The sequence below is a fragment of the Paraburkholderia panacisoli genome (assembly GCF_008369935.1).
Classification (GTDB): Bacteria; Pseudomonadota; Gammaproteobacteria; order Burkholderiales; family Burkholderiaceae; genus Paraburkholderia; species Paraburkholderia panacisoli.
Genome location: NZ_VTUZ01000021.1, coordinates 111,879 through 165,733 on the forward strand (window position 1 = coordinate 111,879; position 53,855 = coordinate 165,733).

The 53,855-nt window shown below is 63.8% G+C and carries 52 protein-coding genes and 1 rRNA gene (1 of these 53 only partly in view); 19 read left to right on the top strand and 34 right to left on the bottom strand.

Annotation, left to right across the window (positions count from 1 at the left end; translation table 11 throughout):
- Positions 1-360, top strand: the final stretch of a protein-coding gene (locus tag FVF58_RS28040; RefSeq protein WP_149673040.1) for a methyltransferase. 765 nt of this gene lie to the left of the window's left edge; only the last 360 of its 1,125 coding nucleotides appear in the window; its start codon lies beyond the left edge, outside the window; the stop codon is at positions 358-360.
- Between the two features lie 50 nt (positions 361-410).
- On the opposite strand, the gene FVF58_RS28045 is transcribed toward FVF58_RS28040, so the two are convergent.
- On the bottom strand, positions 411-1,706 hold the full coding sequence (locus FVF58_RS28045) for a TIGR03862 family flavoprotein (protein ID WP_149673041.1): 1,296 nt from the start codon (positions 1,704-1,706) through the stop codon (positions 411-413).
- Positions 1,707-2,093: 387 nt separating this feature from the next.
- Between FVF58_RS28045 and FVF58_RS28050 the strand changes: the two genes are divergently transcribed.
- Positions 2,094-2,303 (top strand): DUF1059 domain-containing protein, encoded by a 210-nt coding sequence (locus FVF58_RS28050; RefSeq protein WP_149673042.1) that lies wholly within the window; start codon positions 2,094-2,096, stop codon positions 2,301-2,303.
- 106 nt (positions 2,304-2,409) lie between these two features.
- Here FVF58_RS28050 and FVF58_RS28055 read toward each other — a convergent pair whose 3' ends face one another.
- On the bottom strand, positions 2,410-2,730 hold the full coding sequence (locus FVF58_RS28055; protein WP_149673043.1) for a type II toxin-antitoxin system HicA family toxin: 321 nt from the start codon (positions 2,728-2,730) through the stop codon (positions 2,410-2,412).
- Positions 2,731-3,110: 380 nt separating this feature from the next.
- Here FVF58_RS28055 and FVF58_RS28060 point away from each other — a divergent pair, with 380 nt between their 5' ends.
- A complete protein-coding gene (locus tag FVF58_RS28060; protein ID WP_149673044.1) occupies positions 3,111-3,953 on the top strand; it encodes a class I SAM-dependent methyltransferase in 843 nt (280 codons plus the stop codon).
- Positions 3,954-4,029: 76 nt separating this feature from the next.
- Here FVF58_RS28060 and FVF58_RS28065 read toward each other — a convergent pair whose 3' ends face one another.
- Together FVF58_RS28065 and FVF58_RS28070 are read right to left on the bottom strand one after the other, a co-directional pair.
- Positions 4,030-4,584: a DUF1415 domain-containing protein gene (locus tag FVF58_RS28065; protein ID WP_149673095.1), complete on the bottom strand. Its 555-nt coding sequence runs from the start codon at positions 4,582-4,584 to the stop codon at positions 4,030-4,032.
- 103 nt (positions 4,585-4,687) lie between these two features.
- A complete protein-coding gene (locus tag FVF58_RS28070) occupies positions 4,688-5,338 on the bottom strand; it encodes a TetR/AcrR family transcriptional regulator (RefSeq protein WP_149673045.1) in 651 nt (216 codons plus the stop codon).
- A 156-nt stretch (positions 5,339-5,494) separates the two neighbouring features.
- On the opposite strand from FVF58_RS28070, the gene FVF58_RS28075 reads away from it, so the two are divergent.
- Positions 5,495-6,778, top strand: a complete 1,284-nt coding sequence (locus FVF58_RS28075; protein WP_149673046.1) for an MFS transporter — start codon at positions 5,495-5,497, stop codon at positions 6,776-6,778.
- A gap of 171 nt (positions 6,779-6,949) precedes the next feature.
- Positions 6,950-7,543 (top strand): nitroreductase family protein, encoded by a 594-nt coding sequence (locus FVF58_RS28080; protein ID WP_188130949.1) that lies wholly within the window; start codon positions 6,950-6,952, stop codon positions 7,541-7,543.
- A gap of 54 nt (positions 7,544-7,597) precedes the next feature.
- Here FVF58_RS28080 and FVF58_RS28085 read toward each other — a convergent pair whose 3' ends face one another.
- Positions 7,598-9,073, bottom strand: coding sequence for an MFS transporter (locus FVF58_RS28085; RefSeq protein ID WP_149673048.1), 1,476 nt, complete (start codon positions 9,071-9,073; stop codon positions 7,598-7,600).
- 187 nt (positions 9,074-9,260) lie between these two features.
- Between FVF58_RS28085 and FVF58_RS28090 the strand changes: the two genes are divergently transcribed.
- Positions 9,261-10,511 carry an Hsp70 family protein gene (locus FVF58_RS28090; protein ID WP_149673049.1) on the top strand — a complete coding sequence of 417 codons (1,251 nt, stop codon included), beginning with the start codon at positions 9,261-9,263 and terminating at the stop codon, positions 10,509-10,511.
- A 112-nt stretch (positions 10,512-10,623) separates the two neighbouring features.
- Here the strand turns inward: FVF58_RS28090 and FVF58_RS28095 are convergent, their stop codons facing one another.
- On the bottom strand, positions 10,624-10,827 hold the full coding sequence (locus tag FVF58_RS28095) for a cold-shock protein (protein WP_007180251.1): 204 nt from the start codon (positions 10,825-10,827) through the stop codon (positions 10,624-10,626).
- A gap of 436 nt (positions 10,828-11,263) precedes the next feature.
- On the opposite strand from FVF58_RS28095, the gene FVF58_RS28100 reads away from it, so the two are divergent.
- On the top strand, positions 11,264-12,859 hold the full coding sequence (locus tag FVF58_RS28100) for an APC family permease (protein ID WP_149673050.1): 1,596 nt from the start codon (positions 11,264-11,266) through the stop codon (positions 12,857-12,859).
- 115 nt (positions 12,860-12,974) lie between these two features.
- On the opposite strand, the gene FVF58_RS28105 is transcribed toward FVF58_RS28100, so the two are convergent.
- From FVF58_RS28105 to FVF58_RS28135, 7 genes are all read right to left on the bottom strand, one after another.
- Positions 12,975-13,760 (bottom strand): DODA-type extradiol aromatic ring-opening family dioxygenase, encoded by a 786-nt coding sequence (locus tag FVF58_RS28105; protein ID WP_149673051.1) that lies wholly within the window; start codon positions 13,758-13,760, stop codon positions 12,975-12,977.
- 164 nt (positions 13,761-13,924) lie between these two features.
- A complete protein-coding gene (locus FVF58_RS28110) occupies positions 13,925-14,524 on the bottom strand; it encodes a UbiX family flavin prenyltransferase (protein WP_149673052.1) in 600 nt (199 codons plus the stop codon).
- A 44-nt stretch (positions 14,525-14,568) separates the two neighbouring features.
- Entirely contained in the window at positions 14,569-14,880 is a 312-nt protein-coding gene (grxD, locus tag FVF58_RS28115) for a Grx4 family monothiol glutaredoxin (RefSeq protein WP_149673053.1), read from the bottom strand.
- Positions 14,881-15,002: 122 nt separating this feature from the next.
- A complete protein-coding gene (gene prmC / locus FVF58_RS28120) occupies positions 15,003-15,887 on the bottom strand; it encodes a peptide chain release factor N(5)-glutamine methyltransferase (protein WP_425468978.1) in 885 nt (294 codons plus the stop codon).
- Positions 15,888-15,898: 11 nt separating this feature from the next.
- Positions 15,899-16,981 (bottom strand): peptide chain release factor 1, encoded by a 1,083-nt coding sequence (prfA, locus tag FVF58_RS28125; protein WP_149673055.1) that lies wholly within the window; start codon positions 16,979-16,981, stop codon positions 15,899-15,901.
- Between the two features lie 122 nt (positions 16,982-17,103).
- Complete coding sequence (gene hemA, locus FVF58_RS28130; protein ID WP_149673056.1) at positions 17,104-18,390, bottom strand: glutamyl-tRNA reductase; 1,287 nt, start codon at positions 18,388-18,390, stop codon at positions 17,104-17,106.
- Between the two features lie 47 nt (positions 18,391-18,437).
- Complete coding sequence (locus FVF58_RS28135) at positions 18,438-19,160, bottom strand: response regulator transcription factor (RefSeq protein WP_149673057.1); 723 nt, start codon at positions 19,158-19,160, stop codon at positions 18,438-18,440.
- A gap of 204 nt (positions 19,161-19,364) precedes the next feature.
- Here FVF58_RS28135 and FVF58_RS28140 point away from each other — a divergent pair, with 204 nt between their 5' ends.
- From FVF58_RS28140 to FVF58_RS28150, 3 genes are read left to right on the top strand one after another with little or no spacing between them, the layout of a single operon-like run.
- The gene (locus tag FVF58_RS28140; protein WP_149673058.1) at positions 19,365-19,619 is read left to right on the top strand and encodes a hypothetical protein; all 255 of its coding nucleotides are present in this window, start codon (positions 19,365-19,367) and stop codon (positions 19,617-19,619) included.
- Positions 19,620-19,638: 19 nt separating this feature from the next.
- Positions 19,639-21,453: an aminopeptidase P family protein gene (locus FVF58_RS28145; RefSeq protein ID WP_149673059.1), complete on the top strand. Its 1,815-nt coding sequence runs from the start codon at positions 19,639-19,641 to the stop codon at positions 21,451-21,453.
- Positions 21,454-21,484: 31 nt separating this feature from the next.
- Complete coding sequence (locus tag FVF58_RS28150; RefSeq protein ID WP_149673060.1) at positions 21,485-22,108, top strand: HAD family hydrolase; 624 nt, start codon at positions 21,485-21,487, stop codon at positions 22,106-22,108.
- Positions 22,109-22,174: 66 nt separating this feature from the next.
- On the opposite strand, the gene FVF58_RS28155 is transcribed toward FVF58_RS28150, so the two are convergent.
- From FVF58_RS28155 to ychF, 7 genes are all read right to left on the bottom strand, one after another.
- Positions 22,175-23,296 (bottom strand): DUF748 domain-containing protein, encoded by a 1,122-nt coding sequence (locus tag FVF58_RS28155; RefSeq protein WP_149673061.1) that lies wholly within the window; start codon positions 23,294-23,296, stop codon positions 22,175-22,177.
- Positions 23,297-23,670: 374 nt separating this feature from the next.
- The gene (gene ettA / locus FVF58_RS28160) at positions 23,671-25,338 is read right to left on the bottom strand and encodes an energy-dependent translational throttle protein EttA (protein ID WP_149673062.1); all 1,668 of its coding nucleotides are present in this window, start codon (positions 25,336-25,338) and stop codon (positions 23,671-23,673) included.
- A gap of 286 nt (positions 25,339-25,624) precedes the next feature.
- Positions 25,625-26,713 (bottom strand): sn-glycerol-3-phosphate import ATP-binding protein UgpC, encoded by a 1,089-nt coding sequence (locus FVF58_RS28165; protein WP_149673063.1) that lies wholly within the window; start codon positions 26,711-26,713, stop codon positions 25,625-25,627.
- A gap of 84 nt (positions 26,714-26,797) precedes the next feature.
- Positions 26,798-27,643: a sn-glycerol-3-phosphate ABC transporter permease UgpE gene (gene ugpE / locus FVF58_RS28170; protein ID WP_149673064.1), complete on the bottom strand. Its 846-nt coding sequence runs from the start codon at positions 27,641-27,643 to the stop codon at positions 26,798-26,800.
- Positions 27,640-28,524, bottom strand: a complete 885-nt coding sequence (ugpA, locus tag FVF58_RS28175) for a sn-glycerol-3-phosphate ABC transporter permease UgpA (protein WP_149673065.1) — start codon at positions 28,522-28,524, stop codon at positions 27,640-27,642. The genes ugpE and ugpA overlap by 4 nt, the downstream gene beginning before the upstream one ends.
- A gap of 70 nt (positions 28,525-28,594) precedes the next feature.
- Positions 28,595-29,920, bottom strand: a complete 1,326-nt coding sequence (gene ugpB / locus FVF58_RS28180) for a sn-glycerol-3-phosphate ABC transporter substrate-binding protein UgpB (RefSeq protein ID WP_149673066.1) — start codon at positions 29,918-29,920, stop codon at positions 28,595-28,597.
- Positions 29,921-30,324: 404 nt separating this feature from the next.
- The gene (gene ychF / locus FVF58_RS28185) at positions 30,325-31,419 is read right to left on the bottom strand and encodes a redox-regulated ATPase YchF (protein WP_149673067.1); all 1,095 of its coding nucleotides are present in this window, start codon (positions 31,417-31,419) and stop codon (positions 30,325-30,327) included.
- Between the two features lie 354 nt (positions 31,420-31,773).
- On the opposite strand from ychF, the gene FVF58_RS28190 reads away from it, so the two are divergent.
- The 5 genes from FVF58_RS28190 to FVF58_RS28210 all read left to right on the top strand — a co-directional run bounded on the left by FVF58_RS28190 (position 31,774) and on the right by FVF58_RS28210 (position 36,864).
- Positions 31,774-32,136: a hypothetical protein gene (locus tag FVF58_RS28190; RefSeq protein WP_149673068.1), complete on the top strand. Its 363-nt coding sequence runs from the start codon at positions 31,774-31,776 to the stop codon at positions 32,134-32,136.
- An 81-nt stretch (positions 32,137-32,217) separates the two neighbouring features.
- Positions 32,218-33,390 (top strand): UbiH/UbiF family hydroxylase, encoded by a 1,173-nt coding sequence (locus tag FVF58_RS28195; protein WP_149673069.1) that lies wholly within the window; start codon positions 32,218-32,220, stop codon positions 33,388-33,390.
- Positions 33,391-33,500: 110 nt separating this feature from the next.
- Positions 33,501-34,226: a DsbC family protein gene (locus FVF58_RS28200; protein WP_149673070.1), complete on the top strand. Its 726-nt coding sequence runs from the start codon at positions 33,501-33,503 to the stop codon at positions 34,224-34,226.
- Between the two features lie 96 nt (positions 34,227-34,322).
- A complete protein-coding gene (locus tag FVF58_RS28205) occupies positions 34,323-36,113 on the top strand; it encodes a M61 family metallopeptidase (protein ID WP_149673071.1) in 1,791 nt (596 codons plus the stop codon).
- Positions 36,114-36,267: 154 nt separating this feature from the next.
- Positions 36,268-36,864 carry an FMN-dependent NADH-azoreductase gene (locus FVF58_RS28210; RefSeq protein ID WP_149673072.1) on the top strand — a complete coding sequence of 199 codons (597 nt, stop codon included), beginning with the start codon at positions 36,268-36,270 and terminating at the stop codon, positions 36,862-36,864.
- 97 nt (positions 36,865-36,961) lie between these two features.
- Here the strand turns inward: FVF58_RS28210 and FVF58_RS28215 are convergent, their stop codons facing one another.
- The 8 genes from FVF58_RS28215 to rpe form a co-directional block, all read right to left on the bottom strand.
- Positions 36,962-37,792: a uracil-DNA glycosylase gene (locus FVF58_RS28215; protein ID WP_149673073.1), complete on the bottom strand. Its 831-nt coding sequence runs from the start codon at positions 37,790-37,792 to the stop codon at positions 36,962-36,964.
- A gap of 67 nt (positions 37,793-37,859) precedes the next feature.
- Positions 37,860-38,486 carry a CYTH domain-containing protein gene (locus tag FVF58_RS28220; RefSeq protein ID WP_149673074.1) on the bottom strand — a complete coding sequence of 209 codons (627 nt, stop codon included), beginning with the start codon at positions 38,484-38,486 and terminating at the stop codon, positions 37,860-37,862.
- Between the two features lie 32 nt (positions 38,487-38,518).
- Positions 38,519-39,304 (bottom strand): indole-3-glycerol phosphate synthase TrpC, encoded by a 786-nt coding sequence (gene trpC / locus FVF58_RS28225; RefSeq protein WP_149673075.1) that lies wholly within the window; start codon positions 39,302-39,304, stop codon positions 38,519-38,521.
- Between the two features lie 18 nt (positions 39,305-39,322).
- Entirely contained in the window at positions 39,323-40,354 is a 1,032-nt protein-coding gene (gene trpD, locus FVF58_RS28230; RefSeq protein ID WP_149673076.1) for an anthranilate phosphoribosyltransferase, read from the bottom strand.
- A 29-nt stretch (positions 40,355-40,383) separates the two neighbouring features.
- Complete coding sequence (locus tag FVF58_RS28235) at positions 40,384-40,986, bottom strand: aminodeoxychorismate/anthranilate synthase component II (RefSeq protein ID WP_149673077.1); 603 nt, start codon at positions 40,984-40,986, stop codon at positions 40,384-40,386.
- 13 nt (positions 40,987-40,999) lie between these two features.
- Positions 41,000-42,493 carry an anthranilate synthase component I gene (gene trpE / locus FVF58_RS28240; RefSeq protein WP_149673078.1) on the bottom strand — a complete coding sequence of 498 codons (1,494 nt, stop codon included), beginning with the start codon at positions 42,491-42,493 and terminating at the stop codon, positions 41,000-41,002.
- A 370-nt stretch (positions 42,494-42,863) separates the two neighbouring features.
- Positions 42,864-43,580, bottom strand: a complete 717-nt coding sequence (locus FVF58_RS28245; RefSeq protein WP_149673079.1) for a phosphoglycolate phosphatase — start codon at positions 43,578-43,580, stop codon at positions 42,864-42,866.
- A gap of 13 nt (positions 43,581-43,593) precedes the next feature.
- Complete coding sequence (gene rpe / locus FVF58_RS28250) at positions 43,594-44,277, bottom strand: ribulose-phosphate 3-epimerase (RefSeq protein WP_149673096.1); 684 nt, start codon at positions 44,275-44,277, stop codon at positions 43,594-43,596.
- Positions 44,278-44,548: 271 nt separating this feature from the next.
- Here rpe and apaG point away from each other — a divergent pair, with 271 nt between their 5' ends.
- Positions 44,549-44,923 (top strand): Co2+/Mg2+ efflux protein ApaG, encoded by a 375-nt coding sequence (gene apaG / locus FVF58_RS28255; protein ID WP_149673080.1) that lies wholly within the window; start codon positions 44,549-44,551, stop codon positions 44,921-44,923.
- A 102-nt stretch (positions 44,924-45,025) separates the two neighbouring features.
- Here the strand turns inward: apaG and FVF58_RS51635 are convergent, their stop codons facing one another.
- Positions 45,026-45,187 carry a hypothetical protein gene (locus tag FVF58_RS51635; RefSeq protein ID WP_188130950.1) on the bottom strand — a complete coding sequence of 54 codons (162 nt, stop codon included), beginning with the start codon at positions 45,185-45,187 and terminating at the stop codon, positions 45,026-45,028.
- 28 nt (positions 45,188-45,215) lie between these two features.
- Between FVF58_RS51635 and mltA the strand changes: the two genes are divergently transcribed.
- On the top strand, positions 45,216-46,340 hold the full coding sequence (gene mltA, locus FVF58_RS28265) for a murein transglycosylase A (protein WP_149673081.1): 1,125 nt from the start codon (positions 45,216-45,218) through the stop codon (positions 46,338-46,340).
- A gap of 193 nt (positions 46,341-46,533) precedes the next feature.
- Here the strand turns inward: mltA and paaK are convergent, their stop codons facing one another.
- From paaK to paaN, 5 genes are all read right to left on the bottom strand, one after another.
- Positions 46,534-47,838: a phenylacetate--CoA ligase PaaK gene (gene paaK / locus FVF58_RS28270; RefSeq protein WP_149673082.1), complete on the bottom strand. Its 1,305-nt coding sequence runs from the start codon at positions 47,836-47,838 to the stop codon at positions 46,534-46,536.
- Between the two features lie 181 nt (positions 47,839-48,019).
- Positions 48,020-48,481 (bottom strand): hydroxyphenylacetyl-CoA thioesterase PaaI, encoded by a 462-nt coding sequence (paaI, locus tag FVF58_RS28275; protein WP_149673083.1) that lies wholly within the window; start codon positions 48,479-48,481, stop codon positions 48,020-48,022.
- Between the two features lies 1 nt (position 48,482).
- Positions 48,483-49,274 carry a 2-(1,2-epoxy-1,2-dihydrophenyl)acetyl-CoA isomerase PaaG gene (gene paaG, locus FVF58_RS28280; protein ID WP_149673084.1) on the bottom strand — a complete coding sequence of 264 codons (792 nt, stop codon included), beginning with the start codon at positions 49,272-49,274 and terminating at the stop codon, positions 48,483-48,485.
- A gap of 48 nt (positions 49,275-49,322) precedes the next feature.
- Positions 49,323-50,528: a 3-oxoadipyl-CoA thiolase gene (pcaF, locus tag FVF58_RS28285; protein ID WP_149673085.1), complete on the bottom strand. Its 1,206-nt coding sequence runs from the start codon at positions 50,526-50,528 to the stop codon at positions 49,323-49,325.
- Positions 50,529-50,665: 137 nt separating this feature from the next.
- Positions 50,666-52,366: a phenylacetic acid degradation protein PaaN gene (paaN, locus tag FVF58_RS28290; protein ID WP_149673086.1), complete on the bottom strand. Its 1,701-nt coding sequence runs from the start codon at positions 52,364-52,366 to the stop codon at positions 50,666-50,668.
- A gap of 141 nt (positions 52,367-52,507) precedes the next feature.
- On the opposite strand from paaN, the gene FVF58_RS28295 reads away from it, so the two are divergent.
- A complete protein-coding gene (locus FVF58_RS28295; protein ID WP_149673087.1) occupies positions 52,508-53,284 on the top strand; it encodes an enoyl-CoA hydratase in 777 nt (258 codons plus the stop codon).
- A gap of 469 nt (positions 53,285-53,753) precedes the next feature.
- Positions 53,754-53,855 (top strand): 16S ribosomal RNA (locus FVF58_RS28300); the annotation flags it as partial.

The window sequence follows — 53,855 nt, forward strand, 5'->3', positions numbered from 1 at the left end:
CCGGAAGGCCGGGCGCCGCTGGTTGTCTGCAACCCGCCGTGGGTGCCGGCACGGCCCGCGTCGCCGGTCGAATATGCGATCTACGATCCGGAAAGCCGCATGCTGCTGGGTTTCCTGAATGGACTCGCGGAACATCTGTCGCCGGGCGGCGAGGGGTGGCTGATCCTGTCGGACTTCGCGGAGCATCTGGGCTTGCGCACGCGCGACTGGCTGCTTGCCGCGATTGAAAAGGCGGGACTGAGCGTGGTGGGGCGCGAGGATATTCGTCCCCGGCATCCGAAATCGACAGATGAAACCGACGCGCTACATACGGCGCGGGTGGCTGAAGTAACGTCGCTGTGGCGCCTTAAGGCGCGTTGACCGGCAAGACGGGCATTTGCCGGGTAGCAGGGAAGTCGCTCGGCGGTGCGTCAGACCGACGCCCCGCGCCCCTTGCGCGCCTCGAGAAACGCTGCCGTCCCCCGCCCGGCCACCAGGCCACTGGCAAAACAGGCGGTCAGCAAATAGCCGCCGGTCGGCGCTTCCCAATCGAGCATCTCTCCCGCGCAAAACACGCCGGGCAGCTGCTCGATCATCAACTGCGCGTCGAGCGCTTCGAACGGAATCCCGCCGGCGGTGCTGATCGCTTCCGCGATAGGCCGCGCGCGCGTGAGCCGTACCGGCAGCGCCTTGATCGCATGCGCGAGGCCGTGCGCATCGGCGAAGGCCTCCTTCGACAGAATCTCGTGCAGCAGCGCCAGTTTTACCCCGCCTATGCCGATCCGGCCGTGCAGATGGCTCGACATCGAGCGCGAACCGCGCGGCCGCGTGACCTCGGCGACCACTCGCTCGAGCGTCAAGCCTGGCGTCAGATCCAGCGCGATTGTCACGTCGCCGTCGGCCAGAATTCGCTCGCGGATCGCCGCCGACAACGCGTAAATCAGACTCCCTTCGACGCCGGTTTCGGTTAAAAGTATTTCACCTTGTCGATTGTGGACTGTATTGTCTACGTCGGTGAGCGAAATGGCGACCGGTTTCACTGGCTGACCCGCGAAACGCTCGCGCAGATAAGGACTCCAGTGAGCGTCGAAGCCGCAGTTGGCGGGCCGCAAGGGGGTTACCGGCACGTCACGCGCGGCCATCAGCGGCACCCACTCAGCATCCGATCCGAGGCGCGGCCAGCTCGCGCCGCCGAGTGCGAACACCACGGCATCGCAGGTCACGGTGTGTTCGCCGTCGGGCGTGTCAAAACGCAGCGTGTGCGCGGCGGGGGCGGCGTGACCGCCATCGCCTGCGTCCGTCACCCAACCGCTCCACTTGTGCCGCATATGGAAGCGCACCCCTGCCTCCCGCAGTCGATGCAGCCACGCACGCAACATCGGCGCCGCTTTCATGTCGGTTGGGAAAACCCGACCGGAACTGCCGACGAAGGTCTCGATGCCCAGCCCCTGCAACCACGCTCGCAGCGCGTCGGGCCCGAACACGTCCAGCAGCGGTGTGATCCTCTCGCGGCGGGCACCATAGCGCCCGAGAAATGGTTCGAGCGGTTCCGAATGCGTGATGTTCATGCCGCCTTTGCCCGCCATCAGGAACTTGCGGCCGACAGACGGCATCGAGTCATAGAGGTCGACCTGCAAACCGCGCCCGGTGAGCGCCTCGGCCGCCATCAGACCGGCGGGGCCGCCGCCTATCACGGCGACACGGGCGGAAGCGAAGGAAGATGGCATGCGGTCCTGCGGATAAGCGGAAGGAGGAGGCGGCACGCCGGCCTGATCGAACGAAGATGGGTGGCGCGAAGGGCGCTATTTTCACACCGACCACAGCGCAGGGCAAACGTGCGGGCGGCACAGGGTGCCGAAATAAGCTGGGTTCAGGCGTTTTCGCATCCCTCGGGGCGCGCACCCGCTTCTTTGTTCTTGACCCGTGCGAGCTATACTTTTAAAAGCCTTTCATCGAACGCTGTCCGCGTTCTTCCCCCGCGCTAAACCAGTCCACTGCCTGCTTGCCGCCGGTTTGGCCGTGCCTGCGATCGCAGCCGCGGTCATCGTCGGCGACGCGGTTCGCGCGTCCGCTGTCCGCATGAAGGTTTGATCGTCTGGATCGAGGAGCCTGCCATGAGCCGCAAGTACATCGACTGTCGTGAGTTTCCGAGCGAAATGAACTGCACCGTCGCGCTATCCGCCGACACCGAGAGCGAATTGCTCGAAGCGGCCGTACAGCACGCGGTCGCCATCCACAAACACACGGATTCGCCGGAACTGCGTTCGCAACTGAAGACGCTGTTTCATGAAGGCACGCCGCCGGCCGAAGCACCGCGCGCGTGAGTGGCCGTCCTGCGCGGACGGAAGGCGCCAGCCGACCCCCGCGAGCGGTGTAGAACCGTTCGCGGATCGCGGCGTTGTCGTGCAACCTGCGGGGGTGTCCTGATCGTCAACCGGGGTAAGCCTCGTCCACCTTCAGCCCGGCGAGCTTGAAGATGACTCGCAGCGTTTGTGGTTTGATGTCGCGCCGCGACGCGAGCGTGGTCATCACGAAGTCGAGCACTTTGGCGTACTTGAGCATGGTCAGACACGTTTCCATGTCGACGCTGCCATCGCGCATCACTTCGGCGAGACGAAGCATTTCCGTGGAGATATCGCGCGCCATCTCCAGTTCGAGTTGCTGCTTTTCCGACCAGACGGGCGTCGCGGTGAGCTTCGCCAGCATTTCCTGAAATTTCTGTTCGACGTTTCCGTTGGGTACCGTATCCATTGCCGCCTCTTCTATCCGAGCGCGCGTCCGGTTGATGTCTCGGCGCGCTGCTGGTTACGTTACGTTGGGCCCGTGTTCAGGGTCCGTCCTCCCCACATGCATTCGGTTCGCGTGAGCGTTGTCACGCCCGGCAGCGTCTTGTTCTGGCGACACGGCTTGCGCGACTGGCTCGGCCGCTGCGCAAGCTGATTTTTTGGCCACTCCCGAAACGTTCGCGTGATGCTTTTCGGGCAGCAAGCGTTCCAGGTTGACCGCTTTCCCTGAATGGTTTGCGCAGCTCCTTGGGTGAGCGATCCGCACATTAGGTAAACTGACAGCAATTTTTCCCTTTTTCCGTCATCTGTCGCACGTTCGCGTTGCAATTGACGACGGTTCACACGATGTCCAGCAAAACCCACGAAATCCGTCCGAACCAGTCCGTCGAGCTGTTGAAAGAGCTCCACATCCTCACGCGCGACGGCAAGATGAATCAGGACAGCCGCCGCAAGCTGAAGCAGGTCTACCATCTGTTCCAGTTCATCGAGCCGCTGCTCAAAGACCTCAAGGACAAGCAGGGCGACTTGACGCTCGTCGATCATGGCGCGGGCAAGTCATACCTAGGTTTTATCCTCTACGATCTTTTCTTCAAGGAATTTCAGGGTGCCGCAGGTGCTGCTTCGCACATTTACGGCATTGAAACGCGCGAAGACCTCGTTACGAAGTCCGAAGAACTGGCCGCGCGGCTGGGTTTTACGGGGATGTCGTTTCTGAACCTGTCGGTGGCGGAGTCGATCACGTCGGCGAGTTTGCCTGCGCAGATCGACATCGTGACGGCGCTGCACGCGTGCAATACCGCAACCGACGACGCGATCCGCTTCGCGCTGGAAAAACAGGCGAAGTACATCGTGGTCGTGCCCTGCTGTCAGGCCGAGGTAGCCGGCGTGCTGCGGCGCAATAAGGGGAAATCGCTCGCGAACGCGTTGACGGAGATCTGGCGGCATCCGTTGCACACGCGAGAATTCGGTAGCCAGATCACGAACGTGCTGCGCTGTTTGCAGCTGGAAGCGCACGGGTATCAGGTCAACGTGACCGAACTGGTCGGGTGGGAGCACTCGATGAAGAACGAACTGATCATCGCGCAGTACAAGGATTTGCCGCGGCGCCGGCCGGCCGAACGGCTCAACGAGGTGATGGAAACGCTCGGCATTGAAGAGCTGAAAGAGCGGTTTTTTGCTCCTGCCTGATCTTTGTCCTGCCCGGCAGGGGCGGAACTTCTTGACCCGTCGCGGTGGCCTTCGCGAGCCGCCGCTCTTGAGCGAATCAGCGCTTCATCAATGCGTTCCAGCCGGCTAGTCCAATGCGCCGCAAGGTTGCCTGATTGCGCTCGTAAATATCCTCCGCATCGGGGACGGCCTGCACGGCCCGCTCGATGCTGTCCTCGCGCAGCAGGTGCAGGATCGGATAGGGCGCCCGGTTCGTGTAGTTTTCGATGGCGTCGGGCTCACTGCCTTCAAACTGGTAAGCCGGGTGAAAGCTCGCGATCTGAACGATCCCTTCGAGCCGAAGCAGCTTGATGAGCCGGTCGGCGAAAAACAGGCAGTCGTTGAAGTCGAAAAAATCGCCGAGCGCGCGCGGCAGGATCAGCAGCGTGGTGTCGATGGCTTCCGCATCGGTTGCGATCAGTGTCTGAAGCTCGGCTTCGAGATCGGTCAACACGGCTTCCATGTCGACGGCGTCGCTCACGGCGTAGCGAATCTGCCCTTTCACGTGCACGGCCTTCGCAAACGGACACAAATTGAGCCCGATCACCGCCTCGGTCAGCCAGTGGCGGGTGGCGGCTACGACGGTATCGTGGGATTCGGCGGGCAACGGCATAGCGGGGGTCACAGCGGATAAAAGCGCCATTTTAACGGCGCGGGTTCGCAGCGATTCGCGTCCAGCTCAAACTGCGGCGTCGAATGACGCGACGCGACTCGGTTCACTTCCCGCGCGTCCCGCCGCATGCGGCGGCGATCAACTGCGCGGCGACCTTCGGCGCGGCCAGAATGGGCCCGCATCCCGGACCGTAGGTCTGACTCGCCGCGTACACGCCCTCGATCATCAAACCGAGCGCATTCGCAAGCGCCACCGGGTCTTCGGCGCCTGCCGCGGTCGTCAATTCGGTGAGGCGCGCCATCAGGCGCTGCTTGTTGCGGAACACGAACTGCCGCGCCGGATGCGCGGCATCGGGAAACTCCACCGACACGTTCACGAAAGGACAACCCCGATAGTCGTCGATCGACGCGCGCACCGCGAGATCGTCGAAATACTGTTGAAGCTGGCGCGCCGGTTCACCCGGATGTTTGGCGAAACTCTTCTCCACGTAGCCGAAGAACTGCTTGTCCTGCTGCTCCAGATAAGCCATCACCAATTCGTCCTTCGACGAAAACTGGCGATACAGACTCATCTTGTTCACGCCGGCGCGCTCGACCACCGCGTCGACGCCGACCGCGCGCACGCCCTCGAGATAAAACAACTCGCTCGCGGCGCGCAGCAAGTTCTGCTGCGCCTGCGGTCCGGCTGTCTGCGCGCTGCGCGCACGCCGCGCCGGAGCCTTCCCGGTCGGCTTGAGGGTATCGCTGTCGGACATGATGGCCACCTGAATTGAACTGACGCCTTGACATGTTACCGATCAGTAACTAGTATCGCAACACCATTGTGACTGATCTGTCACAAGTCCTTTACACAAACCGTAATAATACGAACGACACAAGCCCGCGGTGGCCAAGCGTCGACTGGAGAACCAATGAACTGGGCAGCGAGACTGATTCGCGGACGTTTCCACTATGGCTGGCTGACCGTCGCGGTGGTGTTTCTGGTACTGCTGGCGGCGGCCGGCACGCGCGCCACGCCGAGCGTGATGATGGTGCCGCTCGAGCATCAATTCGGCTGGAGCCGCGCGACGATCTCGCTGGCAATATCCGTGAACATCGCGCTGTACGGGCTGATGGGGCCGTTCGCGGCGGCGGCGATGCAGCGCTTCGGCGTGCGGCCCACGCTGCTCGCTGCGCTCGGCACGATGGCCGCGGGCGTGGCGCTGTCGTCGCTGATGACCCATCCGTGGCAGATGGTGTTGATCTGGGGCGTGATGGTCGGCGGCTCGACGGGCGTCGCGGCGCTGTCGTTGTCGGCAACCGTGGTGACGCGCTGGTTCACGACTCGCCGCGGCCTCGTCATGGGCATTCTCACGGCGAGTTCGGCCACCGGCCAACTGGTGTTCCTGCCGATGCTCGCGGCCATCGCCGAGCATTACGGCTGGCGCCAGGTCGTGTGGGTCGTCGCGCTCGCGGCGGCGATCGTGATCCCGCTGGTCGCATTCCTGTTGCCGGAACGCCCGGCGGACATGAAGCTGCGCCCGTATGGCGAACCGCACGACGCAGCGGTCACCAACACCGTCACCAAACAGAATCCGCTCGCCATTGCGTTCGGCACGCTCGCGATGGCGAGCAAGACGCGTGATTTCTGGCTGCTGTTCTTCAGTTTCTTCATCTGCGGGGCGAGCACCAACGGCTACGTCGGCACCCATCTGATCGCTATGTGCGGCGACTACGGCATGACCGAGGTGCAGGGCGCGTCGCTGCTCGCCGCGATGGGCATCTTCGATCTGTTTGGCACGACGTTGTCGGGTTGGCTGTCGGACCGCTTCAATAGCCGCGTGCTGCTGTTCTGGTATTACGGTCTGCGCGGCTTGTCGCTGATGTATCTGCCGCACGCGTTCGGTATCGACTTCTTCGGCCTGCCGCTGTTCGCCGTGTTCTACGGGCTCGACTGGATCGCCACTGTTCCGCCGACCGTACGTCTCGCGACCGACGTATACGGCAAGGAATCGGCGCCAGTGGTGTTCGGCTGGGTGGTCGCGGGCCACCAGCTCGGCGCGGCGTTCGCGGCGCTCGGCGCGGGCATGCTGCGCGCGAGTTTGGGCACCTATACCGTGGCGTCGATGATTTCCGGCGGCTTATGCCTTGTCGCGGCAGTGATCGTGTTGCGGATCAACCGGCCGGCGAAGGTGCCGGAGCCGCAAGCGGTCTAAAGCTTCCCGCCGCAAGCGCAACGAAGCAACAGGCGACGGCCCCCCACAAGGGCCGTTTTCTTTTGCGGAAACAAACTGCTCGCTTGTTGGCGCGCGTGCCCCAAAGCCCGGTTATGCTATGTGACCGCGGGCAACCGCCCGGCGATCATGAATTTCGACCGAGAGAAGCGCATGACCAACAAACCCGCCCCTACCGAAGTTGCCATTCACGAGCTTATTGCAGGCCGCTGGAGCCCGCGCGCGTATTCGAGCGAGCCGGTCAGCCGCGAGCATCTGCGTACCGTGCTCGAAGCGGCACGCTGGGCGCCGTCTTCGTACAACGCGCAACCGTGGCGCTTTCTTGTATTCGATCGCAGTGTCGACGAAGTTTCCTTCAAGCAGGCTTTCGCGACGCTGGTGCCGTTCAACCAGGGCTGGAATTCGCGCGCGCCGGTGCTGATCGCCGTCACCGCGCACACGCTCACCAGCAAGGGCGAAGTCAATCGCTGCGCCCAGTACGACGCGGGCGCCGCCGCCATGGCGCTGGTATTGCAGGCGCATGCGCTCGGACTTGCCGCGCATCAGATGAGCGGTTTCGACCCGAACGCGTTCCGCACGGCATTCGCGCTGCCCAACGACGTCGACGCAATCGCGATCATTTCGCTCGGCCATTACGGTGAGATCGACAAGCTGGATCCGGTGCTGCGCGAACGTGAGAAGTCGGTGCGCCAGCGCGCGCCGCTGGCGGATATCGTCTACGGCGGCGGCTGGAAAAAAGCGTTCTGAGCGGCTTGCCGCGCTCGATGCAACGCAAAACGCGCGGCACCGCCCGCGCGTTTTTTATTCCGCGTCGTCCGCGACGCTCGACAGCGGCGTCGCCACATGCTCGAGCGACTTCCGTTCCGCATCCACGCCCCAGATCGCCGCGACCACGGCCGCAACGAGCATCAGCCCGGACCCCACCAGATAACCCATGAACACTTCGCTGCGCTGCTGCGTGTCGATCAGCCGGCCAAAGAACGCCGGCCCGACAATCCCGCCGAGCGCTGTGCCGAACGCGTAAAAGACCGCAATCGCCAGCGCGCGGATTTCGAGCGGAAACGATTCGCTGACCGTCAGATACGCCGAACTCGCCGCCGCCGACGCAAAGAAGAAAATCACCATCCAGGCAATCGTCTGCGTGACGACGGTGAGCATCTGCTGTTCGAACAGATAGCCGCTCACTGTCAGCAGGATCGCGGACATGGCGTAGGTCGCCGCGATCATCTTGCGTCGTCCGATCACGTCGAAGAGGCGGCCGAGCAGCAGCGGGCCGAGAAAGTTGCCGAGCGCGAAAGGCAATAGATACCAGCCGATGCGATCGCCCGGCACCTGATAGAAATCGGTGAGTACGAGCGCGTAGGTGAAGAAAATCGCGTTGTAGAAGAACGCCTGTGCGGTCATCAGCGTCAGGCCGACCAGCGCGCGGCGTCGATGCACGTTGAAGAGCGTGTGGAAGACCTCGCGCAGCGGCGTATGCCTGCGTGCGCGCAGCCGCAATCGCGTGAGTTGGTCGTCGGACAGCACGTGGCCTTTACGGTGAAAACCCGCCTCGATGCCTTCGACGATCGAGCGCGCGTCGCGCTCGTCCCCGTGCGTGAGCAGCCAGCGCGGGCTTTCGGGCACCCACATGCGCATCGGCAAAATCCCCAGCGCCAGCACCGCGCCGATAAAGAAGCACGCGCGCCAGCCCCAGTCGGCCGGAAGCAGGTGCGGATCGAGCAGCACCAGCGAGCCGGCCGCGCCAAGGCCGGCACCCACCCAGAAGGTGCCGTTGATGCCCAGATCGGTCCAGCCGCGCACCCGGGCCGGCGTGAATTCCTGAATCGTCGAATTGATTGCCGTATATTCGCCGCCGATCCCCGCGCCGGTCAGGAAACGAAACAGCAGGAAGCTGCCCAGATTCCACGACAGCGCGGTCGCCGCAGTGGCGGCCAGGTAAAGCGCGAGCGTGATGAAAAACAGCCTGCGCCGGCCGAGCCGGTCGGTCAGCCAGCCGAAGCCGAGCGCGCCGAGCACCGCGCCGGCAATATACGCGCTGCCCGCGAGCCCCACGTCGGCGTTGGAAAAGTGCAACGCCGGGCTGGACTTCAACGCACTCGCGACAGCGCCCGCCAAGGTCACCTCCAGACCGTCGAGCAGCCACGTCACCCCCAGCGCCACCACGATCAGCGTGTGAAAGCGGCCCCACGGCAGCCGGTCGAGCCGCGAGGGGAGGTCCGTTTCGATCAGCGTGGTCTTTTTATCTTGAACAGCGGCAGTCGGCGGCGCGCTCATTGCTTGAAGTCTCCTCAATTCGAAATTTGGCGGCGTATCCTGTCGAAAACAGCAATATTCGTTCCGTCGATCGACATATTGCGATGCCGCGGCCGTCGTGAAAGCGTAAGTTGATGCTGATCGAACTTTCGTGTTACAAAGCCGCTCCCCTTTCTGTCCGCGCCAGCCGTGAGCGGCGATTCCTGCCATGAACTATTGCGCGATTGACTTCGGTACTTCCAACTCGGCCGTGGCCGTGCCTGACGGCGCTCTGCTGAAGCTCGCGCCGGTCGAGGGTGCCTACACGACGCTGCCCACCTCGGTCTTTTTCAATACCGACGAAGACACCCGCGAATTCGGGCGGGCTGCGCTGGCGGCCTACATCGACGGTTTCGACGGCCGGCTGATGCGCTCGATGAAGAGCATTCTCGGCTCGCCGCTCGCCGAAAACTCCACGGATCTGGGCGACGGCTCCGCGATCAAGTACACGGATGTGATCGCGATTTTCGTCGATCACCTGAAGCGCTCGGCGGAAAAGAGTGCCGGCGGCCCGATCCATCGCGCGGTGCTAGGGCGCCCGGTGTTTTTCGTCGACGACGATCCGCGCGCCGATCAGATGGCGCAGCAGCAGCTCGAAGCCGCCGCGCGTTCGGTCGGACTGCGGGAAATTCACTTTCAGTATGAGCCGATCGCGGCCGCGTTCGACTACGAATCGCATCTGACGGAAGAGGGGCTGGTGCTGGTGGCCGACATCGGCGGTGGCACGTCGGACTTTTCGCTGGTGCGGGTCGGGCCGGAGCGGATGAAGCGCGTCGAGCGCAAAGACGACGTGCTGGCCCACCACGGCGTGCACGTCGCGGGCACGGACTTCGACCGTCGCGTCGAACTGACGACGATCTTGCGCGAACTCGGCTATCAATCGCTTGATCCGGAAGGGCGCGAGATTCCGAACCGGATCTATTTCGACCTGGCCACCTGGCACCTGATCAACACGGTCTATGCGCCGAAGCGCACCAGCGAACTCGCGCTGATGCGGCACCTGTTCACCGAGGTCAAGCACCACGACCGCCTGATGCGCGTCGTGGAACGCCGCCTCGGGCACGCGCTGGCGGCGCATGCGGAAGAGGCGAAGATCGGCGTGGCGGCGGGCGGCGAGACTTTGATCGATCTCGACGAAGTGGAAGACGATCTGCGCCTCGCGTTCGACGAAGCCCAGCTCATCAAGGCCGGCCAGGACGAAACGCAGCGCATCGTGCAGGCAGCGCGCGACACGGTCCAGGCAGCCGGCGTTGCGCCGCGCGACGTCGGCGCGATTTACTTCACGGGCGGCTCGACCGGTTTGGCGTTTCTGTCGGGCGCATTGGCGGCGGCGTTTCCGGATGCTAAAGCGGTATTCGGCGATCGTCTCGCCAGCGTCGCAACGGGACTCGGCATTCACGCGCGACGTTTGTTCGGATAACCAACAATTAATCGGCCGCATACTGCGAAGTTAATCCGCGCATTCAGTTGCGACGGATATAAAAAAACCCCGCCGAGGCGGGGTTTTTTGCGTCCAGAAGGAAGCGTGTTGCTTACACCGGCTTGATGTTAGCAGCTTGCTTGCCCTTCGGGCCCGTCTTCACTTCAAACGTAACCTTTTGGTTTTCTTGCAGCGTCTTGAAGCCTTCCGTGCGGATTTCCGAGAAATGCGCGAACAGATCTTCGCCACCGCCGTCCGGCGTGATGAAGCCAAAGCCCTTTGCGTCATTGAACCACTTGACGGTACCGGTTTCCATATTACTTGTTCCTAAAAATGGTAAATAAGGCCGAAGCCCAGAGGGTGCATGAAAATCAAGGAAGGGGGTAATGGGACCAACCGGAGTACCGTTGATGGGCGAACTACGAAAGACCAATTCACTCGCCGCTTGAAATCCTGCCCGAACGTTATACGGCCATTTTGAGAGAAGGTCAACACTCTCCGCCAATCTTTACGAATTTTTGACCAATAGCTGCGATTTCGGCTTACAAAGCTTGCGATTCGTCCGAAATTTTAACTAGGGAGAACCCTTGGTTTCGCTGCAGCGAATCGGTGCAACCGTTAAACTACGCGCCGCGCGTCGGTTGCACCTGTCCAGAATGGATCCGTCGCGCATGCATGCGCGTCACCCGTCTCCCAACGCCGCCACAAGCGATGTCACGCGGTGCCGACATGGTTCTGATACAGGAGAAGATGTGAAAAGTTCTATACAACGGAACATCGGGCCGTTCGCGCTATTGCTGACCGGCCTGGGTTCGATCATCGGATCGGGCTGGCTGTTCGGCGCGTGGAAGGCTGCAAAAATTGCCGGCCCCGCTGCCATTTGCGCATGGGTCATCGGCGCGGTCGTGATTCTGGCGATTGCGTTGACCTACGCGGAACTCGGCGCGATGTTCCCGGAATCCGGCGGCATGGTGCGTTACGCGCGCTACTCGCACGGTGCGCTGGTCGGCTTCATCAGCGCGTGGGCCAACTGGATCGCCATCGTTTCGGTGATTCCGATCGAAGCGGAAGCGTCCATCCAATATATGAGTACGTGGCCCTATCCGTGGGCGCATGCGCTATTCGTCGGTGGATCGTTGACCACGAACGGGCTATTGCTGTCCGCCGCGCTCGTGATCATCTACTTCCTGCTGAACTACTGGGGCGTCAAGCTGTTCGCGCGCGCCAATTCGGCGATCACGATCTTCAAGTTCCTGATCCCCGGCGCGACGATCCTCGGCTTGATGCTGACAGGCTTCCACAAGGAAAACTTCGGCGAAGTGAGCACGTTCGCGCCCTACGGATGGTCCTCCGTGCTGACGGCGGTGGCGACGAGCGGCATCGTGTTCGCGTTCAACGGCTTCCAGAGCCCGATCAACCTCGCCGGTGAAGCGCGCAATCCGGCCAAAAGCGTGCCGTTCGCGGTGATCGGCTCGATCCTGCTGGCGCTGGTCATCTACGTGCTGCTGCAAATCGCGTATATCGGCGCGGTGAACCCGAGCGACGTCATGAAGGGCTGGAGCCACTTCAACTTCGCATCGCCGTTCGCGGAACTCGCGATCGCGCTGAACCTGAACTGGCTGGCGATCCTGCTGTATGTCGACGCATTCGTTAGCCCGAGTGGTACCGGTACGACCTATATGGCGACCACCACCCGCATGATTTACGCGATGGAGCGCAACAACACGATGCCGAAGATGTTCGGCAACGTCCACCCGTTCTATGGTGTGCCGCGTCAGGCGATGTGGTTCAACCTGTTCGTGTCGTTCATTTTCCTGTTCTTCTTCCGCGGCTGGAGTTCGCTGGCGGCGGTGATTTCGGTCGCCACCGTGATTTCGTACCTGACGGGTCCGATCAGCCTGATGGCGTTGCGCCGCGCGGCGACCGACCTGGAGCGTCCGCTGCACATCGTCGGCATGAAGCTGATCGCGCCGTTCGCGTTCGTGTGCGCGTCGCTGATCCTGTACTGGGCCAGATGGCCGCTCACCGGCGAAATCATTCTGCTGATGGTCGTTGCGCTGCCGGTGTACTTCTACTTCCAGGCGAAGTCAGGTTTTGCCGGCTGGGGCCGCGATCTGAAGGCGGCATGGTGGCTGGTCGCTTACCTGCCGATCATGGCGACTTTGTCGCTGATCGGCAGCAAGGAGTTCGGCGGCTTCGGCGTCCTGCCGTACGGCTGGGACATGCTGGTGGTGATCGCCTTCTCGCTGGTGTTCTATTACTGGGGCGTCAATAGCGGCTACCGCTCGGAGTACCTGGAAGAGCGTCAGACGCACGACGAAGTGCTCGAAGGCATGGCCGTTCACTAAGGTAAGCGCCGCGCTTCGTATGCCGGCCGGATCGCGGTTTGGTCCGGATGGTAAAAAGCCCGCCTGAGTTGTCGCTCAGGCGGGCTTTTTTTCGTCACTGCGTGGCGGTGCGGAGTCAGGCAATGCCGAACACGTAGTTCGTCATCGCGAGCGAGCGCTGGTAGGTGCCGAGCGACTGGATCGCCAGCGAATAATCGTCGTCCGCCGCGCCCAGTGCGGCGAATACCGGCAGCAGATGCTCGTCGGTCGGATGCATCAGCACGGCGTGCGGTGCCTGGCGCCGATAGTCCAGCAGCGCGTCGACGTCGTGCGCGGCGAGCTTCGCCTCGAACCAGTCGGTGAATTCGGTGACGCGCGGGTCGGCATCTTCAGGGCGCGCGGAAAAGTCGGCGGCGCGCAGGTTGTGCGTGATCTGGCCGGAGCCGATCACCATCACGCCGTCGTCTTTCAACGCGCGCAGCGCGCGGCCCACGCGGAAGTGGTGCGCGGCGTCCCGGCGCGGCTGGATCGACAATTGCGCGATCGGCACATCGGCGTTCGGGAACATCAGCAGCATCGGCACCCACGCGCCGTGATCGAGCCCGTGCGGCTGGACGTCCGCGAGGATGCCGCCCTCGCCGAGCAGCGCGGCGGCGCGGCGCGCGACCTCGGGCGCACCCGGCGCCGGGTACTGAATCTCGTACAACTGACGCGGAAAGCCGTAGAAATCGTGGATGGTTTCCGGCGCCGTGGCGGTGCTCGCCAGCGGCTCGGCGGTGCCCCAGTGTGCCGACAGCATCAGCACCGCTTGCGGACGCGGCAGTTGGGCGCTCAGCGCACCGAATTCCGCGGACGGCATCGATGGGTCGATCGGCAGCGTGGGCGCGCCGTGGGACAGGAAAAGCGAGGGTAGACGGTTCATGGCAGCAACGCAGCCCAGAGGGCGCAGCGCAGAGGTGGGATTGCTACCACTATAGGCCCGCACTGTCGTTTGATAAACGGGCGAAAACAGAATTGATTGTGTCGCGACTGTTGTCAATTCGCACGGTGCAACAGGTGCGCGCCACGCCAAGGAATCCTTGCGCGTTACTCCTGAGCGCCGCGCAACCCCGCCCACGCTGGAGACAAAGCCGGCCCCAGCGCGAACAGATCCAGCACGCGCGCGACGGTGTGATCGACCATTTCGTCAATCGACGCAGGCTGGTTGTAGAACGCGGGCAGCGGCGGGAAGATCACGCCGCCCATTTCGGTGACGGCGGTCATATTGCGAAGATGCGCGAGATTGAGCGGCGTTTCGCGCACGAGGAGCACGAGGCGGCGGCGCTCCTTGAGCGTGACATCGGCCGCGCGCGTGATGAGATTGTCGGAGAGTCCGTGCGCGACGCTCGCGAGCGTCTTCATCGAGCAGGGGGCGACCACCATGCCGTCGGTGGCAAACGAGCCGGACGCGATGCTCGCGCCGACATCGCGCACCGAATGGACGACATCCGCGAGCGGATGGACGTCTTCTTTGCTCAACTGGAGTTCGTGCTGGATATTGAGCCAGCCTGCGCTCGAAATCAGCAGGTGGCTCTCGACGCCGCCAAGCCGGCGCAACGTCTCAAGCAACCGGATGCCGTAGATGGCTCCGGTTGCACCGGTGATCGCGACGATCAGCCGGCGTGGCGCCGCTGCGCGTGTTTCCATGGCTTGCGGCGCCTTGATGATGCGGATACGCGGACCGCGGCCGCTCAGGCCGACGCGAACAGTTGCTGCAGTTCGCCCGATTCGTACATTTCCATCATGATGTCCGAGCCGCCGATGAATTCGCCTTTCACGTAGAGCTGCGGAATGGTCGGCCAGTTCGAGAACACCTTGATGCCCTGGCGGACTTCGTCGTCTTCGAGCACGTTGACGGTTTTGAGTTCACCGACGCCGCACGCTTTCAGAATCTGGATAGCGCGGCCCGAAAAGCCGCACATCGGGAACTGGGCGGTGCCCTTCATGAAGAGGACGACGTCGTTATCGTCGACGATTTGCTTGATGCGTTGTTGCGTATCCATGACTGACCTTGCGGTTCCGTGATGTGTAGGGAATAGGCTGAAATGATAGCGGATTTCGCTACGCCCGGCCGAGGGACCTCTTGCCCGTGTGCCGATTGTGGGTATTCACATCATGCAGCAGGCTAGCCGCCGAGCCGGCCGCCGCTGATCCGCTCGATACCGGCGAGATCCCGTTCCGAGCATACCCGCGCGAAACCTTGCACGGTGAGCAGCCCGCGCACGGCTTCAGCCTGGTCGTAGCCGTGCTCGATCCACACTGCGCCGTTCACGGCGAGGCGTGCCGGTGCGCCGGCGACGATCGTGCGGATCGCGCTGAGGCCGTCGGCTTCGTCGGTCAGCGCGCCGCGCGGCTCGAAGCGCAGATCGCCTTCTGACAGGTGCGGATCGCCGCAGGCGATATACGGCGGATTGCTGACGATCACGTCGAAGCGCAGCGCGGCGTCCAGCGAGTCGTACCAGTCGCTTTGCTCGAGCGCGACGGCGCCGCCCGGGCGTTTCGCATCCAGCAGGCGAGCGGCGTTGCGCGCGGCCACCGCCAGTGCTTCGGCGGAACGGTCGAGCGCCCATACCTGCGCGTCGGGCCGCGTCGCCGCAATCGCCACGGCAATCGCGCCGGTACCCGTGCCGAGATCGAGCACGCGGGGCCGCGAGATGTTTTCGAGTGAGGCCAGCGCAGTCTCGACCAGCAATTCGGTTTCTGGTCGCGGAATTAGCACGTGTGGCGTGACTTCGAAATCCAGACCGAAAAACTCTCGCGCGCCAACCAGTTGCGCGACCGGTTCACCCGCCTTGCGCCGCGCTTCCAGCGCCAGGTAACGCTCGACGTTCGCGCGTTCGAGCGGTTCGTCGCTGCGTGTGATCAGTTGCGTGCGCCGCCAGCCGAGCACGTGCGTGAGCAGAATCCGCGCTTCTAAAGGCGGCAGCGACGACGCGCGCAACAGCGCGGCGGGCGTGGCCGAAGGCTCCGGGGTGGCCGGATTGGCCGGGTTGTCTGGCGTGGCGGGCATCATCGGCGGCGTTAGTCCGCGTCGCCCAGCGAGGCCAGCAATTCAGCCTGATGCTCGCTGACCAGCGCCGCGATCAGCTCGTCCAGATCGCCGTCCATGATCGCGTCGAGGCGATACAGCGTCAGATTGATCCGATGGTCGGTCAGACGCCCTTGCGGGAAGTTGTACGTGCGAATCCGCTCCGAACGGTCGCCGGAGCCGATCAGGTTCTTGCGCGTCGCGGCTTCCTTCGCTTGCTGCTCGTGCGACTGCTTGTCCTTGATGCGCGCGGCGAGCACCTTCAGCGCGCGGTCCTTGTTCTTGTGCTGCGAGCGGTCGTCCTGACATTCGACGACGATGCCGGTCGGCAAGTGCGTGACGCGCACCGCGGAGTCGGTCTTGTTGATGTGCTGACCGCCGGCGCCCGACGCGCGGAACGTGTCGATGCGCAGATCGGCCGGATTGATCTCGACTTCGCCGATTTCGTCGGCTTCCGGCATCACCGCGACCGTGCAGGCGGACGTGTGGATGCGCCCCTGCGTTTCGGTGGCCGGCACGCGCTGCACGCGATGGCCGCCGGATTCGAACTTGAGCTTCGAATACGCGGCCTCACCGGCAATCCGCACGATCACTTCCTTGTAGCCGCCGAGATCCGATTCGCTCGCCGACATCATCTCGACCTGCCAGCGATTGCGCTCGGCAAAGCGCAGGTACATGCGCAGCAGATCGCCCGCGAACAGCGCAGACTCGTCGCCGCCCGTGCCCGCGCGGATTTCGACGAAGATGTTGCGGTCGTCGTTCGGGTCTTTCGGCAGCAGCATTTTCTGCAGCTCGGCGCCGAGCTTGTCCATGCGCTCGCGCGCCGCGCGGATTTCATCTTCCGCGAAGTCGCGCATCGACGTGTCCGCCAGCAGTTCCTGCGCGGTTTCCGCGTCGTTCATTGCCAGGCGCCACAGCGCGTAATGCTCGACCACCGGTCCAAGCTCGGCATGTTCGCGTGTGAGCTTGCGGTATTGGTCGAGATTCGAGGTAATGTCCTCGCGGCTCAACAGGTCGTTCAGTTCGGCCAGCCGGGTGGTGAGCTGGTCGAGCTTGCGTTGCATGCTCGTTTTCATCGGACGGGTTTCGGAGCGGGCTCCGGCAAGGACAGCGACTAGGGAAGTGGGCGGATGCCCTGAACGGAAGCACGTCGCGCGCCACTTGCGGGCGGCACGACAGCGCGGCGCTGACTGCGCCGCTAACGCTCGGTGGAACCGGAGTGCTTGTAGAAACCGCTCATCAGTTCGATGAGCGTGTCACGGTTTTCGCTGCTCGCGCGGTTGAGCGCGTGCGTGGGCCCGTGGATCAGCTTGTTGGTGAGCGCTTGCGACAACGCTTCGAGCACCGCTGCCGGATCCTCGCCGCGCGCGAGCATTTTCTGCGCGCGTTCGACTTCGGCGCGGCGCAGCACGTCGGCCTGCGTATGCATATGACGGATGACCGGGACGATGCTGCGCGCGTCGAGCCACTGCATGAAATTCTGCACGCGCGTTTCGATGATCGTCTCGGCCTGCGCGACCGCGGCTTGCCGCGACGCATTGCCTTCGCGGACGATCGCGCCGAGGTCGTCGACGGTGTACAGGAACACGTCTTCGAGCTGGCCGGCTTCGGGTTCGATATCGCGCGGAACGGCCAGGTCGACCATGAAGATCGGCCGGTGACGGCGAGCTTTGACCGCCCGCTCGACCGCGCCGAGGCCGATGATCGGCAACGTGGACGCGGTGCACGACACGATGATGTCGAACTCGTGCATTCGTGCCGGCAGTTCCGACAGCGGAATGGCCCGGCCGTTGAAGCGCTCGGCGAGCCGCGACCCGCGCTCCGCCGTGCGATTGGCGACCACCAGCTCGCGCGGGTGCTGCGCGGCGAAGTGCGTCGCGCACAATTCGATCATTTCGCCCGCGCCGATGAACAGCACGCGCTGGTTCGAAATCTTGTCGAAAATGCGCTGCGCGAGCCGCACCGCGGCCGCCGCCATGGAAACCGACTGGGCGCCGATTTCGGTCGTGCTGCGCACTTCCTTCGCGACCGCGAAGGTGCGCTGGAATAGCTGGTTCAGATAGGTGCCGAGCGCGCCGGCTTCGGACGCGGTGCGCACCGCATCCTTCATTTGTCCGACGATTTGCGTCTCGCCCAGCACCATCGAGTCGAGCCCCGACGCGACGCGGAATGCGTGGCGTACCGCTTCGGATTGGGGCAGCGCGTAGACGTGCGGCGCCAGTTCGTCGATTGGCAGGTTGTGGTACTTCGAGAACCAATGGACCGCGGCTTCGCGCGCGGCGTGGTCGTCGGTGGCGCAATAGAGCTCGGTACGATTACAGGTGGACAGAATCGCCGCCTCCGGCGCCGTGCGAGCCGTGTGGCCCAGCCAGACGCCTTTGAACGTGTCCAATGCAGGCTTGATCTGTTCGAGCGGAAACGCCACGCGTTCGCGCAAGGCGACAGGCGCAGTGTGGTGATTAATTCCGATCGTGAGAAGCTGCATTTTGGGGCGCTATGGTTTGACCCATTATTATAGCGTTTCCACGATTCTTACATCTTCGACGCGTCCTCCTGCGCCGCAGCGTCTTGCGGGATGGCGTCGAGCTGATAGCCGTAGCCGTAGACCGGCGTCAGGCTATAGCCAAGCTCGGGGCGCAGTTGCAATTTGCTGCGCACGCGCGACGCGTGCGTGTCGATGGTGCGCGACTTCACGTCGCGGCGGCGCGCCCACACGGTTTCGAGAATATGCGCGCGCGACACCGGGCGCGCCAGATTGTTGAATAACATCAGCGCAAGGCGGAATTCCTTCGGGGTCAGGATCACCGTCCTGTTGCGGTAGGTGACGGCGAAGTGCGCCGCGTCGAACGCATAGCCGCCGATGATGTCGCGCCGCCGGTTGGCCGGCCGCCTCAGGCCTGCGCGACGCAAGAGCGCGTCCACCCGAGCCAGCATTTCCGGGCCGCGCACAGGTTTGCTCAGGCAGTCGTCGGCGCCGGCGTGCAGTGCGGCGACGATCTGGCTCTCGCGCGGCGCCGACATCAGCACGATGACCGGCAGGCCTGGCAGGATGCAGCGAGCGCGTGGGATCACGTCTTCGGCCGGGTGGTCGCCGGCCCAGTTTTCGGTGATCAGAAGGTCGAAGAACTCGTCGTTGGCGTGATGCAGGAATGACGCGCTGGTGGTGAAATGCAGGCACACATGGCCGCCGGCGAAGATCAGCCGGTCGACCAGTTTGGCGTGTTGGACGTCCGGTTCGATCAGGGCGATTCGCATGGCGCGGCTTCAGGGTGGCGACGACTGGGAGCCGGCTTATCTGTGAGGCCTGCCCAGCTTGCCTAACATCACCCCGACCCCTAAACTCAACCGCTATGCGGAAAGCGCCGTGCTGAACTTCCAAGTTGATGAGAAAAAAATGCTAGCTACCCTCAACCCTTGCGTCTATCAGACAAATCTGAAAATGCGCGGGGTCGCTCGCTAATGGGGTGGCCCGGCATTGTCGTGTTGGGGGTGGCAATCGGTCTCGCGGGGTGGTGGCTCCATCCGCTGCGCCGTGCGAGCAGCGCCCGCTGGTGGATGGCACTGCTGGCCGGCGTGCTCGGCGCGGCGGTCGCGCGCATGGCCGGCAACGTGACAGGTCTCTTTCATGACGGCGATACGCTCGAATGGCCGGTATGCACCGCCATCGCGCTGATCGCCGTTGCCGCGACGGTCGGCTTGCTTTACCGTCGATAAATATTTGCAGGTGACTCCGATGAATGCCCGACTCCCCGAAACTTCCTCCATTCCCGAACGCCTCGCGAGCTTGCGCAGCGCGATGGCGCGCGAAGGCGTGGCCGCCTATCTGGTGCCGTCCGCGGACCCGCATCTGTCCGAGTATCTGCCTGAGCGCTGGCAGGGACGCCAATGGCTGTCCGGCTTCACCGGTTCGGCCGGCACGCTGGTCGTGACCGCCGACTTCGCGGGCGTCTGGACGGACAGCCGCTATTGGGAGCAAGCCAACGCACAACTGGCCGGCACCGGCGTTCAGCTGATGAAGATGACCGGCGGCCAGCAAACCGCGCCGCACGTCGACTGGCTCGCGCAGAATGTGGCGGCGGGCGGCACGGTCGGCGTGGACGGCGCCGTGCTCGGCGTGGCGGCGGCGCGCGCGTTGAGCGAGGCGCTCAGCGCGCGCGGCGTGCAACTGCGCACCGACGTCGATCTGTTCGACGCAATCTGGCCGCAGCGTCCATCGCTGCCGGCTGCGGCCGTGTTCGAACACGTCGCGCCGCAGGCGAGCGTCGGCCGTGCGGAAAAGCTCGCGCGGATTCGCGAGGCAATGGCGGACAAGGGCGCGCAATGGCATTTCGTCTCCACGCTCGATGACCTCGCGTGGCTGCTGAATCTGCGCGGCGCCGACGTCAGCTATAACCCGGTGTTCGTCGCGCACGCGTTGATCGGTGTCGATCGCGTGTCGCTGTTCGTCGCCGACGGCAAAGTGTCGCAGGAACTGGCCGACTCGCTGTCGCGCGACGGCATCAGCGTCGAGCCGTATGCGAAGGCCGCGGATGCACTCGCCGCGCTGCCCGCCGGCAGCACGCTGCTGATCGACCCGCGCCGCATCACCTACGGCTCGCTGCAATCGGTGCCGCCGGCAGTCAAGGTGGTCGAAGCCGTCAATCCGTCCACCTTCTTCAAATCGTGCAAGACCGCGGCGGAAGCCGAGCATGTGCGCGCGACGATGGAACAGGACGGCGCGGCGCTGGCCGAATTCTTTGCGTGGTTCGAAAGCGCGTTGGGCCGCGAGACGATCACCGAGCTGACCATCGACGAACGCCTGACGGCCGTGCGAGCGCGTCGTCCGGGCTTCGTGTCGTTGAGCTTCGCGACGATCGCGGGCTTCAACGCGAACGGTGCGATGCCGCACTACCGCGCGACGCAGGAAGCGCATTCGGTGATCGAGGGCAATGGCCTGTTGCTGATCGACTCCGGTGCGCAGTATCTGAGCGGCACCACCGATATCACACGGGTCGTGCCGATCGGCACGCCCAGCGACGCGCAGCGGCGCGATTTCACGATCGTGCTCAAGGGCACGATGGCGTTGTCGCGCGCGCAATTCCCGCGCGGCGTCCGTTCGCCGATGCTCGACGCGATCGCCCGCGCGCCGATCTGGGAAGCGGGCGCCGATTACGGCCACGGCACCGGTCACGGGGTGGGCTACTTCCTGAACGTGCACGAAGGGCCGCAGGTGATCTCGCACTACGCGCCGGCCGAACCGTGGACTGCGATGGAAGAGGGGATGATCACGTCGGTCGAACCGGGCATTTACCGGCCGGGCAAATGGGGCGTGCGGATCGAAAACCTCGTGCTGAACGTGCCGGCCGGGAAGACCGAGTTCGGCGACTTCCTCAAGTTCGAGACGTTGACACTTTGTCCGATCGACACGCGCTGCCTCGACCTGTCGCTGCTGCGCGACGACGAGCGCACGTGGCTCAACGCGTATCACGAGACTGTGCGCGCGCGGCTGTCGCCGCATGTGTCCGGCGACGCGAAAGCGTGGCTCGAGTTGCGCACGCAACCCATCTGAGCGCGGCAACGACCTGGCTAACGGAGAGCGCATGGCGATCAAGGCAGTGGTGTTCGATTTCGGTGGGGTGCTGATCGACTGGAGTCCCGAGTATCTGTATCGCGAGCTGATCCCTGACGAAACCGAGCGCCGCTGGTTTCTCACCCACGTCTGCTCGACGGACTGGGTGATCCGCCAGGACGGCGGCCAGCCGATCGTCGAGGCCACCGATGAGCTGATCGCGAAGTTTCCCGATCACGACGCGCTGATCCGTGCGTTCTACGAGCGCTGGCACGAGATGGTGGCCGGCGTGCTGGACGACGGCGTCGCGCTCATGGAAAAGCTCGAAGCCGCCGCCGTGCCGCTGTTCGGACTGACCAACTGGTCGGCGGAGACCTTTCCGTATGCGTGGGAGCATTACCCGGTGCTGCGGCGGTTTCGCGACATTGTCGTGTCGGGGCGGGTGAAGCTGGTGAAGCCCGATCCGGCGATCTTCGCGGCCATGCGCGAGCGGATCGACGCGCAATTGCCGGGCATTGAGCCAGCCGAGCTGGTTTTCATCGACGACAACGCGAAGAATGCGCAAGCCGCGACGGCGCTCGGATGGCACGGCGTGCATCATACGAGCGCCACGCAAACCGAAGCGAAGCTGCGCGAATTGGGCTTGCCGGTTTGAGGTTGAGTCTGGTTGAGTGGCGATAAGGGCGCTCGCGGTTTGCGCGGTACCCGTTTTGCGTGCCGCCTACTGGCCCAACAGATTCTTCAACGCGTTCTCGAGTCCCTTCACGGTTTCCCCAGCGCCTTTGGCCACGTCTTCGACGCTCACGCCTAGCGCCTTCGCAAAGCCGGCGCTGATGCGCATCATGATGCCGTCCCGCACCGAGAATTTCGGGTCGCGCAAATCCCCGTCCAGCACGAAATGCAGCGTGATGTCGCCGTTGTGCGACTTGAGCGCGGCGACCGCTGCCTTGGTCGGAATCGACAGGAAGGTATCGAGCGGATTGCCGCTGTCGGCGAGTTGTAGATTGTGGACCGTCACCGTGCCGGGTGCGTGCAGCTGATAGTTGCGCACCGTCGACTCGACCGTCAGGTCGACCGTGCCGCCCGTCACCTGGGTTCTCCCGCCGGCCTTTTTCAGCAGATACGGATCGAGCGTCACGACATCGACGCCGTGCAGTTTGCTGGTGGTCTGCGAATCCCGGCTGGCGATTTTGATCCAGCCGCCGAACGATACGGTGCCGGTGTGCGCCGGGCCTTTGATCGAGCCGCTGACGCTGACCCGGGTCGGCTCGCTGAGCGCGGGCAACTGCAGATTGTCGATGCTCGCGTTGGCGTTGCTGACCGTCACCTTGAACGAGGGCGGCCCGACGGTCATGTCGTAGAAATGGAAGTTGCCCTGCTCGAAGCTGATGTGTTCGACCCGCTTGTCGCGCGAAACGGGCGCGGCCAGGCCGCTGGCTTCTTCATCGGTGCGGTTCAGCGATTCGCGCAGATTCGGCAGCAGGTTGAGCGAGCCGTCCTTCGTGCGCAGCACGGACATGTCGAAACCGCGCACCACCACGCTGCGGATATGCATGCGCCGCGCGAGTAGATCGTGGATGTCTGGAGTGACGGTGATTTCGTCCGCCCGCAGCGGGGCGCCGGCCGGCCAGTTGGGCGGCGATTTGAGGAGTACGTTGGTGAGATGAACCGAGGTGAGGCCGACGTCGATACTTCCGGCGCTGCCGAGCGGCCCGAGCGCCGCCACCACGCGCTCCTTGACCTGCTGCTGCGCGAACCGCAAGCCGCCGATCGTCACGACGATCAACACCAGCAACACGCCGCCCACGGCGACCATCCAGCGCTTGCCTTTCGACATCGCCATGCTTGCCTCCTCGTCACCACTTGCGCGGTGAGCTGTAACTGGCAATGGCGTGCGCTGGCCTGGCGCACGCGGTGCTGGCGGAACGGCTGCGTTCCGCGGAACGACGAGATGTATCACGCAGCGGTGGCAAGCAATGCGTGTGCCCTAACGCGCATTGCGCCCATGCCGTTTATTCCGTTGAGGCGAGGCATGTGCGGCGCGTGCCATGACCTGAACAACGACCAGCGCGACTACCGGAAGAGCAAAACGGAAATGACTGGCGACCCGGCCGGCGAAGGACGGTCTCAGCGGCGTTGCAAAGATGGACCAACAATGCGGAACAACAAAGCGCGGCCCGTTCCCAACCCACGAGAACAGGCCCGCGGCTCCACACCTTACCGCGTAATCGGCTTGTAACGCAGACGCTTCGGACGCGCCCCTTCTTCACCGAGGCGCGCACGCTTGTCCGCTTCGTATTCCTGGTAATTGCCGTCGAAGAACGTGATTTGCGAATCGCCTTCGAAAGCGAGGATGTGCGTTGCGATCCGGTCGAGGAACCAGCGATCGTGCGAGATCACCAGCACCGAGCCCGCGAATTCCAGCAACGCGTCTTCGAGCGCGCGCAGCGTTTCGACGTCGAGGTCGTTCGACGGTTCGTCGAGCAGCAGCACGTTGCCGCCCGCGATCAGCGTCTTGGCCAGGTGCAAACGGCCGCGCTCGCCGCCCGACAGATTGCCGACGATCTTCTGCTGATCGCCGCCCTTGAAGTTGAAGCGGCCGATGTACGCACGCGACGGCGTTTCGTACTTGCCAACGGTCAGCACGTCCGCACCGCCGGAGATTTCCTCGAACACGCTCTTCGAGCCGTCGAGCGCGTCGCGGCTCTGGTCCACGTAAGCGAGCTTGACGGTCGGGCCTTGCACGATCTCGCCCGAATCAGGCTGTTCGCGGCCGGTCAGCATGCGGAACAGCGTCGACTTGCCGGCGCCGTTCGGCCCGATGATGCCGACGATCGCGCCCGCCGGAATCTTGAAGCTGACGTCGTCGAGCAGCAGACGGTCGCCATACGACTTGCTGACGTTCTTGAACTCGATCACTTCATTGCCGAGACGATCGCCGACCGGAATGAAGATTTCCTGCGTTTCGTTGCGCTTCTGATAGTCCTGGCTGTTCAGTTCCTCGAAGCGGGCGATACGCGCCTTCGACTTCGCCTGACGGCCCTTCGGATTCTGGCGCACCCACTCCAATTCCTTCTTGATCGCCTTCTGACGCGCCGATTCCGACGATTCTTCCTGCTTCAGTCGCTCTTCCTTCTGATCGAGCCAGCTGCTGTAGTTGCCCTTCCACGGAATGCCGTGGCCGCGATCGAGTTCGAGAATCCACTCGGCGGCGTTATCGAGGAAGTAGCGGTCGTGGGTCACGGCGACGACAGTGCCCGGGAAGCGCGTCAGGAACTGTTCAAGCCAGTCGACCGATTCCGCGTCCAGGTGGTTGGTCGGCTCGTCGAGCAGCAGCATGTCCGGCTTTTCGAGCAGGAGCTTGCACAGCGCGACGCGGCGCTTTTCGCCGCCCGACAGATGCTCGATCTTCGCGTCCCAGGCCGGCAGGCGCAGCGCGTCGGCGGCGATTTCGATCTGCTGCTCGGCACTGCCGCCGTCCGACGTCGCGAGGATCGCCTCGTACTTCGCCTGTTCGGCCGCGAGCGCGTCGAAGTCGGCGTCCGGCTCCGCGTAGGCCGCGTAGATTTCGTCGAGCTTCTTATGCGCGTTGAATACGTCGCCGAGACCTTCCTCGACCGCTTCACGCACCGTCTTGGTCGGATCGAGCTGCGGTTCCTGCGGCAGATAGCCGATGTTCAGGTTCGGCATCGGCGTGGCTTCGCCTTCGATGTCCTTGTCCACACCGGCCATGATGCGGATCAGCGTCGACTTGCCCGAGCCGTTCAGGCCGAGCAGGCCGATCTTCGCGCCGGGGAAAAACGACAGCGAGATGTCTTTCAGGATTTGACGCTTAGGCGGCACGATTTTGCCGACCCGGTTCATGGTGAAAACGTATTGGGCCATTTGCTTGCAATAGACGTTGACGACGCCGGCCGCGCGGGGGCGGGCAGTCGTGGGTGGATGGGTAATCGGTGTTGAGGCCGGACGGAGCGCCCGGCGCCGGCCGGCGCGGCGTCGAGTTCAACGACGCGCCGCGCGCGGGCGGTTGGTTCAGGTGGCATTGTACTTCGCGGGGCGGGTGGGACGGCAGAGGGCGGCGACGGGTGTTGGCGCAGGGTGGTGCGCGATGCCTGCCATGGTTTATCTGGCGGTTGTTATTCGGACCGGCCGTGCGTGCTTCGTCTCGGCGTCAGTTCGCGCGCCGTCCCGTCGCCGGATCGAAGAAATGCAGATGCCGCGCCGGCAGCGCCACTTGCAGCAAGTCGCCCGCCGCCGGCCGATGTGCGTGCGGCAAGCGCACCGTCACATCGTGTTTGCCCCAGCGGCCGTGCGCGAGGTTGTCCGCGCCGAGCAGTTCGCACGAATCGACGGTGAGCGTCGCGTGCGCGGCGTCCGCCTGCTCCGGGCTCATATGCTCCGGGCGAATCCCGAGCGTCCATTCGCGTCCCTTGGCGACTTCGCGGCCGATCGACGCCACGCCCGTCAGCGGCAGCCTCGGACCGTTGCCGGCGACATCGAACGTCGCGCCGTCATCCGACACGCGGCCTTCGAGCAGATTCATCCCCGGCGAACCGATGAAGCTCGCGACGAACACCGTGGCCGGCCGCTCATAAACCTCGGTCGGCGCGCCGATCTGTTCGGCGTGGCCCTTGTTCATCACGATCACACGCTGCGCCAGCGTCATCGCTTCGATCTGATCGTGCGTCACGTACAGGCTCGTGGTGGCGAGGCGCGCGTGCAGCCGCTGGATTTCGAGGCGCATCTGCACACGCAAACGCGCGTCGAGATTCGACAACGGTTCGTCAAACAGAAACACCGCCGGCTCGCGCACGATCGCGCGGCCCATCGCGACGCGCTGCCGCTGGCCGCCGGACAACTCGCGCGGCTTGCGTTGCAACAGCGCTTCGAGTTCGAGAATCTGCGCGGCGGCCCCTACGCGCTTCGCGATCTGCGCGCGCTCGACGCCCGCGATCTTCAGCGCGTAGCCCATGTTCTCGGCCACGCTCATATGCGGGTACAGCGCGTAGTTCTGGAACACCATCGCGATGTTGCGGTCCTTCGGCTCCAGCGCGTTGACCACTTTGCCCGCGATCGAGATGCGCCCGTCGGAGATGCGTTCGAGTCCCGCGACCATCCGCAGCAATGTGGACTTGCCGCAGCCGGACGGACCCACCATCACGACGAACTCGCCGTCGGCCACGTCCACGTCGATCCCGTGCAGCACGAACTGTTTGCCGTCGTAGGTTTTTTTAACGCCTTGCAGAGTCAGTGCAGCCATGCCGTTTTAGCCTTTCGTTACGTGCCGCGTTCGCGCGGTATTGGGTATTCGAATGTCGGAAGAAGCTCGCCCGGGCGACGCGGATTACTTCTCCGAATCCACCAGCCCGCGCACGAACCAGCGCTGCATCGTCAGCACGACCGCGAGCGGCGGCAGCATCGCGAGCAGTGTCGCGGTCATCACGAGATGCCATTCGGTCGCGGTGTCGCCGGACGCGATCATGCTTCTGATGCCGACCACGGCGGTCGTCAGCGACTGCTGGCTCGTAATCAGGATCGGCCACAGATACTGATTCCAGCCGTAAATGAACGTGATCACGAAGAGCGCCGCCATGTTCGTCTTGGACAGCGGCAACACGACGTCCCAGAAGAAGCGCATCGCGCCCGCGCCGTCGATGCGCGCCGCTTCCATCAATTCGTCCGGCAGCGTCATGAAGAACTGGCGGAACAGGAACGTCGCCGTGGCCGATGCGATCAGCGGCAACGTCAAACCGCTGTACGTATTGCTCAGATGCATCGACGACACGACCTGCACGGTCGGGAAGATCCGCACTTCGACCGGCAGCATCAGCGTGACGAAGATCAGCCAGAACGCAAACGTGCGAAACGGAAAGCGGAAGAACACGATCGCGTAGGCGGAGATCATCGACACGGCAATCTTGCCGATCGAAATCACCAGCGCCATCACGAGGCTGTTGAACAGCATCCGCCCGAACGGCGCCGCCGCATTGCCGCTGCCGTGCGACCAGACGGTCGCGATGTTCTCGAACAGATGCGTGCTCGGCACGAGCGACAGCGGCACGCTGAACACTTCATGCTCGCTCATCGTCGCCGCGCAGAACGCGACGTACACGGGAAACACCACCAGCGCGACGCCGAGTATCAGCACCGCGTGGCAGAAGAGGTCGAAACCGCGGCGGTTTTCGATCATGAGTATTGAACCCGGCGTTCGATGAAGCGGAATTGCACGACCGTCAGCGCGACGACGATCACCATCAGGATCACCGACTGCGCGCCCGAGCTGCCGATGTCAAGCCCCTGGAAACCTTCGGCGAAGATCTTGTAGATCAGCGTGCGGGTCGCTTGAGCGGGGCCGCCGCCGGTGGCGGCGTCGATCACGGGGAAGGTGTCGAAGAACGCGTAGGTGATGTTGATCACCAGCAGGAAGAAACTGGTGGGCGACAACAACGGCAGCGCGATGCCGAAGAAGCGCCGCACCGGACCGGCGCCGTCGATCGCGGCCGCTTCGATCAGCGAGCGCGGGATCGCCTGCAAGCCCGCATAGAAGAACAGGAAGTTATAGCTGACCTGTTTCCAGACCGACGCGAGCACCACCAGAAACATCGCCTGGCCCGCGTTCAACGCGTGATTCCACACGATGCCGTACTTCGCCAGCGCGTAGGTGACGAGGCCGATGCTCGGATTGAACAGGAACGACCACAGCACCGCGGCGATGGCGGGCGCGACCGCATAAGGCCAGATCAGCAGCGTCTGGTAGGTCTTCGCGCCGCGCGTCACGCGATCCGCGCAGACTGCCAGCAACAGCGAGATCACGAGCCCCGACACGGTGACGAGCGCGCAGAAGATCAGCGTCGTATTGAACGAGGACAGATAGAGCGGATCGGCGAGCAATTGCCTGAAGTTCGCGAGTCCGACGAATTCGCTCGACGTGCCGAACGCATCCTGGCTTTGCGTGGATTGCCAGAGCGCCTCGCCGGCCGGCCACAGGAAGAACAGCAGCGTGATCGCGAGTTGCGGCGCGACGAGCAGATAGGGCAGCAGGCTGGTGCCGAAGCTGGAGCGCTTTTCCATCGAGGATTCCAAGGTTGGCTGCAACCACGGGTTCCGGCGCGAGCGCGCCGGGACCGTACCGGCGAATGCCTTAGTTGCCGGCTTTTTCGAATCGGCGCAGCAGCTCGTCGCCGCGCGATACCGACGCGTCGAGCGCCTCCTGCGGCGTCTTCTTCTGTGCCCACACCTGTTCGAGTTCTTCGTCGATCACCGTGCGGATCTGCGGCATGTTGCCCAGACGCAAGCCCTTCGTGAACGGCAGCGGCGGCTTGTTGAGCATCTGCCGGATCGCGGTGTCGCTGCCGGGATTCTTTTCGTAGAAGCCTTGCTGGCGAGTCAGGTCATACGCGGCGGTCGTGACCGGCAGGTAGCCCGTGTCCTGATGCCACTTCGCGGCCACCGGCGGCGAACTCAGATACGAGAGGAATTTCGCCACGCCCTTGTAGACTGCCGGGTCCTTGCCCGACAACACCCACAGGCTCGCCCCGCCGATGATCGCGTTCTGCGGCGCGCCTTTCACGTTCACGTCGTACGGCATCATGCCGGTGCCGAAATTGAACTTCGCGTACTTCTTGATCGTGGCGAGCGAGCCGGACGAGTTCGTGATGATCCCGCAGTCGCCGCTATAGAACTTCGACACCGGTTCGTCCTTGCGGCCGACATAGGTGAAGGTGCCGTCTTTCTGCATGTTCTGCAGGAACTGGATGTGCGCGATCTGCAGTGGCTTGTTGAATTCGAGCTGTGCGTCGAGTCCGTCGAAACCATTGTTCTTCGACGCGAACGGCGCGGCATGCCACGCGCTGTAGTTCTCGAGCTGAATCCAGCTCTGCCAGCCCGACGAATAGCCGCATGCCATGCCCGACGCTTTCAGCTTCTGCGCGTCGGTCTGCAACTCGGCCCAGGTTTTCGGCGGCTGGTTCGGGTCGAGGCCGGCTTTCTTGAATGCGTCCTTGTTGTAGTAGAGCACCGGCGTCGAGCTGTTGAACGGCATCGAGATCAGCTGGCCCGTTTTGGCGTCGCTGTAATAGCTCGCGATGGTCGGCACGAACGCCTTCTGGTCGAGCGGTACGCCCGCTTGCTTGAACACTTCCGTGACCGGGACCACGGCCTTCTTCGCCTGCATCATCGTGGCGGTGCCGACTTCGTAGACTTGCAGAATGGCCGGTGCGTTGCCGCTGCGATACGCGGCGATGCCGGCCGCGAGCGTCTGGTCATAAGTGCCCTTGAACACCGGCACGATCTTGTAGTCGCTTTGCGACGCGTTGAAGTCGTTGGCGATATCGTTCAGACGTTCGCCCAGCGCAGCTTCCATCGCGTGCCAGAACTGGATTTCAGTGGCAGCATGGGCAGTCTGGCTGATGCCGATACCCAATACGGCGGCAACGGATAGCGAACGGAACAGCGGCTTGCAATTCATCGATTTTGTCTCCCATGCAAAGCTGTCGATCGGAGTTAACGCTTCAGCGCTTACTCCGATCACAGATGGTACGGAACGGGCGCGAATGCGAATCGCGCGATTCTATTTGTGTTCGATGACATTCCGGCGTCATGGACCAGGCGGCGCGGGCCGCGTTCGACGGGCGTCGGAAGGCGCAATTTAACATCGGCGGTCATTAAACGGAAATTATCGGGGCGGTATCGCGGGGGGGGGGCGGGGCGGCCCGCGGTGGGGAGATGCTACGGAATAGCGTGTGGTCACCGGGGGCTTTGGGCGAGGTGCGTGGGGATCGTCCGCGTTCCCGTGCGATTGGGCGACGGCAATAAAAAAGCCCGCTGGAAGCGGGCTTCTCTATACGCGCATGCTGTGCACCTGAACCTTGATCAGACGTTGAACAGGAAGTTCATCACGTCGCCGTCGTGCACGACGTATTCCTTGCCTTCAGCGCGCATCTTGCCGGCTTCCTTCGCGCCTTGCTCACCCTTGTAGGTGATGAAGTCATTGAACGCGATCGTCTGCGCGCGAATGAAGCCGCGCTCGAAGTCGGTGTGGATCGCACCCGCCGCTTGCGGCGCGGTGTCGCCGATATGGATCGTCCACGCGCGCACTTCCTTCACGCCGGCCGTGAAGTAAGTTTGCAGGCCGAGCAGCTTGAAACCCGCGCGGATCACGCGGTTCAGGCCCGGCTCTTCCATGCCCATGTCGGCGAGGAACACTTGCATGTCGGCTTCGTCCAGGTCGGCGATTTCCGCTTCGATCGCCGCGCACACGGCCACCACCGGCGCATTCTCGCCCGCCGCGAATTTCGTCACCGCGTCCAGATGCGGGTTGTTATGGAAGCCGTCGTCTTTCACGTTGGCCACGTACATGGTCGGCTTGGCGGTGATCAGGCAGAACGGCTTGAGCGTCGCCTTTTCCTCGTCCGTCAGATCGAGCGCACGGACCGGCTTGGCCTGGTCGAGCTGCGCGCGCACCTTTTCCAGCACGGCGGCGTTCCTGGCGGCATCCTTGTCGTTGCCCGACTTGGCGGCCTTCGAATAGCGCGTCAGCGCCTTTTCGACGGTGGCCAGGTCGGCCAGCGCCAGTTCGGTGTTGATCACTTCGATATCCGACAGCGGATCGATCTTGTTCGCGACGTGAATCACGTTGTCGTCTTCGAAGCAGCGCACCACGTGCGTGATCGCGTCGGTTTCGCGGATGTTCGCGAGGAACTGGTTGCCGAGGCCTTCGCCTTTGCTCGCGCCCGCCACGAGACCCGCGATGTCGACGAATTCCACCACCGCCGGCAGGATGCGCTCCGGTTTGACGATGTCGGCGAGCGCATTCAGACGCGCGTCCGGCACCTCGACCACGCCGACATTCGGCTCGATCGTGCAGAACGGATAGTTTTCGGCGGCGATGCCCGCCTTGGTCAGCGCGTTGAACAGGGTGGACTTGCCGACGTTAGGCAGGCCGACGATGCCGCATTTGAGGCTCATGGGAATCCTTCAGTGAATCAGTAAGTTGCGTGATGCGCTCGACGCCGTGTGCGGATTCGGGAAGCCAGCGCGTCTGGCGTGGCGCGGCAATCGTGGCGGAGCGGGACAAGTCACCGAATCGGGGCGTTGGCTCAACGATTGAGTGCGAGTTTTCACGGAAAGCGCAATTGTAACCCGTTCGGATCGGCTTACCGTTGCGGCGGCGGGAAAGCGAGGCTGGCCGGGCAGCGGGCGCGACCGCAGTAACACCACGCTGCCGGCCCCCGCCCGCAATCCATTTCCTCAGCCGATTTCTTTAAGGTCGCTGTAAAATTATCAGTTCAGGGCCGCTAGAGCTCTCTCCGGGGAAAAGGCATGCGCATAGTTGGATGGTTGGTAACGGGTTTGGCCGTGGTGCTGGCAGGCGGCGCCGTCGCGACATGGCTGGCGCCGGGCTTCGACGAGGCTCAGGCGAACACGGACCGGCAGACCGTCGAGTGCCTGACGAACCGCCTGACGGCAGACGACCAGGCGCAGATCGCGCAATTCGCCGATAAAAACGACTTCGAGTCATTGTGGCGCGTGTACGACCGCGTGTTCCCGGATTGCGCCGTGCGGGGCGACCAGCGCGAGCGCAAAGCCCAGCTCGAAGCGAGCGCGTGGAGCATCCTGCAATCGGACCGCAAATTCATGCGCCTGCGCGAGGCGAATGCGGCGCTGGCGTCGGGTGCGCATTAACCTGAGCTCCGCGGTTTCTCCCGGCGCAAATGCCGCATGCGCCGATCCGTCCCCCGCAACCCCCGCAGCTATAATGCGCGGATGAACGCACACCACCAGACCTTTGATGCCGCCGTGATCGGCGGCGGGCTCGTCGGCAAGACCGCGGCGCTGGCGCTCACGCAAGGCGGCCTGCGCGTGGCGCTGCTCGCGCAGCCGTGCGCGGCGTTGCCCGCAGGCGCCGGGTTCGACTCGCGGGTCTACGCGTTGTCGGCGAGTTCGCAGGCGTTGCTGGAGCGCTTGCGGGTCTGGCAGGCGCTCGATCTGTCGCGGCTCGGGCCCGTCTACGACATGCGCGTCTACGGCGACGCGCACGCTGAGCTGCATTTCTCCGCGTTTCAGGCCTCGGTGCCGCAACTGGCGTGGATCGTCGAATCGTCGGTGATCGAGCGCGCGCTGGATGCGGCGCTGCGCTTTCAGCCGAATCTCACGTGGATCGACACGCGCGCTCAGGCGTTGGACTTCACCGCCGAAAGCGCGAGTGTGGGGCTCACGAACGGCAACGTCGTCGAAGCGGATCTGGTGGTCGGCGCGGACGGTGCGCATTCATGGGTGCGCGCGCAGATCGGCTCGAAGATGAATCGGCGCGACTATCGGCAAACCGGCGTGGTCGCTAACTTCAAGGCGAGCAAGCCGCACGGCGAAACCGCCTACCAATGGTTCCGCGATGGCGAGATCGTCGCGCTGCTGCCGATGCCAGACGGTCATCTGTCGCTGGTCTGGTCGGCACGCACCGAGCACGCTGGGCAACTGCTCGCGCTCGATCCGGCGCAGCTCGCCGCCGAAGTGGAGCGCGTGAGCGGCGGCCAGTTCGGCGCGCTCGAATGCGTGACGCCCGCGCAAGGTTTTCCGCTCGCGCTGCAAACGGTGGACCGGCTGGTGGCGCCGCGCGTCGCGCTGGTCGGCGATGCCGCGCATCTGATTCACCCGCTGGCGGGGCAAGGCATGAACCTCGGTTTGCGCGACGTCGCGGCGCTCACCGACACGGTCGCCGGCAAGGAATCGTTCCGCGATCTCGGCGACATGGTGCTGCTGCGCCGCTATGAACGCGCTCGCCGCGAAGACATCCGTGCGCTGATGATCGCCACGGATGGCCTGCAAAAGCTCTTCGCGGTCCCCGGTCCGTTCGCCAAGGCGCTGCGCAATAGCGGCATGGCGTTCGTCGGCGCGCAGCCGTTCATCAAGCGCTGGCTGGTGTCGGCCGCGCTCGGATAACGCCGGGCGCGGTTTGCAACACAGGTATCATTGACGCATTGACACCGTTCCAGCCGGACCCGACACGTGACACACCGCGCACGACGCGCGATCGAAACCAGGAATTCAGCATGAAAAAATCCTTCCGCATGGTGGCCGGCGCGCTCGCGATCGCCGCCGTCACGATCGGCTGCTCGGCGCAGGCCGACCAGGCCACCGACAAGCTCAAAGCCACGCTGCAATCGCGTCTGGCCGACGTGCAGATCAAGGGCATCACGAAGTCGCCGATCGCCGGGCTGTACGAAGTGAACCTCGGCACGCAGATCGTCTACAGCGACGCGAACGGCGATTACCTGCTGCTTGGCGACATGGTCGACGCGAAGACCCGCAAGAATCTGACCGAAGCGCGTTTGTCGGACACCAACCGCATCGATTTCGCGAGCCTGCCATTTGCGAACGCGGTGAAGGTCGTGCGGGGCAACGGCGCGCGCAAGATCGCCGTGTTCTCCGATCCGAACTGCCCGTACTGCAAGCAGCTTGAAACGTCGTTGAAGTCGCTCGACAACGTGACGGTCTACACGTTCCTGTATCCGGTTCTGTCGCCGGATTCGACGGCCAAGTCGAAGTCGATCTGGTGTTCTGCGGATCGCGCGAAAGCCTGGGAGTCGTGGATGCAGGACCATCAGGCGCCCACCGCCGCCGCCACCTGCGACACCGCCGCGATCTACAAGAACCTGGCGCTCGGTCACGCGATGAACGTCGAGGGCACGCCTACCGTGTTCCTCGCCGATGGCCGCCGCCTGCCTGGCGCCGTGCCGGCGGACCGGCTGGACAAGGAAATGTCCGCCGTGCATTGAGCACGCGGCACACGCAAAAAACGAGGAGGCGCGCAGAGCGCCTCCTTTCGCATCGAGCCCCGCAGATTCCCGCCTCACACCTCCTACTCTCCGCCGATGAAGCCGATCCGCTACACCATCGTTCCGAAGCAACCCGCCGCCCACCTGTTCGAAGTCACCGTGACCGTCGCCGATCCCGACCCGGCCGGCCAGCGTTTCATGCTGCCGGTGTGGATTCCGGGCAGCTACATGGTGCGCGAGTTCGCGCGCAATATCGTCACGCTGCGCGCCGTGAACGACGCGGGCCGCAAAGTGCGCGTGGAGAAAACCGACAAGCACACGTGGCAGGCCGCGCCGGTCAAGGGGGCGCTGACGCTGCGCTACGAGGTGTACGCGTGGGACCTGTCGGTGCGCGCCGCGCATCTCGACGATACGACCGGCTTCTTCAACGGCACGAGTGTATTCCTGTCGCCGCTCGGGCATGAGGAAGCACAGTGCGTGGTGGAGATCCAGAAGCCGGCAGGCACGGCCTATCGCAACTGGCGCGTCGCGACCGCGCTGCCGGAAGCGCGCGGCACGAAGCGCTATGGCTTTGGCGATTACCGCGCGCAGAACTACGACGAGCTGATCGATCATCCGGTCACGCTGGGCGAATTCGAACTGGCGACGTTCGACGCGCACGGCGTGCCGCACGACATCGTGATCGCCGGGCGCGTGATCGGGCTGGACATGGCGCGCCTCTCGGCCGACCTGAAGCGCATCTGCGAAGCGCAGATTGCGTTGTTCGAACCGAAGACGAAGAAAGCGCCCGTCGATCGCTACGTGTTCATGACGCAGGCCGTCACCGACGGTTACGGCGGGCTGGAGCACCGCGCGTCGACGGCGCTGATCTGCAATCGCGGCGATCTGCCGGTGCAAGGCCGTGACGCGATGAGCGAAGGCTACCGAACCTACCTCGGCCTGTGCAGCCACGAATACTTCCACACTTGGAACGTGAAGCGCATCAAGCCAGCGGTGTTCGCGCCATATGACCTGAGCGTCGAAAACTACACGTCGCTGCTGTGGCTGTTCGAGGGCTTTACGTCTTACTACGACGACCTGATCCTGGTGCGCAGCGGCCTGATCTCGCAGGACGACTATTTCGGCATGCTCGGCAAGGTGATCGGCGGCGTACAGCGCGGCAGCGGCCGGCTGAAGCAAAGCGTCGCCGAAAGCTCGTTCGACGCGTGGGTCAAATACTACCGGCAGGACGAGAACGCGCCGAACGCGATCGTCAGCTACTACACCAAGGGCTCGCTCGTCGCGCTCGCGTTCGATCTGACGATCCGCGAGCAGACCGGCAACCGCAAATCGCTCGACGACGTGATGCGTCTGCTGTGGCAGCGCTTCGGCCGCGACTTCTATCGCGGCAAACCGGTCGGTGTCGACGAGGGCCAGATCGAGGCGATTTTCGCGGAAGCGACCGGCGCCCAACTCGGCGAACTGTTCGCCGAGGCCGTGCACGGCATGCGCGACCTGCCGCTCGATGCGCTACTCGCGCCGTTCGGCGTTTCGCTCGCGCCGGAACTCGACAAGAACGGCAAGCCGTCGCTCGGTGTGCGTCTGCGCGGCGGAGCGGATTGCACGCTGGCAGCGGTCCATGACGACAGCGCGGCGCAGAAAGCGGGACTTTCGGCTGGCGACGTGCTGATCGCGCTCGATGGCCTGCGCGTGACCGGCTCGAATCTTGACGGCCTGCTCGCGCGCTATCAGCCGGGCGCGAAAGTCGAGATCCACGCGTTCCGCCGCGACGAACTGCGCACGACGCAAGTCAAGCTGGACGGGCCTGAGGCGGCGCGCTACAAGCTCGCGGTCAGCGACAAGCGGCCTGCCGCGCGTAAGGCGCGTGAACGCTGGCTGGCAAGCTGATCGTAATCGCCGCTGCCGTCAATTGACGGGCGAGGGGGGCGGATTGTTCTACCAGTGCAACAATCCGTCGCCGCTGGATGGCTTTTTCCCGAGCCGGTAAAAAAACACAATGACTCCATTCGCGCAACACTGCGCGCCCCTACTGGAGTCAACCATGACCACGATCCTGCAAATCAACTCGGCAGCCCGTTCGCAAGGCGCAAACTCGACGCTGCTCGTCAACGAGCTGACCGAAAAGCTGCAACAGTCGAATTCGGGCGCGCAAGTCGTCGTCCGCAATCTGCAAGCCGAACCGCTGCCGCATCTGGACGACGCCGTCCTCGGCGCGTTCTTCACGCCGGCCGACCAGCGCACCGCCGAGCAAGCCGCGATCGCTGCGCGCAGCGAAGCGCTGATCGCCGAACTGCAAGCCGCCGACGTCATCGTGATCGGCGCACCGATGTACAACTTCGGCATCTCGTCGCAGCTCAAGACGTACTTCGACTTCATCGCCCGCGCTGGCATCACGTTCCAGTACACGGCGAACGGCCCCGAAGGTCTCGTGAAGGGCAAGAAGGTTTACGTCGTGTCGGCACGCGGCGGCAAGTACCTCGGCACGCCGAACGACAGCCAGACGCCGTATCTGAAGAGCTTCCTGGGTTTCCTCGGCATGACCGACGTGAGCTTCATCTACGCCGAAGGTCTGAACATGGGCGCGGAAGCAGCGGACGCAGCGCTGGCTGCCGCGCGCGAAGCGATCGCCGCTGCGTAAGGTCTTGCCGCTTCAACGCGGCAGATAGCGGTGCAATGAAAAACGCCACGGACGTGAGTCCGTGGCGTTTTCTCTTATTGAAGACCGGCCCGCGTGCTTATGCGAGCATTTGTGCTTCGTCGGGCAGACGCCAGTCGATCGGTTCGCGGCCGTGCTTCACGAGATATTCGTTGGCCTTGGCAAAGTGCCCGCAGCCGAGAAAGCCGCGATGCGCCGACAGCGGCGACGGATGCGGCGCCTCCAGCACGTAGTGCGACTTGCCGCCGAGCAGCGCGCGCTTGGCTTGCGCGTGCGCGCCCCACAGCATGAACACGAGGCCGTCGTGGCGCATCGCCAGTTCATGGATCAGCGTGTCCGTGCACTTTTCCCAGCCGCGTTTCGCGTGACTCGCGGCGCTGTCGCGCTCGACGGTCAGCACCGTGTTCAGCAGCAGCACGCCTTGCTTGGCCCAAGTATCGAGGCAGCCGTGACGCGGCGGCTCGTGGCCGAGACTCGCGGTGATTTCCTTGAAGATGTTGCGCAGCGACGGCGGCGTGCGCACGTTCGGCGCGACCGAAAATGCGAGTCCGTGCGCTTGCGGTGTGCCGCGGTCCTCGCCGTGATACGGGTCCTGGCCGAGGATCACCACTTTGACGTCGTCGGGGCTCGTCAGGCGCAGCGCGCGAAACACGTCGGCGGGATAAACGGTTTTGCCTGCCGCGCGCTCGCCGTCGACAAAGCGGCAGAGCGGCGCGTACGTGTCGCTTTCGATGAACGGCTTGAGATGCGCGCGCCATGCCGGGGGCAGTGCGGCGAATTGGGCTTCGAGCGTCGGCGGAGCGTCGGCGTTCGGCGGCGGGGCGCTCATGTCACTGGCCGGTTGCGATGCGGCGTCACCAAACAGGGATGCCTGCGACGGGTGGGGGCGGTTTCGGGAAGCAGAGGTCATGGCGAGGGAGTGTCGCAGCAAACGCGCTCTGGCTCAAGCTGCGGCGACGTGCGCTTGTCGAAGCCGCTCAAGCAGCCCGCAGCCGATAGCCGCGCTGCGCCTTGCTGATGTTGTCGGGCGCAAGGGCAGTTATTTCTTTGCCAAGTTGCGCGGCGAGCGCATGCAGCGCGGCTTCGTCGCCGGACTTCAGTTCGAGTTCGATTTCGGAGATCGGCGCGTGGCGGGTCTTGCCGTCGACTTCGGCAAGCACGTCGCCCTGATCGATCGCAGCTTCGATTTCCGTGCCATCCGCGTTGACAGGCCACAGCGTGCGGGTGAAATTCGTGCGGAACAGTTCGGTCAATGCGGGCGCCGCCTCGCGCAACGCATCGGCTGCGGCCGGCTCGTCGCAGGCGCGCAGCAAGGCGTCGAGCTCCAGCTTCGCGCCTGCCACCGGCATTTCCCATTCATGCCGGCTGTGCAAACCATTGTTCGCATTGCCCACCGTCTTGAAGGTCTGCAGCCAGCCGTCCGGCGTCTGACGCAGACGCAGCGCGCTCTTCGACGTCGCCAACGTGAGCTGCCGCGTATCGAAGTAGATGTTCACCAGCTTGACCGGGCGTCCCTCCACACCGGTACGCGCGACGAACCATTGCGTCGCGGCTTGCACCTGGTCAGCCGGCAGAGCCAGTTTGATTTCGCGTTCCATGCCCATGATCTGATTCGCTCGCTATGTCGCCGGCGCGCCTAGAAAAACATCCGCGCCAGTTCGACGCCCGGTTCGTCGGCGCGCATGAACGCTTCGCCGACCAGGAACGTGTGCACGTCCATCGCGCGCAGGCGCTCGACATCGGTGCGCGACAGAATGCCCGATTCCGTGACGACGATGCGGTCGTCGGGAATCGAGTCGAGCATGCCGATGGTGGTGTCGATCGACGTTTCGAAAGTACGCAGATTGCGATTGTTGATGCCGATCAGCGGCGTCTTCAGCGTCAGCGCTTCCTTCAGTTCGCCACTGTCGTGCACTTCGACCAGCACCGCGAGACCCAGCGAATGCGCGAGCGCTTCGAGGTCCTGCATCTGCGCGGTGTCGAGCGCGGCGGCGATCAGCAGGATCGCGTCGGCGCCCATCGCGCGGGCTTCGACGATCTGGTACGGATCGACGATGAAGTCCTTGCGCAGCACCGGCAGCTGGCACGCGGCGCGCGCCTGCTGCAGATACGCGACGCTGCCCTGGAAGAACTGCACGTCGGTCAGCACCGACAGACAGGCTGCGCCGTGCTTCTCATACGAACGCGCGATCTCGGCCGGGTCGAAGTGCTCGCGCAGCACGCCTTTGGACGGGCTGGCCTTCTTCACTTCGGAAATCACCGCGGCCAGACCCGCTGCGTGCTTGGCGCGCAACGCGCCGACGAAATCGCGAATATCGCGCGACGATGCTTCGAGGCGCAGTTCTTCGAGCGGCGCGCTCTGTTCGGCCGCGCGGACTTCTTCGCGTTTGACCGCGATGATGCGGTCGAGGATGTCGCTCATAAGTGTCTCGCTACGTGATTACTGCTTGAATTGCTGGGTGAAGCGGATCAGGTCGTCGACCTTCGCGCGCGCCTTGCCGCTCGCGATCGCTTCGCGCGCCAGTTGAATGCCATCCGCGATCGACGCCGCCACGTTCGCCGAATACAGCGCCGTGCCCGCGTTCAGTGTGACGATTTCGCGCGCGACGCCGGGCTTGTTGTCCAGCGCTTCAAGCAGCATCGCTTTGGATTCGCTCGCGTCGGCCACTTTCAGCGTGCGGTTCGACACCATCTGCATGCCGAAGTCTTCCGGATGAATCTCGTACTCGCGGACCTCGCCGTCGCGCAACTCGCCGACTTGCGTGGCCGCGCCGAGCGACACTTCGTCCATGCCGTCCATGCCGTACACCACCAGCACGTGCTTCGCACCGAGGCGCTGCATCACGCGCACCTGAATGCCGACGAGGTCCGCGTGGAACACGCCCATCAACTGGTTCGGCGCGCCGGCCGGGTTGGTCAGCGGGCCGAGAATGTTGAAGATGGTACGCACGCCGAGTTCGCGGCGCACCGCGGCGATGTTCTTCATCGCCGGGTGATGGTTCGGCGCGAACATGAAGCCCATGCCGGTTTCCGCAATCGACGCCGCGACCTGGTCCGGTTGCAGATCGATATTCACGCCGAGCGCTTCGAGCACGTCCGCGCTGCCCGACTTGCTCGACACGCCCCGATTGCCGTGCTTCGCGACCTTCGCGCCGGCGGCCGCCGACACGAACATGGTGGCGGTGGAAATGTTGAAGGTATGCGCGCCGTCGCCGCCGGTGCCGACGATATCGACGAAGTTCGAGTTGTCCTGCACGTCGACGTGCCGGGCGAATTCACGCATCACCGTGGCGGCGGCGGTGATTTCGCCGATGGTCTCTTTTTTGACGCGCAAGCCCGTGATGATCGCGGCCGACATCACGGGCGAGAGTTCGCCGCGCATGATGAGCCGCATCAGATGCAGCATTTCGTCGTGGAAAATTTCGCGGTGCTCGATAGTCCGTTGCAGCGCTTCCTGGGGCGTAATCGACATGGCTTCGTCTCTCTTTATCAGGCGTTGCGTTAGGACGCGCTGTGGGTCGCACCACTGCGGGCAAGCTTCGACTGCTTCACGAAGTTTTCGAGCAGCGCGTGGCCGTGTTCGGACAGGATCGATTCCGGATGGAACTGCACGCCTTCGACCGCGAGTTCCTTGTGGCGCACCCCCATGATCTCGCCGTCCTCGGTCCATGCAGAGACTTCGAGGCAATCCGGCAGCGATTCGCGTTCGATCGCGAGCGAATGATAGCGGGTCACGACAAAATGCTTCGGCAGGTCGGCGAACACGCCTTTGCAGTCCGTTTCGATCGTGCTCACCTTGCCGTGCATGATGGTTTGCGCGCGCACCACGCGGCCGCCGAACGCCTCGCCGATCGCCTGGTGGCCGAGGCAGACGCCGAGAATCGGCATCTTGCCGGCGAATTCGCGCAACACGTCGAGCGTGATGCCGGCGTGCTGCGGATTGCTGGGGCCGGGCGACAGGCAGATGCGCTCGGGGTTGAGCCTGGCGATCTCGTCCAGCGTGATTTCGTCGTTCCGGTAGGTGCGCACGTCTTCGCCGAGTTCGCCGAAGTACTGCACCAGGTTGTAGGTGAACGAGTCGTAGTTGTCGATCATGAGCAGCATGGTGTGTCTCCGGTCAGAAGTCGCTATCGAGGCCGTCTTGAACCTGTTCGGCGGCGCGCAGCACGGCGCGCGCCTTGTTCTCGGTCTCTTGCCATTCGGATTCCGGCACCGAATCCGCGACCACACCCGCGGCCGCCTGCACATACAGATTGCCGTTCGCGATCACGCCGGTGCGGATCGTGATGGCCAGATCCATTTCACCGGTGAACGACAGATAGCCGACCGCCCCGCCGTACAGGCCGCGCTTTATGGGTTCCAGTTCGTCGATCAGTTCCATCGCACGGACCTTCGGCGCGCCGGAGAGCGTGCCGGCCGGGAAGGTCGCGCGCAGCACGTCGAAATTGGTGGTGCCGGGCTTCAGCTTGCCTTCGACCGAACTCACGATGTGCTGCACGTGCGAGTATTTTTCGATCACCATCTTGTCGGTCACGACCACCGAGCCGATCTGCGCGATGCGGCCCACGTCGTTGCGCGCGAGGTCGATCAGCATCACGTGTTCGGCGATTTCCTTCGGGTCGTTCAGCAGTTCGGTCGCGAGTTCCGCGTCGCGTTCCGGCGTGTTGCCGCGCGGACGCGTGCCGGCGAGCGGGCGGATCGTCACGATGCGATCCTCGCCGCGCTTTTCCTGGCGCACCAGAATTTCCGGCGACGCGCCAACCACATGAAATTCGCCGAAGTTGTAGAAGTACATGTACGGCGACGGATTCAGCGAGCGCAGCGCGCGATACAGCGACAGCGGATTGTCGCGGTACGGCTTGATCAGACGCTGGCCGACCTGCACCTGCATCAGTTCGCCGGCGGCGATGTATTCCTTCGCCTTGCGCACGGCGGCCAGATAGTCGTCTTTCGCGAATTCGCGATAGGTCTCTGTGCGCATGCTGGCGGAAGTGACCGGCGGCTGCACGGTCGTGCGCAAACGCTGGCGCAGTTCACGCAGACGCTGCTTGGCCTTCGTGTACGCCTCGGCTTGCGTCGGATCGGCGTACACCACCAGATAGAGCTTGCCCGCGAGGTTGTCGATCACCGCGACTTCTTCGGTCAGCAGCAACTGGATGTCGGGCAGATTCAGATCGTCTTTCGGCGCGGTGTGCGCGAGCTTTTTCTCGATGTAGCGCACCGCGTCATAGCCGAAGTAACCGGCGAGGCCGCCCGCGAAACGCGGCAGCCCGGGGCGCTGCGCCACTTTGAAGCGGCTCTGGAATTGCTGGATGAACTCGAGCGGATCGCCCTCGTGCGTTTCGACGACCTGGCCGTCACGCACCACTTCCGACACGCCGTTGCGCGTGCGCAGCAGCGTGCGCGCCGGCAGTCCGATGAACGAATAGCGGCCGAAGCGCTCGCCGCCCACCACCGATTCCAGCAGGAACGAGTTGGCGCCGTTGCGCTCGGTCTGCGCGAGTTTCAGGTACAGCGAGAGCGGCGTTTCGAGGTCGGCCAGCGCTTCGGCGATCAGCGGAATGCGGTTGAAGCCCTCATTGGCGAGGGACTGGAATTCGAGTTCGGTCATGTTCCGATCCTGTACGGTGGTCCGGCGGCAGCGTGCGTCGGACAAAGCGGGGCGTTGCGCGACCGGTCAGCACGCTCGTCGACATGTCGACACGATGATACGGACCGGCGCGAGTTTCCCATCAGCGCGAGCAGCGGATTTCAGCGCACAGCTGTACTTTGCGGGTACACGCAGGCCGAATCAACCAGTGCAGCGAAACAAGACGATGGAAAAAACGCGTGAGCGCAGCGAAGTAAAAAACGGTTGCCGAAGACGAGCTTCAGCGTACCTCAGGCGAGGTTAGCGCGACCAGCGACGCCAGGGCCAGGCTCCCCGGTCGATGCTAATCAGACTCCGTTTTTTATTCAGAAACATGAGGATGAAGGACTTTTCAAGTCGTGGATTGGTGCGCTGCGATCGCCTTGGCGGCGTCGAGCAGCGAGGCAACTATACCATCGGATTTTATCGTTTGTATAGCTTGGCCGTGGTTGTAGCCGTAGGGCACGGTCAGCGTCGCCATGCCGGCCGCGCGGCCCGCCAGCGCATCGTTTTCCGAATCGCCGATCGCGACCGTTGCTTGCGGCTCGACGCCCAGTTGAGCCGCGGCGGTGAGCATCGGCAGCGGGTCCGGCTTCTTTTTCGCGAGGCTGTCGCCGCCGAGCACGACGCTGAAATACTGCGCGAGCCCGTACTGTTGCAGCAGTTCGAGCGCGAACCGATGCGGCTTGTTGGTCACGCACGCGAGCTTGAGGCCGGCATCGCGCATGGCGCGCAGACCGGCTTCGACATCGGGATAAAGGCGCGTGTGCAGACCGTTGATCTTCGCGTATTCCGCCTGATAGATGGCGAGCGCTTCGTCGAAGCGGTCCTGCGCATGGTCCGCTTCGAAGCGCGGCGCGAGCACGCTGCGGATCAGATGCTCCGAGCCCTTGCCGACATAGCCGACCACTTCCTCGCGCGACGTTTCCTCCGCATCGAGTTGCGCGAGCATGCCGTTCAGGCCGGCGGTGAAGTCGTCGGCGGTGTCGACCATCGTGCCGTCGAGGTCGATGATCGCGGCTTGCAGGCGGGGGCCGGTGAAGGTCGGGGCGGGAAACGGAGCGGTCATGGAGCGTGTCGGTTTAGTGCTGAACGTTGGCGAGCGCCGCGCGCATCTTGTCGATCACGACCTTGTGGTCCGGCTGGCCGAAGATCGCCGAACCGGCCACGAACGTATCCGCGCCGGCCGCCGCGATTTCCGCGATGTTGTCGACCTTTACGCCGCCGTCCACTTCCAGATGAATCTCGCGGCCGGTCCGCTCCTTGTACGCGTCGATCCGCTTGCGGGCCTCGCGCAGCTTGTTCAGCGCCTCAGGAATGAACGACTGGCCGCCGAAGCCCGGGTTGACCGACATGATCAGCACGAGATCGAGCTTGTCCATCACGTGATCGAGGTAGTTCAGCGACGTGGCCGGGTTGAACACCAGGCCGGCCTTGCAGCCGTGGTCGCGAATCAGCGACAGTGTCCGGTCGATATGGTCCGAGCCTTCCGGATGGAAGCTGATCAGGTTCGCGCCGGCCTTGGCGAAGTCCGGCACGATGCGGTCGACCGGACGCACCATCAGATGCACGTCGATCGGCACGTCCACGTGCGGGCGGATCGCTTCGCACACGAGCGGGCCGATGGTCAGGTTCGGCACGTAGTGGTTGTCCATTACGTCGAAGTGAATCCAGTCGGCGCCGGCCGCGACGACGTTGCGGACTTCTTCGCCGAGACGGGCGAAGTCGGCGGACAAAATGCTGGGGGCGATGCGGAATTGCGTCATGGCGGGGAGCGGATGCAAGCGGGAAAGCGCCATTTTACCGTTTTGCGCAGGTCTGGACCGGAGAGCGGGCGTTCAGCACCGGCTCGGTCGAGCCGAGCAGGTGACCCAGCGTCCTAATGGACCCTGGCCAAAGGTTTTAGCGGGTTGCGGGCATGCCGCGCATCAAGCAGAATGCCAATCCATGCGCGCCGCTTCGCCAATACGCCGCAAACCATTGGCGTTCGGGGCTTCGCGCGATTTTTCCCACCCGTTTCGTCAGACCGGAATCAGGATGAGCCAGTACGAATTCAGCGTCTCGGCGCAGGTGCAATACCTGCCCGAAGAGTCGGACCCGGAGCGCCGCCAGTATGCGTTCGCATACACGCTGACTATCCGTAACACCGGCCAGGTGCCCGCGCAACTGATTGCGCGCCACTGGGTGATTACCGACAGCGAGAACCACGTGCAGGAAGTGAAAGGCCTCGGCGTGGTCGGCCATCAGCCTCTGCTCAAACCGGGCGAGCATTTCGAATATACGAGTTGGGCGGTCATCGCCACGCCGGTCGGCACCATGCGCGGCGATTATTTCTGTGTCGCGGAAGACGGCGAGCGTTTCGAAGCGCCGGTCCCCGAGTTCATTCTGCGCATGCCGCGCACGTTGCATTGAACCGGGGCGTGAGCCCGCGGTCTTTAAACACGGTCAAACGCGTTTTGAGCGCATGGGTGACGGGTTCAACACGAGGTTCAATGCGTGGTTTGACGCAGCGCGTTACTGCTGTTTTTGCTGCCCGGACTGTTTACTCGCGTTGGCGCGCTTCACCTTCTTCTTGCCGGACGATGTCCACACGACGATGAAGACGAGCAGAAAGAGCGCGACGAGCGACTCCAGCGCGAAGATGAGCATCGGGTATTCGTCGAACAGATCAGACATGGCGGTTTCCATCAAGAACGAACATTGTATGCGTTTTGTCCGCACGGCCGGGGCGTGGCTCGGGGCGCTTTCGGTTGCGGTGCTGCTGGCGTCCTGCGGAGGTGGCGGCGCGATCCGGCCGTCGGTTTCGCCGCCCACGGGTGCGGCGATCATACCCGGTCAGATCGCCGCGACGCGCCTCACGGCAGTCGCGTGGCAACAGGTGCCGGGCTGGCAGGACGACTCGCTGATCGGCGCGACCGCCGCGCTGCGGCAGAACTGCGTGAGGCTCGCGCGCCAACCGAACTGGTCGCGCGCCTGCGCGGCGGCTGCACAAATCGACGATCTCGACGTCACCAGCGCGCGAGCCTTTTTCGAAGCCTATTTCACGCCTTTCCAGCTAGCCAATAACGACGGCACGCTCGACGGTCTCGTCACCGGTTACTACGAGCCTTTGCTGCGCGGCTCGCGGACACGGCACGGCGTGTACCAGACGGCGCTGTATCGCTGGCCCGGCGCGTATCGCGCGGGCGCGCCGCTGCCGGCGCGTGCGCAACTCGAGCGCAGCGGCGTGCTCAACGGCAATGAACTGGTCTGGGTCGACGATCCGATCGAAGCGTTCTTCCTGCAGGTGCAGGGTTCGGGGCGCATCGTGATGGAAGATGGCAGCGTGATGCGCGTGGGCTTCGGCGGCACCAACAATCAGCCGTACAAGTCGATCGGACGCTGGTTGCTGGATCGCGGCGAACTCACGCCGGCGCAGGCGACCATGCAGGGCATCAAGGCATGGGCGCGCGCGAATCCGACTCGTGTCGACGCGCTGCTCGATACGAATCCGCGCTTTGTTTTCTTCCGTGAGATGCCGTCCGGCGAAAGCGTGCCGAGCGGCGGCGCGGACGGTCCGATCGGCGCGCTAGGCGTGCCGTTGACACCGGAGCGGTCGATCGCCGTCGACCCGACTTCGATTCCGCTGGGGACGCCGGTGTTTTTGCAGACCACGCGTCCATTGACGAACTCGCCGATGAACCGCCTCGTGTTCGCGCAGGACACCGGTACCGCGATCAAGGGCGGTGTACGCGCAGACTACTTCTGGGGTCTCGGCGACGACGCTGGCGACCTGGCCGGCAAGATGAAGCAGGGTGGCCGGATGTGGTTGCTGCTGCCGAACTCATGATCGTGGAGTTCTGTGAGCGGTGAAGCGGTGGCTTTCGGGATCGAATCCGCCGCTCCGTGATTTGCAGACCGAAGCTTGCACGAGCTGAGTTCTCAACAGAATCGCCCGCTTCCGGCGAGCTTCGCCGGTTAGCTGAAAACGGCGTCGCGTGCCGGTTGTCAATCCGGACGCGACGCCGTTTTTTTCATGCGAGTTAAAGCCCCGACTTGCGTTTGTCCACCACGCGCCGCGCCTTACCCACCGAACGCTCGATGCCATTCACCGCCAACACATTGACCACCGCGCTCACGCCGATCAGCGCTTTGATGTCATAGGCCAGGGCCTGCTTGGCCGTGTTCAGCGCTGCCGTATCCGGCGCGGTTTCCGGACAGGGCTCGACGTTCAGCGTCAATACGTCGAGCGGGCCTTCCTTGGTCAGCACGATCTGATAGTGCGGCGCGAGAGCATGCTGCTTGAGCAGCAGTTCTTCGATCTGCGTCGGGAACACGTTCACGCCGCGCACGATCATCATGTCGTCCGAGCGGCCGGTGATCTTCTCCATCCGGCGCATCGTGCGTGCGCTGCCCGGCAGCAGGCGCGTGAGATCGCGCGTGCGGTAGCGGACGATCGGCAGCGCTTCCTTGGTCAGCGACGTGAACACCAGCTCGCCGAGTTCGCCGTCGGGCAACACCTCGCCGGTTTCGGGGTCGATGATCTCCGGATAGAAATGGTCTTCCCAGATGGTCGGACCATCCTTCGTTTCCACGCACTCCGACGCGACGCCGGGTCCCATTACCTCGGACAGTCCGTAGATGTCGACCGCATCGATGCCCATGCGTTTTTCGATCGCCTGCCGCATGTCGTTGGTCCACGGCTCCGCGCCGAAGATGCCGATGCGCAGCGAGCAACTGGCCGGGTCGATGCCCTGCCGTTCGAGTTCGTCGGCAATCGAGAGCATGTAGCTCGGCGTCACCATGATGATGTCCGGCCGGAAGTCCTGAATCAGCTGCACCTGCTTTTCGGTCTGGCCACCGCCGAACGGGATCACCGTGAGGCCGGCACGCTCGGCGCCGTAGTGCGCGCCGAGGCCGCCGGTGAACAGGCCATAGCCGTAGCTCACATGGACCTTGTCGCCGCGCTTTGCGCCGGCGGCGCGGATCGACCGGGCGACGAGATTCGCCCACGTGTCGATATCGCGCGCGGTGTAACCCACGACGGTCGGCTTACCCGTCGTGCCGGACGACGCGTGAATTCGCGAAATCTGTTCCTGCGGCACGGCGAACATTCCGAACGGGTAGCTGTCGCGCAGATCCTTCTTGGTGGTGAAGGGAAAGCGCGCGAGGTCCGCCAGCGTCTTGACTTCACTGGGGTGGACGCCGGCTTCGTCGAACTTGCGCCGATACACCGGCGAATTTTCATAGGCATGGTTCAGCGACCATTTGAGCCGTTCAAGTTGAAGCGCGGCAAGTTCGTCGCGGCTGGCGGTCTCGATCGGATCGAGCGGAAGGGCGGTCGTCATTGAATGTCTCCTTGCTGCCTCAATGCTTGAGTCTGATGTACGGTGCGCTCGTGCGCAAAAACGGGAACTGGCTGCTATACGGGGCGTGGCGTCGGTGAGCCGCCATCGGTTCGCGCATCTGCCGCGGCGCTGCTGCGGATCTCACCGCTGCTTTGCCATCGGCTCGCCGCGCGTTTGCCGGTCAATCGCCCGTGGGAATCAGGTTGCCTTTAATTTGCGCCGATTTGCCGCGAAACATGGCGACAGTTTCGTCAGCGCGATTCGTGACGCGAATATCGTAGATGCCGGTGCGGCCGCTCAGTGTTTGCTCGACCGCTTCCGCCGTGAGCACGTCGCCGCCTCGTACAGGCTTCAGGAACTCGATCGAACAACCAGCCGCAACCGTGTTGATGTTGTACGTGTTGCAGGCGAATGCGAACGCCGAATCGGCGAGTGTGAAGATCAGGCCGCCGTGACAAATCTGGTGGCCGTTCAGAAAGTCGTCGCGCACGGCCATGCGCAGGCGCGCATAGCCCGCACGCACGGCCAGGATTTCGAGCCCGAGCGCACGGCTGCAGGTATCGTTCTCGTACATCGCGGCAGCGGTCGCGCGAGCGAGTTCGTCGGGTGTCATCTGGTTGGGGTGGTTGGCTTGAATGGACATATCAACGGCCCTCGAAGCGTGGCGCGCGTTTTTCCACAAACGCTTGCACACCTTCGGTGTAGTCGTGCGAAGCACCGAGTTCGCGTTGCAGATCACGTTCGAGATCGAGCTGCTGGTCGAGTGCTTGCGTCGCGCCCGCGCGCATGGCCTGCTTGATCGCGGCGATGGCGCGCGTGGGTTGCTGCGCGAGTTGGGACGCGAGTTTGGCGGCGGCCAGGGAGAGTTCCGTGTCGTCGACCACCTGCCAGATCATGCCCCAGCTTTCGGCTTTTTCCGCGCTGAGCTTGTCGCCGGTAATCGCGAGTCCCAACGCGCGCGCCATGCCGACGCGCTGCGGCAGGAACCACGTGCCGCCCGAGTCCGGCACGAGGCCGATCTTCACGAACGCCTGAATGAAGCTTGCTGAGCGGGCTGCGAGCACGAGGTCGCAAGCCAGCGCGAGATTGGCGCCGGCGCCCGCAGCCGTGCCGTTGACCGCGGCGATCACCGGCAACGGTAGCGCTTGGAGACGGCGAATCAGCGGGTTGAAGTGCTTGTCGATCAGATCACCAAGATCCGTCGATGCGCCGGGCGTGAAGTCGAGATCGGCGAGATCCTGGCCGGCGCAGAAGCCGCGGCCCGCGCCAGTCAGCACGAGAGCGCGGGCGCCGGAGGCTTCGACTTCACCGAGCGCGGCGCTCAGTTCCAGATGCATTGCGCGGGTGAAGCTGTTGAGCTTGTCCGGCCGGTTCAGCGTGATGGTTGCTACATGGCTCGATGCGTCGATGTCCAGGCGAATCGCTTCATATGACATTGGGTGTCTCCTCAAAGTCTCTTTGGCCGATGGGCACTACTGCGGTTGCTATGAAAGCCGCTCGATGACCAGCGCAATGCCTTGCCCGACACCGATGCACATCGTGCACAACGCAAAGCGCCCGTTGATCCGTTCCAGCTGGTACAGCGCGGTGGTAATCAGACGCGCCCCGGATGCGCCCAGCGGGTGGCCGAGCGCAATGGCGCCGCCGTTCGGATTGACGCGCGGATCGTCATCGCGCAGACCGAGTGTGCGCAGCACCGCGAGGCCTTGCGACGCGAATGCTTCGTTCAGTTCGATCACGTCGAATTGTTCGAGCGTCATGCCGAGTTGCTTGAGCAGTTTTTGCGCCGCCGGCGCCGGTCCGATGCCCATGATGCGCGGCTCGACACCCGCGGTCGCCATGCCCACCACGCGTGCGCGGCGGCGCAGGCCGTACTGTTCGGCCGCCTGCTGATTCGCGAGCAACAGTGCGCAAGCGCCGTCGTTCACACCGGACGCGTTGCCGGCCGTCACGCTGCCGTCCGGACGAACCACGCCCTTGAGCTTACCCAGACTTTCGAGCGACGTTTCCCGCGGATGCTCGTCAAGCACGATGCGTACGGGGTCGCCTTTCTTCTGCGCGACGTCGACGCCGACGATTTCCTGCGCGAACGTGCCGTCACGTTGCGCGCGGGCCGCTTTTTGCTGACTCGCGAGCGCGAACGCGTCCTGATCGGCACGGCTCACACCGAACTGGACGGCGACGTTTTCCGCGGTCTCCGGCATCGAGTCGACGCCGTATTGGCGCTTCATCAGCGGATTGATAAAGCGCCAGCCGATGGTCGTGTCGTGAATGTCGGCTTGACGCGAGAACGCACTACTTGCTTTGCCCATCACGAACGGCGCGCGCGTCATGCTTTCGACGCCGCCTGCAATCATGAGACGGGCCTCGCCAGCCTTGATCGCGCGCGCGGCGGTGCCGACCGCGTCCATGCCCGAGCCGCACAGGCGATTGATGGTTGCGCCCGGCGCATCCGTGGGCAGGTCCGCCAATAGCGCCGACATGCGCGCGACGTTGCGATTGTCTTCACCGGCCTGGTTGGCGCAGCCGTAGATCACGTCGTCGAGGGCTCGCCAGTCGACGCCGGGATTGCGCTCGATCAGCGCCCTGATTGGTACGGCGCCGAGGTCGTCGGCGCGCACGTCTTTGAGGGCGCCGCCGTAGCGGCCGATGGGCGTGCGAATCGCATCGCAGATGAAGGCGTCGTTCATAGGGATTCCCGCTGGGGCGGAGCGGCGCGCAGTGCCGATCCGATGTCTCATGTTAGTTGGGGCGCACGACCCGGTCCATTCGGCCAAACGGCATAGGAACGAGGCCGTGCTTTTCTTATGCCGCTGTCCTAGGCCATTCAGCCAGCTACTGCCGGCGCCGCTTTCGGTTCAACATGAACGCGGCTTTGAACCACACGGAAGCGATTCGCGACGAAGGCTGCATCGGCCAGTGCGGCATTGGCCGCCGGGTTCGCGCCCGTGCCGTGGAAATCGGAGAAGGCCGCGGACTGGTTGACAAACACTGCGCCCGTCAGATTGATCGACAGGGCTACGCCGCCGCGGATCGATGCCTCGTGCGCGTCGTCGAGCACGGCTTCGTCCGTGCTGTACACCGACAGCGTCAGCGCGCCGTGCTCGGCGGCGATCGCGCCGGCGAGATCGAGCGACTGCGCGGTCGAGTCCGTCGCGATCACGAACGAGATCGGGCCGAACCATTCTTTGGTGAACTGCGCGTAGTCGGCCGTTGCGTCCAATTGCAGCACGAGCGGCGTGCGCACGCGCGCGCCAGCGAAAGACGGATGTTCGAGCGTCTGGCTCTGGACCAGAACCCGGCCGAGCTTGGCGGCATCGTCGATGTGCTGGACGACGCCTTCGTTCTGAATCGCGCCGAGCAGTTCGACCGCGCGGGCCGGGTCGGCGACGAGCTTCTGCACGGCGCCGGCGACGGCTTGCGCGACTTCGTCGAAACCGAGCGTGCCGTCGGCGGTGCGGATGCCATTGCGCGGCACGTAGATGTTCTGCGGCGCGGTGCACATCTGGCCCGAGTACAGCGCCAGTGAAAAGGCAATATTGCGGGCGGCGGCTTTGATGTCGTCGACCGAGTCGATCACGATCTGGTTCACGCCGGCTTTTTCGGTGTAGACCTGAGCCTGGTGTGCATTACGCTCGAGCCACGTGCCGTTCTGCGTGCTGCCGGTGAAGTCGATGAGTTTGATCTCCGGGCGCAGAGCCAGATCCTGCACGAGTGCGCCGTCGTTCGGTTCGGTGGCCAGCAACGTGACGACGTTCGGATCGAAACCCGCTTCGCGCAAGACGTCGCGCGCGATTCGCACAGTCAGCGCGAGCGGCAGGATCGCGCCCGGATGCGGCTTGACGATGACCGTATTGCCAGTGGCCAGGTCGGCAAAGAGGCCAGGGTAGCCATTCCACGTCGGGAACGTGCAGCAGCCGAGGACAAGGCCCGTGCCGCGCGGTACGACGGCGTAGCGTTTGTGCATCGCGAGCGGCGGATTCTTGCCTTGCGGCTTTTCCCAGTGAGCGTCAGCGGGGATGCGGCGCAACTGGTCCCACGCGTACACGACCGCTTCGAGCGCGCGGTCTTGCGCGTGCGGGCCGCCGGCCTGAAAAGCCATCATGAACGCCTGGCCGGTCGTGTGCATCACGCTGTAGCCGATTTCGAAACTGGCGCGATTCAGCCGCGCGAGAATTTCCAGGCTCACGCCGATCCACGCCTGCGGGCCTGCCGCGCGCCAGCCGCTCTGCGCGGCGGCGGCCGCCGCGATCAGTGCGTCGGGGTCGCTTTTCGGGTAGCGCACGCCGAGCGGGAAGCCGAACGGCGAGACTTCGGCGCCGACCGTTTCGCCCGTCGATGGTTGGTCCAGTTCGAATGTCGCGTTGAGTAGCGCTTTGAAGGCGGCTTCGCCGTCCGCATTGGCTGTTTCCCCGTACACTTTCGGACTGGGCATCTCGACGAACGGACTCCAGTAGCCGCGCGTTTCAACCGCGGTGAGTGCCTTTTGCAGCGTGTCTTCGTGTTTCGTGAATAGCGGATGTGTCATGGCAGAGGGACTTGGCTGTGCGTTGGGAGGAAGCCTGTCTAATAATTGACCGACCGGTTGGTTGGTGAATGTTAGCATTATTAAGAGAGGCGCGCGAAACGTTTTCGCGTGTGATTAACCACTAGGAGATTAGGAGGCGGCATGGCTTACGAGAACATTCTTGTTGAGACGCGGGGACGGGTCGGTCTGATTACGTTGAATCGTCCGAAGGCGCTGAACGCGCTGAACGACGCCTTGATGGACGAACTGGGCAGCGCGCTGCGCGAGTTCGACGCCGACGACGCGATCGGCGCGATCGTGGTGACGGGTAGCGAGAAGGCGTTCGCCGCGGGCGCCGACATCGGCATGATGTCGGCCTATACCTATATGGATGTCTACAAGGGCGACTACATCACCCGCAACTGGGAGACGGTTCGCTCCATCCGCAAGCCGATCATTGCTGCGGTGGCGGGTTTTGCGCTTGGGGGCGGCTGCGAATTGGCGATGATGTGCGACATCATTTTCGCTGCCGACACCGCCAAGTTCGGTCAGCCGGAAATCAAGCTCGGCGTCATGCCGGGTGCAGGCGGCACACAGCGGCTGCCGCGTGCGGTCTCGAAGGCGAAGGCAATGGATCTGTGCCTCACCGCCCGCTTCATGGATGCGAACGAAGCCGAGCGCGCGGGATTGGTGTCGCGTGTCATTCCGGCTGCCTTGCTACTGGACGAGGCGGTCGCCGCGGCAGCGACCATTGCGGAGTTCCCGTTGCCGGCGGTGATGATGGTGAAGGAGTCGGTCAACCGCGCATATGAGACGACGCTCGCGGAAGGCATACATTTTGAGCGCCGCCTGTTCCATTCGCTCTTCGCCACTGAAGATCAGAAAGAGGGCATGGCCGCGTTCGTGGAGAAGCGCAAGCCGGTTTTCAAGCATCGTTAATACGCTTGTCAAAATAACGCTTGCAAGTCCCCTTCGGGCTCGCTAGAATTCCGCTCTTTCGTGCTCCGGACGCCGGCGCACGGGGAGGCGGGAAAGCCAGCAGTGGCAAGGCTTCCAGCGCGCCGGGCAGGTTAGGCAGTCTCGAAAAACCTGTTGACGGCAAAGCGGAAGTTCTCCATAATCTCCTTTCTCTGCTGCTGATGCAGCGACGCAGAACGGAAGCGGTGCCGGTAGGTGAAACGGACGCCGCGAACGTGAAGCGGATCGATCTTTAAAAACTAACAGCCGATAAGTGTGGGCGCTTGATGCGAGATGCGGGGCGGGTTCTTTGAATCTGCCATAAAGCAAAAGTATCAAGTCTCACACAGTAATGAAAGGAAGGTTTGGCCGTTGAAAGATGGTTGAACACTTCGTCAGTACGTTGAGTGAGCGACCGGTTGGTAAAACAACCGAAAACAGTAACAGGTTTGAACTGAAGAGTTTGATCCTGGCTCAGATTGAACGCTGGCGGCATGCCTTACACATGCAAGTCGAACGGCAGCACGGACTTCGGTCTGGTGGCGAGTGGCGA

Coding starts and splice junctions, on each gene's coding strand:
- pcaF (WP_149673085.1), bottom strand. CDS start 50,528: ATGAACGACGCCTTCATCTGCGATGCGATTCGCACGCCCATCGGCCGC.
- FVF58_RS28140 (WP_149673058.1), top strand. CDS start 19,365: ATGGGGTGGCCCGGCATTGTCGTGTTGGGGGTGGCAATCGGTCTCGCG.
- paaI (WP_149673083.1), bottom strand. CDS start 48,481: ATGTCCATTCAAGCCAACCACCCCAACCAGATGACACCCGACGAACTC.
- FVF58_RS28295 (WP_149673087.1), top strand. CDS start 52,508: ATGGCTTACGAGAACATTCTTGTTGAGACGCGGGGACGGGTCGGTCTG.
- FVF58_RS28195 (WP_149673069.1), top strand. CDS start 32,218: ATGAACGCACACCACCAGACCTTTGATGCCGCCGTGATCGGCGGCGGG.
- paaN (WP_149673086.1), bottom strand. CDS start 52,366: ATGACACATCCGCTATTCACGAAACACGAAGACACGCTGCAAAAGGCA.
- trpE (WP_149673078.1), bottom strand. CDS start 42,493: ATGACCGAACTCGAATTCCAGTCCCTCGCCAATGAGGGCTTCAACCGC.
- FVF58_RS28220 (WP_149673074.1), bottom strand. CDS start 38,486: ATGGGCATGGAACGCGAAATCAAACTGGCTCTGCCGGCTGACCAGGTG.
- prmC (WP_425468978.1), bottom strand. CDS start 15,887: ATGCCCGCCACGCCAGACAACCCGGCCAATCCGGCCACCCCGGAGCCT.
- FVF58_RS28060 (WP_149673044.1), top strand. CDS start 3,111: ATGTCCAGCAAAACCCACGAAATCCGTCCGAACCAGTCCGTCGAGCTG.
- ugpE (WP_149673064.1), bottom strand. CDS start 27,643: ATGATCGAAAACCGCCGCGGTTTCGACCTCTTCTGCCACGCGGTGCTG.
- paaG (WP_149673084.1), bottom strand. CDS start 49,274: ATGTCATATGAAGCGATTCGCCTGGACATCGACGCATCGAGCCATGTA.
- FVF58_RS28105 (WP_149673051.1), bottom strand. CDS start 13,760: ATGAACCGTCTACCCTCGCTTTTCCTGTCCCACGGCGCGCCCACGCTG.
- FVF58_RS28085 (WP_149673048.1), bottom strand. CDS start 9,073: ATGAGCGCGCCGCCGACTGCCGCTGTTCAAGATAAAAAGACCACGCTG.
- FVF58_RS28090 (WP_149673049.1), top strand. CDS start 9,261: ATGAACTATTGCGCGATTGACTTCGGTACTTCCAACTCGGCCGTGGCC.
- FVF58_RS28150 (WP_149673060.1), top strand. CDS start 21,485: ATGGCGATCAAGGCAGTGGTGTTCGATTTCGGTGGGGTGCTGATCGAC.
- FVF58_RS28245 (WP_149673079.1), bottom strand. CDS start 43,580: ATGACCGCTCCGTTTCCCGCCCCGACCTTCACCGGCCCCCGCCTGCAA.
- FVF58_RS28070 (WP_149673045.1), bottom strand. CDS start 5,338: ATGTCCGACAGCGATACCCTCAAGCCGACCGGGAAGGCTCCGGCGCGG.
- FVF58_RS28165 (WP_149673063.1), bottom strand. CDS start 26,713: ATGGCTGCACTGACTCTGCAAGGCGTTAAAAAAACCTACGACGGCAAA.
- FVF58_RS28095 (WP_007180251.1), bottom strand. CDS start 10,827: ATGGAAACCGGTACCGTCAAGTGGTTCAATGACGCAAAGGGCTTTGGC.
- mltA (WP_149673081.1), top strand. CDS start 45,216: ATGCGTTTTGTCCGCACGGCCGGGGCGTGGCTCGGGGCGCTTTCGGTT.
- rpe (WP_149673096.1), bottom strand. CDS start 44,277: ATGACGCAATTCCGCATCGCCCCCAGCATTTTGTCCGCCGACTTCGCC.
- FVF58_RS28055 (WP_149673043.1), bottom strand. CDS start 2,730: ATGGATACGGTACCCAACGGAAACGTCGAACAGAAATTTCAGGAAATG.
- FVF58_RS28155 (WP_149673061.1), bottom strand. CDS start 23,296: ATGGCGATGTCGAAAGGCAAGCGCTGGATGGTCGCCGTGGGCGGCGTG.
- trpD (WP_149673076.1), bottom strand. CDS start 40,354: ATGTCGATTACGCCCCAGGAAGCGCTGCAACGGACTATCGAGCACCGC.
- FVF58_RS28135 (WP_149673057.1), bottom strand. CDS start 19,160: ATGCGAATCGCCCTGATCGAACCGGACGTCCAACACGCCAAACTGGTC.
- FVF58_RS28045 (WP_149673041.1), bottom strand. CDS start 1,706: ATGCCATCTTCCTTCGCTTCCGCCCGTGTCGCCGTGATAGGCGGCGGC.
- prfA (WP_149673055.1), bottom strand. CDS start 16,981: ATGAAAACGAGCATGCAACGCAAGCTCGACCAGCTCACCACCCGGCTG.
- ettA (WP_149673062.1), bottom strand. CDS start 25,338: ATGGCCCAATACGTTTTCACCATGAACCGGGTCGGCAAAATCGTGCCG.
- paaK (WP_149673082.1), bottom strand. CDS start 47,838: ATGACGACCGCCCTTCCGCTCGATCCGATCGAGACCGCCAGCCGCGAC.
- FVF58_RS28200 (WP_149673070.1), top strand. CDS start 33,501: ATGAAAAAATCCTTCCGCATGGTGGCCGGCGCGCTCGCGATCGCCGCC.
- ugpA (WP_149673065.1), bottom strand. CDS start 28,524: ATGGAAAAGCGCTCCAGCTTCGGCACCAGCCTGCTGCCCTATCTGCTC.
- FVF58_RS28050 (WP_149673042.1), top strand. CDS start 2,094: ATGAGCCGCAAGTACATCGACTGTCGTGAGTTTCCGAGCGAAATGAAC.
- FVF58_RS28205 (WP_149673071.1), top strand. CDS start 34,323: ATGAAGCCGATCCGCTACACCATCGTTCCGAAGCAACCCGCCGCCCAC.
- ugpB (WP_149673066.1), bottom strand. CDS start 29,920: ATGAATTGCAAGCCGCTGTTCCGTTCGCTATCCGTTGCCGCCGTATTG.
- FVF58_RS28145 (WP_149673059.1), top strand. CDS start 19,639: ATGAATGCCCGACTCCCCGAAACTTCCTCCATTCCCGAACGCCTCGCG.
- apaG (WP_149673080.1), top strand. CDS start 44,549: ATGAGCCAGTACGAATTCAGCGTCTCGGCGCAGGTGCAATACCTGCCC.
- FVF58_RS51635 (WP_188130950.1), bottom strand. CDS start 45,187: ATGTCTGATCTGTTCGACGAATACCCGATGCTCATCTTCGCGCTGGAG.
- FVF58_RS28075 (WP_149673046.1), top strand. CDS start 5,495: ATGAACTGGGCAGCGAGACTGATTCGCGGACGTTTCCACTATGGCTGG.
- FVF58_RS28110 (WP_149673052.1), bottom strand. CDS start 14,524: ATGGAAACACGCGCAGCGGCGCCACGCCGGCTGATCGTCGCGATCACC.
- grxD (WP_149673053.1), bottom strand. CDS start 14,880: ATGGATACGCAACAACGCATCAAGCAAATCGTCGACGATAACGACGTC.
- hemA (WP_149673056.1), bottom strand. CDS start 18,390: ATGCAGCTTCTCACGATCGGAATTAATCACCACACTGCGCCTGTCGCC.
- FVF58_RS28190 (WP_149673068.1), top strand. CDS start 31,774: ATGCGCATAGTTGGATGGTTGGTAACGGGTTTGGCCGTGGTGCTGGCA.
- trpC (WP_149673075.1), bottom strand. CDS start 39,304: ATGAGCGACATCCTCGACCGCATCATCGCGGTCAAACGCGAAGAAGTC.
- FVF58_RS28065 (WP_149673095.1), bottom strand. CDS start 4,584: ATGCCGTTGCCCGCCGAATCCCACGATACCGTCGTAGCCGCCACCCGC.
- FVF58_RS28210 (WP_149673072.1), top strand. CDS start 36,268: ATGACCACGATCCTGCAAATCAACTCGGCAGCCCGTTCGCAAGGCGCA.
- FVF58_RS28235 (WP_149673077.1), bottom strand. CDS start 40,986: ATGCTGCTCATGATCGACAACTACGACTCGTTCACCTACAACCTGGTG.
- FVF58_RS28215 (WP_149673073.1), bottom strand. CDS start 37,792: ATGACCTCTGCTTCCCGAAACCGCCCCCACCCGTCGCAGGCATCCCTG.
- ychF (WP_149673067.1), bottom strand. CDS start 31,419: ATGAGCCTCAAATGCGGCATCGTCGGCCTGCCTAACGTCGGCAAGTCC.
- FVF58_RS28080 (WP_188130949.1), top strand. CDS start 6,950: ATGACCAACAAACCCGCCCCTACCGAAGTTGCCATTCACGAGCTTATT.